The sequence below is a fragment of the Alishewanella jeotgali KCTC 22429 genome (genome assembly GCF_000245735.1).
In the GTDB taxonomy this organism is placed as follows: domain Bacteria; phylum Pseudomonadota; class Gammaproteobacteria; order Enterobacterales; family Alteromonadaceae; genus Alishewanella; species Alishewanella jeotgali.
This window is the reverse complement of the sequence record NZ_AHTH01000013.1, coordinates 1-55470: the sequence shown is the minus strand read 5'-3', so window position 1 is coordinate 55470 and position 55470 is coordinate 1. Positions and strand designations below refer to the sequence as shown.

General features: G+C 51.5%; 62 protein-coding genes, 1 pseudogene and 1 riboswitch (1 of these 64 only partly in view). Of the genes and pseudogenes, 34 read left to right on the top strand and 29 right to left on the bottom strand.

Annotation, left to right across the window (positions count from 1 at the left end):
• Positions 1-856 carry the 5' portion of a YicC/YloC family endoribonuclease gene (locus AJE_RS06580; RefSeq protein WP_008950183.1) on the bottom strand. Its footprint begins 5 nt before the window's first position, so 856 of the gene's 861 nt are visible here — the first part of the coding sequence; the start codon lies at positions 854-856; its stop codon lies beyond the left edge, outside the window.
• A 211-nt stretch (positions 857-1067) separates the two neighbouring features.
• Between AJE_RS06580 and rph the strand changes: the two genes are divergently transcribed.
• The 3 genes from rph (at position 1068) to AJE_RS06565 (ending at position 2912) form a co-directional block, all read left to right on the top strand.
• Positions 1068-1787: a ribonuclease PH gene (gene rph / locus AJE_RS06575; RefSeq protein WP_008606814.1), complete on the top strand. Its 720-nt coding sequence runs from the start codon at positions 1068-1070 to the stop codon at positions 1785-1787.
• A 2-nt stretch (positions 1788-1789) separates the two neighbouring features.
• Entirely contained in the window at positions 1790-2434 is a 645-nt protein-coding gene (gene pyrE / locus AJE_RS06570) for an orotate phosphoribosyltransferase (RefSeq protein ID WP_008950182.1), read from the top strand.
• 106 nt (positions 2435-2540) lie between these two features.
• Positions 2541-2912 (top strand): diacylglycerol kinase, encoded by a 372-nt coding sequence (locus AJE_RS06565; RefSeq protein WP_008950181.1) that lies wholly within the window; start codon positions 2541-2543, stop codon positions 2910-2912.
• 154 nt (positions 2913-3066) lie between these two features.
• Here the strand turns inward: AJE_RS06565 and slmA are convergent, their stop codons facing one another.
• Genes slmA through coaBC form a run of 3 tightly spaced genes read right to left on the bottom strand, consistent with a single transcriptional unit; the run spans position 3067 to position 5415 of the window.
• Positions 3067-3660, bottom strand: coding sequence for a nucleoid occlusion factor SlmA (gene slmA / locus AJE_RS06560; protein WP_008606820.1), 594 nt, complete (start codon positions 3658-3660; stop codon positions 3067-3069).
• A 51-nt stretch (positions 3661-3711) separates the two neighbouring features.
• Positions 3712-4170 carry a dUTP diphosphatase gene (dut, locus tag AJE_RS06555; RefSeq protein ID WP_008606822.1) on the bottom strand — a complete coding sequence of 153 codons (459 nt, stop codon included), beginning with the start codon at positions 4168-4170 and terminating at the stop codon, positions 3712-3714.
• 36 nt (positions 4171-4206) lie between these two features.
• Positions 4207-5415, bottom strand: coding sequence for a bifunctional phosphopantothenoylcysteine decarboxylase/phosphopantothenate--cysteine ligase CoaBC (gene coaBC / locus AJE_RS06550; RefSeq protein ID WP_193353309.1), 1209 nt, complete (start codon positions 5413-5415; stop codon positions 4207-4209).
• Positions 5416-5523: 108 nt separating this feature from the next.
• Here coaBC and radC point away from each other — a divergent pair, with 108 nt between their 5' ends.
• From radC to mutM, 5 genes are all read left to right on the top strand, one after another.
• Positions 5524-6198 (top strand): RadC family protein, encoded by a 675-nt coding sequence (gene radC / locus AJE_RS06545; RefSeq protein ID WP_008606824.1) that lies wholly within the window; start codon positions 5524-5526, stop codon positions 6196-6198.
• A 206-nt stretch (positions 6199-6404) separates the two neighbouring features.
• Positions 6405-6641, top strand: coding sequence for a 50S ribosomal protein L28 (gene rpmB / locus AJE_RS06540; RefSeq protein ID WP_008950179.1), 237 nt, complete (start codon positions 6405-6407; stop codon positions 6639-6641).
• Between the two features lie 11 nt (positions 6642-6652).
• Entirely contained in the window at positions 6653-6808 is a 156-nt protein-coding gene (rpmG, locus tag AJE_RS06535) for a 50S ribosomal protein L33 (RefSeq protein WP_008219722.1), read from the top strand.
• A gap of 114 nt (positions 6809-6922) precedes the next feature.
• Complete coding sequence (locus AJE_RS06530; RefSeq protein WP_008950178.1) at positions 6923-7378, top strand: hypothetical protein; 456 nt, start codon at positions 6923-6925, stop codon at positions 7376-7378.
• 32 nt (positions 7379-7410) lie between these two features.
• Positions 7411-8226, top strand: a complete 816-nt coding sequence (mutM, locus tag AJE_RS06525; RefSeq protein ID WP_008950177.1) for a bifunctional DNA-formamidopyrimidine glycosylase/DNA-(apurinic or apyrimidinic site) lyase — start codon at positions 7411-7413, stop codon at positions 8224-8226.
• Positions 8227-8278: 52 nt separating this feature from the next.
• On the opposite strand, the gene AJE_RS06520 is transcribed toward mutM, so the two are convergent.
• Genes AJE_RS06520 through AJE_RS06510 form a run of 3 tightly spaced genes read right to left on the bottom strand, consistent with a single transcriptional unit; the run spans position 8279 to position 11606 of the window.
• Complete coding sequence (locus tag AJE_RS06520; RefSeq protein WP_008950176.1) at positions 8279-9916, bottom strand: BamA/TamA family outer membrane protein; 1638 nt, start codon at positions 9914-9916, stop codon at positions 8279-8281.
• 13 nt (positions 9917-9929) lie between these two features.
• Positions 9930-10790, bottom strand: coding sequence for a mechanosensitive ion channel family protein (locus AJE_RS06515; protein ID WP_008950175.1), 861 nt, complete (start codon positions 10788-10790; stop codon positions 9930-9932).
• Positions 10791-10799: 9 nt separating this feature from the next.
• Complete coding sequence (locus tag AJE_RS06510) at positions 10800-11606, bottom strand: DUF432 domain-containing protein (protein WP_008950174.1); 807 nt, start codon at positions 11604-11606, stop codon at positions 10800-10802.
• A 286-nt stretch (positions 11607-11892) separates the two neighbouring features.
• Here AJE_RS06510 and mgtE point away from each other — a divergent pair, with 286 nt between their 5' ends.
• From mgtE to AJE_RS06470, 8 genes are all read left to right on the top strand, one after another.
• Positions 11893-13236: a magnesium transporter gene (gene mgtE / locus AJE_RS06505; RefSeq protein ID WP_008950173.1), complete on the top strand. Its 1344-nt coding sequence runs from the start codon at positions 11893-11895 to the stop codon at positions 13234-13236.
• Between the two features lie 166 nt (positions 13237-13402).
• Positions 13403-13792, top strand: coding sequence for a hypothetical protein (locus AJE_RS06500; protein ID WP_237709316.1), 390 nt, complete (start codon positions 13403-13405; stop codon positions 13790-13792).
• Positions 13782-14954, top strand: coding sequence for a hypothetical protein (locus tag AJE_RS06495; protein WP_008950171.1), 1173 nt, complete (start codon positions 13782-13784; stop codon positions 14952-14954). Before AJE_RS06500 ends, AJE_RS06495 begins: the two co-directional genes overlap by 11 nt.
• On the top strand, positions 14954-17329 hold the full coding sequence (locus AJE_RS06490; RefSeq protein WP_008950170.1) for a putative bifunctional diguanylate cyclase/phosphodiesterase: 2376 nt from the start codon (positions 14954-14956) through the stop codon (positions 17327-17329). Before AJE_RS06495 ends, AJE_RS06490 begins: the two co-directional genes overlap by 1 nt.
• Before the next feature lie 38 nt (positions 17330-17367).
• Positions 17368-17485: riboswitch (TPP riboswitch) on the top strand.
• A 71-nt stretch (positions 17486-17556) separates the two neighbouring features.
• On the top strand, positions 17557-19635 hold the full coding sequence (locus AJE_RS06485) for a TonB-dependent receptor (RefSeq protein WP_008950169.1): 2079 nt from the start codon (positions 17557-17559) through the stop codon (positions 19633-19635).
• An 11-nt stretch (positions 19636-19646) separates the two neighbouring features.
• Positions 19647-19895 carry a hypothetical protein gene (locus AJE_RS06480; protein WP_008950168.1) on the top strand — a complete coding sequence of 83 codons (249 nt, stop codon included), beginning with the start codon at positions 19647-19649 and terminating at the stop codon, positions 19893-19895.
• Positions 19892-20521 (top strand): nicotinamide riboside transporter PnuC, encoded by a 630-nt coding sequence (gene pnuC, locus AJE_RS06475; RefSeq protein ID WP_008950167.1) that lies wholly within the window; start codon positions 19892-19894, stop codon positions 20519-20521. The genes AJE_RS06480 and pnuC overlap by 4 nt, the downstream gene beginning before the upstream one ends.
• Complete coding sequence (locus AJE_RS06470; RefSeq protein ID WP_008950166.1) at positions 20470-21381, top strand: phosphotransferase; 912 nt, start codon at positions 20470-20472, stop codon at positions 21379-21381. The genes pnuC and AJE_RS06470 overlap by 52 nt, the downstream gene beginning before the upstream one ends.
• Here the strand turns inward: AJE_RS06470 and AJE_RS06465 are convergent.
• A complete protein-coding gene (locus AJE_RS06465; protein ID WP_008950165.1) occupies positions 21355-21537 on the bottom strand; it encodes a MerR family transcriptional regulator in 183 nt (60 codons plus the stop codon). The genes AJE_RS06470 and AJE_RS06465 overlap by 27 nt on opposite strands.
• Before the next feature lie 179 nt (positions 21538-21716).
• On the opposite strand from AJE_RS06465, the gene AJE_RS06460 reads away from it, so the two are divergent.
• From AJE_RS06460 to AJE_RS06430, 7 genes are all read left to right on the top strand, one after another.
• Positions 21717-23837: a S9 family peptidase gene (locus tag AJE_RS06460; protein ID WP_008950164.1), complete on the top strand. Its 2121-nt coding sequence runs from the start codon at positions 21717-21719 to the stop codon at positions 23835-23837.
• A gap of 269 nt (positions 23838-24106) precedes the next feature.
• Entirely contained in the window at positions 24107-26902 is a 2796-nt protein-coding gene (locus AJE_RS06455) for a monovalent cation/H+ antiporter subunit A (RefSeq protein WP_008950163.1), read from the top strand.
• The gene (locus tag AJE_RS06450) at positions 26902-27258 is read left to right on the top strand and encodes a Na+/H+ antiporter subunit C (RefSeq protein WP_008950162.1); all 357 of its coding nucleotides are present in this window, start codon (positions 26902-26904) and stop codon (positions 27256-27258) included. Before AJE_RS06455 ends, AJE_RS06450 begins: the two co-directional genes overlap by 1 nt.
• Positions 27255-28769, top strand: a complete 1515-nt coding sequence (locus tag AJE_RS06445; RefSeq protein ID WP_008950161.1) for a monovalent cation/H+ antiporter subunit D — start codon at positions 27255-27257, stop codon at positions 28767-28769. The genes AJE_RS06450 and AJE_RS06445 overlap by 4 nt, the downstream gene beginning before the upstream one ends.
• Positions 28766-29302, top strand: coding sequence for a Na+/H+ antiporter subunit E (locus AJE_RS06440; RefSeq protein WP_008950160.1), 537 nt, complete (start codon positions 28766-28768; stop codon positions 29300-29302). Before AJE_RS06445 ends, AJE_RS06440 begins: the two co-directional genes overlap by 4 nt.
• Positions 29296-29565: a K+/H+ antiporter subunit F gene (locus tag AJE_RS06435; RefSeq protein WP_008606849.1), complete on the top strand. Its 270-nt coding sequence runs from the start codon at positions 29296-29298 to the stop codon at positions 29563-29565. The genes AJE_RS06440 and AJE_RS06435 overlap by 7 nt, the downstream gene beginning before the upstream one ends.
• An 8-nt stretch (positions 29566-29573) precedes the next feature.
• On the top strand, positions 29574-29960 hold the full coding sequence (locus tag AJE_RS06430) for a Na+/H+ antiporter subunit G (RefSeq protein ID WP_008606850.1): 387 nt from the start codon (positions 29574-29576) through the stop codon (positions 29958-29960).
• Positions 29961-29984: 24 nt separating this feature from the next.
• On the opposite strand, the gene mnhG is transcribed toward AJE_RS06430, so the two are convergent.
• The 18 genes from mnhG to AJE_RS06340 form a co-directional block, all read right to left on the bottom strand.
• A complete protein-coding gene (gene mnhG, locus AJE_RS06425; RefSeq protein ID WP_008950159.1) occupies positions 29985-30368 on the bottom strand; it encodes a monovalent cation/H(+) antiporter subunit G in 384 nt (127 codons plus the stop codon).
• On the bottom strand, positions 30358-30642 hold the full coding sequence (locus tag AJE_RS06420) for an MrpF/PhaF family protein (RefSeq protein ID WP_008606852.1): 285 nt from the start codon (positions 30640-30642) through the stop codon (positions 30358-30360). Before AJE_RS06420 ends, mnhG begins: the two co-directional genes overlap by 11 nt.
• Positions 30639-31112, bottom strand: coding sequence for a Na+/H+ antiporter subunit E (locus AJE_RS06415; RefSeq protein WP_008950158.1), 474 nt, complete (start codon positions 31110-31112; stop codon positions 30639-30641). The genes AJE_RS06420 and AJE_RS06415 overlap by 4 nt, the downstream gene beginning before the upstream one ends.
• Entirely contained in the window at positions 31109-32608 is a 1500-nt protein-coding gene (locus AJE_RS06410; RefSeq protein WP_008950157.1) for a Na+/H+ antiporter subunit D, read from the bottom strand. The genes AJE_RS06415 and AJE_RS06410 overlap by 4 nt, the downstream gene beginning before the upstream one ends.
• The gene (locus AJE_RS06405) at positions 32608-32952 is read right to left on the bottom strand and encodes a Na+/H+ antiporter subunit C (RefSeq protein ID WP_008950156.1); all 345 of its coding nucleotides are present in this window, start codon (positions 32950-32952) and stop codon (positions 32608-32610) included. Before AJE_RS06405 ends, AJE_RS06410 begins: the two co-directional genes overlap by 1 nt.
• The gene (locus AJE_RS06400) at positions 32952-33389 is read right to left on the bottom strand and encodes a Na+/H+ antiporter subunit B (RefSeq protein WP_008950155.1); all 438 of its coding nucleotides are present in this window, start codon (positions 33387-33389) and stop codon (positions 32952-32954) included. Before AJE_RS06400 ends, AJE_RS06405 begins: the two co-directional genes overlap by 1 nt.
• A complete protein-coding gene (locus AJE_RS06395; RefSeq protein WP_008950154.1) occupies positions 33389-35746 on the bottom strand; it encodes a putative monovalent cation/H+ antiporter subunit A in 2358 nt (785 codons plus the stop codon). The genes AJE_RS06400 and AJE_RS06395 overlap by 1 nt, the downstream gene beginning before the upstream one ends.
• Positions 35747-35921: 175 nt before the next feature.
• On the bottom strand, positions 35922-36200 hold the full coding sequence (locus tag AJE_RS06390; protein ID WP_008606858.1) for an HPr family phosphocarrier protein: 279 nt from the start codon (positions 36198-36200) through the stop codon (positions 35922-35924).
• Positions 36190-37047, bottom strand: a complete 858-nt coding sequence (rapZ, locus tag AJE_RS06385; protein WP_008606859.1) for an RNase adapter RapZ — start codon at positions 37045-37047, stop codon at positions 36190-36192. Before rapZ ends, AJE_RS06390 begins: the two co-directional genes overlap by 11 nt.
• Complete coding sequence (ptsN, locus tag AJE_RS06380) at positions 37044-37517, bottom strand: PTS IIA-like nitrogen regulatory protein PtsN (protein ID WP_008606860.1); 474 nt, start codon at positions 37515-37517, stop codon at positions 37044-37046. The genes rapZ and ptsN overlap by 4 nt, the downstream gene beginning before the upstream one ends.
• Before the next feature lie 2 nt (positions 37518-37519).
• Positions 37520-37807, bottom strand: coding sequence for a ribosome hibernation promoting factor (hpf, locus tag AJE_RS06375; protein ID WP_008606862.1), 288 nt, complete (start codon positions 37805-37807; stop codon positions 37520-37522).
• Positions 37808-37832: 25 nt separating this feature from the next.
• A complete protein-coding gene (locus AJE_RS06370; RefSeq protein WP_008950153.1) occupies positions 37833-39350 on the bottom strand; it encodes an RNA polymerase factor sigma-54 in 1518 nt (505 codons plus the stop codon).
• A 115-nt stretch (positions 39351-39465) separates the two neighbouring features.
• Positions 39466-40188 (bottom strand): LPS export ABC transporter ATP-binding protein, encoded by a 723-nt coding sequence (lptB, locus tag AJE_RS06365; RefSeq protein WP_008950152.1) that lies wholly within the window; start codon positions 40186-40188, stop codon positions 39466-39468.
• Complete coding sequence (gene lptA, locus AJE_RS06360; RefSeq protein WP_008606866.1) at positions 40185-40676, bottom strand: lipopolysaccharide transport periplasmic protein LptA; 492 nt, start codon at positions 40674-40676, stop codon at positions 40185-40187. Before lptA ends, lptB begins: the two co-directional genes overlap by 4 nt.
• Positions 40666-41220: an LPS export ABC transporter periplasmic protein LptC gene (lptC, locus tag AJE_RS06355; RefSeq protein WP_008606867.1), complete on the bottom strand. Its 555-nt coding sequence runs from the start codon at positions 41218-41220 to the stop codon at positions 40666-40668. Before lptC ends, lptA begins: the two co-directional genes overlap by 11 nt.
• Positions 41217-41771 (bottom strand): 3-deoxy-manno-octulosonate-8-phosphatase KdsC, encoded by a 555-nt coding sequence (kdsC, locus tag AJE_RS06350; protein WP_008950151.1) that lies wholly within the window; start codon positions 41769-41771, stop codon positions 41217-41219. Before kdsC ends, lptC begins: the two co-directional genes overlap by 4 nt.
• Entirely contained in the window at positions 41772-42743 is a 972-nt protein-coding gene (locus AJE_RS06345; RefSeq protein ID WP_008606869.1) for a KpsF/GutQ family sugar-phosphate isomerase, read from the bottom strand. It abuts the gene before it with no gap.
• Positions 42744-42753: 10 nt separating this feature from the next.
• Positions 42754-43731, bottom strand: a complete 978-nt coding sequence (locus AJE_RS06340; RefSeq protein WP_008606870.1) for a calcium/sodium antiporter — start codon at positions 43729-43731, stop codon at positions 42754-42756.
• Between the two features lie 276 nt (positions 43732-44007).
• Between AJE_RS06340 and mlaF the strand changes: the two genes are divergently transcribed.
• From mlaF to murA, 7 genes are read left to right on the top strand one after another with little or no spacing between them, the layout of a single operon-like run.
• A complete protein-coding gene (gene mlaF, locus AJE_RS06335) occupies positions 44008-44814 on the top strand; it encodes a phospholipid ABC transporter ATP-binding protein MlaF (protein WP_008606871.1) in 807 nt (268 codons plus the stop codon).
• Positions 44811-45593, top strand: coding sequence for a lipid asymmetry maintenance ABC transporter permease subunit MlaE (mlaE, locus tag AJE_RS06330; protein ID WP_008950149.1), 783 nt, complete (start codon positions 44811-44813; stop codon positions 45591-45593). Before mlaF ends, mlaE begins: the two co-directional genes overlap by 4 nt.
• 3 nt (positions 45594-45596) lie before the next feature.
• Positions 45597-46061 (top strand): outer membrane lipid asymmetry maintenance protein MlaD, encoded by a 465-nt coding sequence (mlaD, locus tag AJE_RS06325; RefSeq protein ID WP_008606873.1) that lies wholly within the window; start codon positions 45597-45599, stop codon positions 46059-46061.
• Entirely contained in the window at positions 46061-46726 is a 666-nt protein-coding gene (locus AJE_RS06320) for an MlaC/ttg2D family ABC transporter substrate-binding protein (protein ID WP_008606875.1), read from the top strand. The genes mlaD and AJE_RS06320 overlap by 1 nt, the downstream gene beginning before the upstream one ends.
• A gap of 3 nt (positions 46727-46729) precedes the next feature.
• The gene (locus AJE_RS06315; RefSeq protein ID WP_008606876.1) at positions 46730-47023 is read left to right on the top strand and encodes an STAS domain-containing protein; all 294 of its coding nucleotides are present in this window, start codon (positions 46730-46732) and stop codon (positions 47021-47023) included.
• 9 nt (positions 47024-47032) lie between these two features.
• Entirely contained in the window at positions 47033-47290 is a 258-nt protein-coding gene (locus tag AJE_RS06310) for a BolA family protein (RefSeq protein ID WP_008606877.1), read from the top strand.
• 8 nt (positions 47291-47298) lie between these two features.
• Positions 47299-48555 carry a UDP-N-acetylglucosamine 1-carboxyvinyltransferase gene (gene murA, locus AJE_RS06305; protein WP_008950148.1) on the top strand — a complete coding sequence of 419 codons (1257 nt, stop codon included), beginning with the start codon at positions 47299-47301 and terminating at the stop codon, positions 48553-48555.
• 122 nt (positions 48556-48677) lie between these two features.
• Here the strand turns inward: murA and AJE_RS06300 are convergent, their stop codons facing one another.
• From AJE_RS06300 to AJE_RS06290, 3 genes are all read right to left on the bottom strand, one after another.
• On the bottom strand, positions 48678-49763 hold the full coding sequence (locus AJE_RS06300; protein ID WP_008950147.1) for a trypsin-like peptidase domain-containing protein: 1086 nt from the start codon (positions 49761-49763) through the stop codon (positions 48678-48680).
• A 91-nt stretch (positions 49764-49854) separates the two neighbouring features.
• Entirely contained in the window at positions 49855-51216 is a 1362-nt protein-coding gene (locus AJE_RS06295; RefSeq protein ID WP_008950146.1) for a DegQ family serine endoprotease, read from the bottom strand.
• A gap of 98 nt (positions 51217-51314) precedes the next feature.
• Entirely contained in the window at positions 51315-51755 is a 441-nt protein-coding gene (locus AJE_RS06290) for a Z-ring associated ZapG family protein (protein ID WP_008606883.1), read from the bottom strand.
• 122 nt (positions 51756-51877) lie between these two features.
• Between AJE_RS06290 and zapE the strand changes: the two genes are divergently transcribed.
• The 4 genes and pseudogenes from zapE to AJE_RS06270 form a co-directional block, all read left to right on the top strand.
• Positions 51878-52969 carry a cell division protein ZapE gene (gene zapE / locus AJE_RS06285; RefSeq protein WP_008950145.1) on the top strand — a complete coding sequence of 364 codons (1092 nt, stop codon included), beginning with the start codon at positions 51878-51880 and terminating at the stop codon, positions 52967-52969.
• Positions 52970-53158: 189 nt separating this feature from the next.
• Complete coding sequence (gene rplM / locus AJE_RS06280) at positions 53159-53587, top strand: 50S ribosomal protein L13 (protein ID WP_008606885.1); 429 nt, start codon at positions 53159-53161, stop codon at positions 53585-53587.
• Positions 53588-53599: 12 nt separating this feature from the next.
• The gene (rpsI, locus tag AJE_RS06275; protein WP_008606886.1) at positions 53600-53992 is read left to right on the top strand and encodes a 30S ribosomal protein S9; all 393 of its coding nucleotides are present in this window, start codon (positions 53600-53602) and stop codon (positions 53990-53992) included.
• Positions 53993-54109: 117 nt separating this feature from the next.
• Positions 54110-55470, top strand: a pseudogene (locus AJE_RS06270) (IS1182 family transposase); the annotation flags it as partial.

Below are 55470 nucleotides of genomic sequence, written 5' to 3'. Positions count from 1 at the left end.
CCACGTTTTGGATCTGCTCACGCATCTGCTCGATTAACACCTTAAGCTCTACCGCGGCATTGGTTATCTCGGTGCTGATAGCTTTTGAAGACAGCGTATTCGCTTCGCGGTTAAATTCCTGCATCATAAAATCTAACCGCCTTCCGCAGGCGCCGCCTTTTTTCAGCGTATGGCGGGTTTCTTTGATGTGCGCATCGAGGCGGTCGAGCTCTTCAGCGACGTCAGATTTCGAGGCTAAAAACGCCATTTCCTGTTCTAAGCGGCTTTGGTCTAAATCGGTTTTGATTTCATTTAAGCGGTTTACAATACGATCGCGCTGCCACTGCATGGCTTGTGGCAAATGACTACGCACAAAAGCGACTTGTTCGCTGATGGCGCTTAAGCGCTGCTGGATCATCTCTTCTATAGCATCGCCTTCACGGCCACGGCCGGCTAAAAAGTCTTGTAAAGCGGTGTCGAAACCGGCCAGCAGTTCGGCTTGCAGGGTGTCTAAGTCTTCGCTTGGGGTTTCCATTACGCCGGGCCAACGTAGAATGTCGGCAATATTTAGCGTTGCTTGCGGTGCTTTTTGCAGTAATTGCTGCGCTTTTTGCAGCAGTTGTTCGGCAAACACATCATTTAATTGCAGTTCGCCGGCGGCCTGGTTGGCCTGATAGCGTAAATTCACCTCAATTTTGCCGCGTTGCAGGCTGTTACGCAGCTTGTCGCGCAGCAGGCTTTCTAAACCGCGGAACTGTTCTGGTAAGCGAAAGTAGGATTCTAAATAACGCTGGTTAACCGAGCGGATCTCCCACTGGGCGGTGCCCCAGCTGGCTTTGGTTTCGTGGCGGGCAAAGGCAGTCATACTGTGGATCATAAGGCGGTTCCAAAACGGCAAATAAATGGGAGTATACCTGAGTTTGGCGAATTTGGGGGCATGCTGCCAAATTCATAAATTATGGTACTTAAGCGCGGCCTTAGGCATGGCCATGCGCCGGGTTTAAAGCCGAAGTCAGCTGTTACAAAGATAGCCGTCAGCGGCTATAGCCCCTATAATGGTGGCTAATTTATCAGTCAGGAGTAGCCCAATGCGTCCAAGTGGCCGTACCGCCAGTCAAATCCGCCCGCTCGCTTTTACCCGTCAGTTCACTGCCCATGCCGAAGGCTCAGTGTTAGTTGAGTTTGGTAATACCAAGGTGATCTGTACTGCCAGTGTTACCGAAGGCGTACCACGTTTTTTAAAAGGTAAGGGCCAGGGTTGGATTACCGCGGAATACGGCATGCTGCCGCGCGCGACGCATAGCCGCAATGACCGGGAAGCTGCCCGTGGTAAGCAGGGCGGCCGCACTATGGAAATCCAACGACTGATTGGCCGCGCTCTGCGCACCGCCGTCGATTTAAGCCTGCTCGGCGAAAATACCATTACCATCGACTGTGATGTGATTCAGGCCGACGGCGGTACCCGTACCGCTTCGATTACCGGTGCCTGTGTGGCACTGGTTGATGCGCTGAACTTTATGCTGGCCAAAGGCCTGATTAAAAAGAACCCGCTGCGTTATATGGTGGCGGCGGTGTCGGTGGGGATCTATCAGGGTACAGCCGTTGCCGATCTGGATTATGCTGAAGACTCGGCTGCCGAAACCGATATGAATCTGGTGATGACCGAGCAGGGCGAAGTGATTGAAATTCAGGGCACCGCCGAAGAGGCGCCCTTTAGTTTTGCGCAGATGCAGCAAATGCTGGAGCTGGGTGCGGCGGCCATTACTGAAATTGTGGCCGAGCAAAAACGGGTATTGGCGAAGGAGTAACGATGAAAGCCTTTCAACGGGAATTTATTGAATTTGCGTTATCACGCAATGTACTGAAATTTGGTAGCTTTACGCTGAAATCTGGCCGGATTAGCCCGTATTTTTTTAATGCCGGCTTATTTAATACCGGTGGCGATCTGGCAAAACTGGGCCGCTTTTATGCGGCTGCGCTGCAGGACTCGGGTATCGAATTTGATGTGCTGTTTGGCCCGGCCTATAAAGGCATTCCTATTGCTACTACCACTGCTGTGGCGTTGGCCGAGCACTATCAGCGCGACCTGCCATACTGCTTTAACCGCAAAGAAGCCAAAACCCATGGTGAAGGCGGCAATTTAGTCGGCGCAGCACTAAAAGGCCGTATTATGCTGGTGGATGATGTGATCACTGCCGGTACGGCGATCCGCGAATCTATGCAGCTGATCCAGGCGCAGGGCGCAGAGCTGACCGGCGTGCTGATTGCACTGGACCGGCAGGAGCGCGGTCAGGGTGAGTTGTCGGCAATTCAGGAAGTCGAGCGCGACTTTAATACTAAGGTGATTTCAATTATCAGCCTGCCGGACTTAATTAGCTATTTGGCGGATAAGCCCGAGCTGGCCGAGCATCTGGCGGCGGTAAAGGCTTACCGTGCCCAGTACGGTATAGCCTGATTAAATCTCTTATCTGCGGCCAGCTCTTTGCTGGCCGTATTGTTTGCGCCCAGCATTGGCGCATTCTTGCAGGTATTAGCATTAGCAACAGGGAATAGGATTAAGTATGCAAAAACCAAATGGGACTGGCATCGGGCGCATTATTAAAGCGGCCCGTTGTTCAATGCAGGGTTTTAGTGCCAGCTGGCGCTATGAGTCGGCCTTTCGTCAGGAAGCGACGCTCACGCTGCTTTCCATTCCTGCTGCTATCTGGCTGGCAGACTCAGTGGCGCAGTTTGCCCTGCTGCTGGCGGTATGGTGCCTGGTACTGGTAGTGGAGTTACTGAATTCGGCCATTGAGTCATTAACCGATAGGGTAGGTTTAGAGCGGCATGAGCTATCTGGCCGGGCCAAAGATATGGGCTCGGCAGCGGTTTTTGTCAGTTTAGTGATAGTAGCGCTGGTTTGGGGTGCGGCCCTATGGCAGAAACTAACCTGATGCTGCTATAGCGGCGGTACAGGTGTGACTCAGGTTCCATTGATCGCGTTCCGTAGCTCACTCTGTTGGGTGTCTGCTTGGGCTCTGTTTGGTTAGTGTCGTCAGCACTGTCGTGAGTGCCATCGTGAGTACAGCCGCACTAACCAAGACAGCATTACGCAAACAGGCTTTGCTCGAGTAACGCCCACTGCGCCGCCCAATACTGGGTTGGCAGGCGTTTAAAGCCGGAACGGACAAACTGGCTGATCTTGCCTTCTATGGTGGCCAGCAGCAGGTTTGCCAGTTCCGCCTCATCGATAGTAAAGCTTTTACCTTCGCGTAATTTGCGCTCGCGTAAACACTGTTTAAACTGGGTTTCCAGCCTTTCAAACAGTGCCGCGACGCGCTCCAGCAGGCGCTCTTGCTCGCCTTGTAGCGCATCGCCGGTCAGAATACGGCAAAAGCCCGGGTTACGCTCGGCAAATACCAGTACCAGCTGCAGCATCAGGCTGATACGGGTTTGGGTATCCTTGTGCTCTTCGGTAATGGCGTTAATGCGCGATAGCAGCGTATCTTCAATAAATTCTATCAGCCCTTCGTACATCCGCGCTTTGCTAGGGAAATGCCGGTACAGCGCCGCTTCCGACACGCCAACCTGCTCTGCCAGGGCGGCGGTAGTAATGCGCTGGCCATTGCTGTGGCTTTGCAGCATTGCCGCTAACGCCTGCAGGATATCTTCTTTACGGTTTGATTTTTTTATTGTTGCCATGCGACTGCTCAGATCCTTAGCTAATTCAGAAGTAGGGGCGTTGTCGCGCCCTTACTGCTTGCCAGAGTGACCAAAGCCACCTTCACCACGCTCTGAGCTGTCAAAGCCCTCGACCAGATTAAATTCGGCCTGTACCACCGGCATAAACACCAGCTGGGCGATGCGGTCGCCCGGTTCAATGCTAAAGCTGTCGCTGCCGCGGTTCCACATCGACACCATCAAGGGCCCCTGATAGTCCGAATCAATCAGCCCCACCAAATTGCCCAGTACGATGCCATGTTTATGCCCCAGGCCCGAGCGCGGCAGGATGGTTGCGCACAGGTTGGCATCGCCAATATGAATGGCAATACCGGTTGGGATCAGCACGGTTTGGCCCGGTGCCAGTACCAGTGTTTGCTCCAGACAAGCACGTAAATCCAGGCCCGCTGAGCCGGGTGTGGCGTAGGCCGGTAACGGGAAGTCGCGGCCGATCCGCGGGTCGAGAATTTTCAGATCTATAGCTTTTTTCATCGGTTTTACTGCTTCGCTGCGTTATAAGTTAAGAATTTAGTTTTTATAATGTTCGCTGATCAGGGTGATCAGCTGTGTGGCTAACTTTTGCTTTGGTGCCTTCGGCAAATCCAGTTCGCCGCCGCGCCAGATCACGCTAAGGGCATTGTCATCGCTGTTAAAGCCACGATCGCTGGCCGATACATCATTGGCGCAAATCATATCCAGCCGCTTATTCAGCAGCTTTTGCCGCGCATATTCCAGTACGTTACGGGTTTCGGCGGCAAAGCCGACGGTAAAGGGCCGCTGCTGCGGCAGGGCGGCGACGGCGGCAATAATGTCCGGGTTTTTTACCAGTGTCAGCTGCATCTCAGCTTCGGCGCCTTTTTTTAGTTTATCGGCCGCGATTTCCGCTACCCGATAGTCGGCAACGGCGGCACAGCCAATAAAAATATCCGACTGCACCGCGGCAGAGAGCGCCGCCTGATGCATCTGCTCGGCACTTTGCACATCAATCCGTGTTACGCCGGCGGGGGTTGTAAGTTGCACCGGGCCGCTGATTAGCGTGACCTCGGCGCCCATAGCCGCAGCGGCCTGAGCCAGCGCAAAGCCCATCTTGCCAGAGCTGTGATTACTGATATAGCGCACCGGATCAATAGCTTCGCGGGTCGGGCCGGCGGTAATGGTAATGCGTAAACCTTGCAGATTTTTGACCGGGCTAAATAATTGCTCGGTCAGTGCGACCAGCTCCAGCGGTTCCAGCATGCGGCCAGCGCCGGTATCGCCACAGGCTTGTGCGCCCACACCCGGGCCGAAGATGTGAAAATTATGTTCTTTTAATGTTGCAAGATTCTTTTGGGTAGCTATATTTTTATACATCTGCTGATTCATCGCCGGCGCTACCGCAACAGGGGCACTACTGGCAAGTACACAGGTAGTAAGCAGATCATTGGCTAAGCCATGCGCCAGCCGGGCAATGACATCGGCACTGGCCGGGGCTATCAGGATTAAATCGGCCCATTTGGCCAGTTCAATATGGCCCATCGCCGCTTCTGCGGCCGGGTCGAGCAGGCTGTGGCTAACCGGATTACCGGAGACGGCTTGTAGTGTCAGTGGGGTAATAAATTCCTGCGCTGCGCTGGTCAGAATAACCCGGACGTCGGCGCCGCGTTCGGTTAAGCGCCGCACCAGATCGGCACTTTTATAGGCAGCAATACCGCCGCTAATGCCAAGTAAAATGCGTTTATCAGCAAGGGTTTGCAACATGATTTCTGGTCCTGCTCCAGCCTCGGTCGGCATAAGATAGCACGGAAACTCCAATTCAGCACCCGTTCAGCTGCTAAGCGCTGACAACATCAACAACAGGAGGTCAGGATGGCAATTACAGACTGGCCGCTCAGTGAGCGACCACGGGAGAAACTGTTAACATTGGGGCCGGCCACCTTATCGGATGCGGAGCTGCTGGCGATTTTCTTACGCACCGGTATTGCCGGTACCGACGCGGTGAGTCTGGCCAGGCAGTTGTTGCAGCAGTTCGGTGATTTACGCGCCTTGCTCGGCGCCAGTCGCAGCGAATTTTGCAATGCCCGCGGTTTAGGTGAGGCCAAGTACGTACAGTTGCAGGCGGTACTGGAGTTAAGCCGGCGTTTTCTGCAGCAGCAGTTAAAACGCGATACCGTCTGCTCAGAGCCGGCGGTAGTGCGAAAATATTTAGCTCACCAGCTCAGTGGTGAACTGCGCGAAGTCTTTCTGGTACTTTATCTTGATAATCAACATCGTATGATTGGTTCCGAGCCATTATTTTACGGCACTATTGATGCCTCCCCGGTGTACCCGCGTATTGTAGTTCAGCACGCTTTGAAGCATAATGCCGCCGCCGTTATTCTGGCGCATAATCACCCCTCTGGGGTGGCTGAGCCAAGCCGCGCCGACCGGGCAATAACGGAGCGCCTGACCCAGGCTTTAGCACTGGTTGATATCCGGGTGCTGGACCATTTTGTGGTAGGTGATGCGGAAGTGGTGTCTTTTGCAGAGCGTGGCTGGTTGTAGCAGGTAATGCACCTGAGTACAGCCCGGCGTGAGTCTCGATGCAAGGCGTTTTCGCAGCGCTGCCCGCTGGCCGGGAAAATGAATTTGTCTTGAGTTTAACCGTACTTTCGTGTATAAAGTGCGCCCTCATCCATTTTCGGGGCAACCTTCAAGGCCAGAAGGGTGAAAGATAGCTCGAGCTGACGTAATTTTGGAGAAATATTGACATGTCTAGAGTATGCCAAGTAACTGGCAAAGGTCCGATGGTAGGTAACCGTCGTTCGCACGCCAACAACGCGACTAAGCGCCGTTTCCTGCCTAACCTGCAAACGCACCGTTTCTGGGTTGAAAGCGAAAACCGTTTCGTCACTTTACGTACCTCTACCAAGGGTATGCGTATCATTGACAAGAAAGGTATCGACGCTGTGTTAGCAGAAGTTCGTGCCAACGGTCACAAGGTATAAGGAATTAACAAATGCGCGATAAAATCCGTTTAGTTTCTTCTGCTGGCACTGGCTTCTTCTACACGACAACGAAGAACAAGCGCACCATGCCAGAAAAGATGGAAATCAAAAAGTTCGATCCTAAAGTGCGCAAGCACGTGATTTTCAAAGAAGCGAAAATCAAGTAATCGAACCCCAGAAACCCGGCGCTGCCGGGTTTTTGCTTTTTAGCCCTGCTGCCGTTACTATCTGCACCACGCCTTATCAATAACGAACCGCTGCGTTCTTCTGCTCATATCATTATGCTGAAACTGTCACGCCGTAACTGGAATAATGTGCTGATTTTTATAGTGCTGTTACTGATGTTTAGTCTGTATGACTGGCGGGGTACCGGCCAGGCACCGGTCACGGCCAGCTTATTACCGGAACAATCGCAGCTGCTGAGTATTGCGGTAGGAGAGGTGCGTTTAGTGCAGGCGGCCGGGCAATGGCAGTTGCAACCACGCAGCAACAGCAGTGTCAGTGCCCAGCAAATGCTGAATGCCTGGCTCTATACACCGCTGCAGCCAGCCGTTGGTGTTACCAAGCCCACTCAGGCGCCGGTTGCCCAGGCCAGTGTGCAGCTAGCCGGCGAGTTTGCACCTCAGATCTGGTTGCTCTATCCCGCACAGCAGGATTATTTACTACAACAGGTAGGGCAGCCCCAGCTTTATTTGCTGCCTGCCGCGCAGGCACGGCTGCTGTTTTTAATTGATTAACCCCTTAGAGAACCTGAGTACCGGAGTATAAGATGCCAGAGTTACCTGAAGTTGAGGTCTCGCGTTTGGGGATCAGCCCGCATTTGCAAGGACAACAGCTAACCAAGGTTGTCGCCCGGCAGCGTCAGTTGCGTTGGTGGGTGCCGGATGAGGTGCTGCAGCAACAGCAGCAACCGATTTTAGCGGTAAGACGGCGTGCCAAGTACTTACTGCTGGATTTGCCCGGCGGAAGTATTATTCTGCATTTGGGTATGTCGGGGCATTTAAAGGTAGTGCCTGCGGATCTGGCGCCGGGTAAACATGATCATCTGGATTTGCTATTCGCAAACGGTACCGCACTGCGCTTAAACGATACCCGGCGCTTTGGTGCCGTGCTGTGGCAGGCGCAAGGCGAGCAGCATCCATTGCTGGCACAGTTAGGCCCAGAGCCGTTAACAGCAGATTTTACCGCTGAAACCCTGATCCAGGCTTGTCAGCGCCGCGGCAGCGCGATCAAACTGGTATTAATGGATAACCATGTGGTGGTGGGTGTTGGGAATATTTATGCCAATGAAGCCTTATTTAAAGCCGGCATTAATCCACAGCAACCGGCACGCGACGTCAGTGCTGATAAGCTGGCGCTGCTTTGTACCATCGTCAAAGAAACGCTGGTCGCGGCAATAGTGCAGGGGGGCACCACGCTGCGTGATTTTAGTCAGGTAGATGGTAAACCCGGCTATTTTAAGCAGGAGTTGCTGGTATATGGCCGCGGTGGCCAGCCCTGCGTTAACTGCGGCATTGCGCTGTCAGAAGTGCGGTTGGGCCAGCGCAGTACGGTATTTTGCCCGCTCTGTCAGCCGCTGCTGTAAAAGAACTAGAGCGTGTTGACGTTTGCTGCTTAGTTTTTAGTCTGACGTAGTGTTAAAAACGGCGCTTGGCAGTCACACGCCACTGCCAGCTGCCTAGATCCGGGTTATCACTGATTGGCCGCGTCAGATCCAGATGAATCATGGTGCCGCGGCTGGAGTGGCTGGACAGTAAGCGAATGCCGACGCCCAGGCCAAACAGAATTTCATCATCGATACCGGCTTTACCGTTTAATGCGGCCAAATCCTCTGCGGAGCGGCCGCCCCAGCTGCGGCCGACATCACCAAAGGCGGCAAAGCCGACATCAAAAATCTGCCATAAATTCCAGTCGGTATAGTGGCGATACTCTGCGGTGGCCACCATGCGGTTATCGCCACGCTGATAATACAGCGGGAAGGCGCGCAGGCCACTATCTCCGCCGAGATACAGGGCTTCGTCGGCAAACAAGTTGCGGCCGCGTTCGGCGGAGATACTGCCGACCAGACTATTGCGGGCGTTGAGCTGATGATTAAGCTGTAAACCCAGATGCCACAACTCTTGCTTGCGCTGCTGCCAGTCCAGCTGTTGATAGGCCAGATCTGAAAAGAGCCAGGTGCGGTCGTTCAGTTGCCAGGCTTTGCTTACCTCCGCTTCCAGCCTTAAACCATCTTCATCGGCGCCCAGCCAGGGTTGCAAAAAGCCCAACCGCAGCCGCAGTTGCCAGCCGGCATTAATATCCTCAACCCGGTTAAACTGATTGATGTTATACAGCTTGTAGAAGTCATCCTGCAGTAACTGGTATTCCAGATAGAGGTAAGACAGGTTGCGCTGCTCAGGCAAGCTTAAAACCGTACTGTCCAGTTCATTAAAATCAACATCCTCCAGTTGCATACCAATATTTAGCCGTTGGATGGTGTGACCGCGCAGTGCCAGTTTAAAACCGGCAGAAGCATCAAACTGGTGCCGGGTGCGGTTATATTCGTTAACGGTTTCCGATAATAAGTAATCAGTGACCTGCTCTTTGTTTTTTACCAGGTCAGCATTAAAGGCCCAGTTCGAATCCAGCCGGTAGAACGGCCGCTGTACTGCGAAGCGATAGTTTTCACCATCAGAGTTATCGGCATAGCTCAGCAGGGTATTCCAGTGGCTACCGAAGATATTCGGGCTGGCAAAACTAAGCAAATAGCCGCTGCGCTCACTGTCTTTGGCGTAATCAAGCTGGATCTGATTACCTGAACCCAGCAGGTTATCCTCGGCAACGCCCAACGAGTACTTGGTTTCACCCCCCTCGCTGGAAAAATCGATTTTTGGCAGGAGTGACCAGTTATCCCAGGTGGTGACGCGCACGGTCGCGGTATTCGCTCCAGGGCAATACTGTACAACCTCTACCCTGGCATCACGCAGATAACGGCGGCTACGTAATAGACGCTCGGTCTCGGCCAGCTCTGATAGGTTCAGCGGGGCATCCTGCAGAAACAGTAAGTCATCGCGGATGGTTTGTTCGGTGGTAATAATGTGGGTGTGGTTAGCAAAGCGATGTAGCCAAAATATACCAGGCTCATCAAGATCAAAGACGTTTTCTTGTTGAAATTGAATTGTAGCAATTATCGGTTGGCGTGTTTTTAGTTCTGTCGGATCGAAGTCAGACTGACAATCTGCCGCAAGGGGCAGACTGCACAGACCGATACCGAGCAGACCAAACTGACGCCACATTACACTTCTCCCTTTAACTGCGTCCGGATTTTGCCTCGCTACTGGCAGTGCCGCTTGTAAATTGCATTGGCGTCATGCCCTCGGCCGAAAGATATACCGTACGTTGTGGATAGGGTATTTCAATATTTTCTGCTTCAAAGGCGAGTTTGATCTCCTCTTGCAAACTATTACGCAAAGCCCGGAAATTTTCTGACGTACTCCACACTGAAAATTGCAGATTCAGTGCTGAATCGCCAAAGCCGGTGAATAAAAACGCTGGCGCCGGTTCATCCAGACATAACGGATTGTTCTCAGCAACGGCAAACAACACTTGTCGTACTTTGGAGATATTTTCTTTATAGGCGACGCCCAACAATATATCAAACCGCCGGATCGGGAACCGGGTCAGATTAGTCACTTCAGATTTAATCAGGCTTTCATTCGGCAGCCTTACAAAGAGATTATCAAAGGTACGCAGTTTTACAGAAAGTAAATCGATCGACAGCACCTCACCGGTAGTATTACCCACTTTAATCACATCACCGACCTGAAAAGGTTGCTCGCCAATTAAAAACAGGCCGCTAATCAGGTTTGAGGCAGATGTTTGTGAGGCAAAGCCAATAGCGACAGATAGTACCCCAGCGGCCCCGAGTAACACGCCCAGCGAAAAGCCCAACTGATGTAATGCCGATGCGCTGAATAATGCCAGGATGAGCCAGTAAATCAGACGTTTAAATAGTGCGGCATGATGGCGGGAAAAGTTTTTACTGATCAGTTTTTCGGCAGCCCGTGACACCTGGCGCGCCAACACAAAGCCGATGCCGACAAATAACAGTGCTTGCAAGCCATTTATCACAGTAGGTGAATTTAAAAATAGCCAGAGTTTGTCTAGCATAGCAACTCCTTAGTGCTGAAAAATGTCGGTGAACGCACGGACCAGGCCTCTGGAATCCGTTTTAAACTGCGCCGGTGCGAGTTGCTGTTGGCTGGTCAAACCTACTGGTAAGGTTTGACCCAGTTGAAAATGGCTCAGGCTTTGCAGGTTTTCATGTCTTAATACTATCGGATCGGTCCATAAGCTGCCGTCCTGATGGCCATACAGTGCCAGATAGGGTAAAGGAATACTTAGCTTATCCAAGGTTAATATGGCTGTGGAGCGGTTTTCAATGGTCACAGCAGTGATTGCCCGGTGCGGGCGTGGCGGAATTTCCTCTAAACAGTGTCTGGCCTGAGTTTTATCGGCGTAGCAAAGCTCCCCATGATGCGTTGGTGGCCCAAACCAGGTATCAGATAAACGTTGCACAGGGAGCTGGAGCAAACTCAATTCAGGTTGTTGCACTGTGATATCGATCACCACCGGTGAGCTAATGTAAAACACACTGTTTTCTCCGGGGGGAATACTTACCCGCTGCCGGGTTTTAATTACCACGGACCGATCCAGTAGTTTGGGTTTAAGCTGAAAAGTAGTAGGGCTGTGGCGGAACATAAAGCGCTGTGTGGCGAGTAATTCAGGTAAACAGACCGCACCGTTGCTTTCTAATCTGCATTGCAGTTCTGATTCATTATCGCGCTCGAAGCTAAACAACCATTCCTGCAAATTACGCTTTAGGTATAAGGTAAGTGGACCTATAGCGACTTGCCAGCATTGCTCCAGCTCTAGTGCCTGAGGTAACCACCACTGTAAAGGTGAAGCGTGCTCAGATGTTGACATAATACACTCCTGTTGGTGACCCCTATGCTAGCAGAAAGTCGCAGTTGCACCAGAAAACTTTTTCCCGCTCAGGTTGAGTTAAGCTAAGTTAAACTATAAAATAACCAGCAATTTAGCCAGTCTTTACCTGGCAACTTAACCCTTATCCTTGTGGAGTTTGCATCCTTTATGGACTTACCCAGTAGCAGGCCTGGCCTGCATATTCCCAAGATTCGAATTAATCTGCGCTTAATAAGCTGACGCTATAATGTCTCTTATCAAGCGCCCGAGCTGATAAGAGGCCGTTATGGAATTACCCGTTCTTATCGATACCCTGCGCACCGCTCTGGAGCGTGATACGGTACATCTGGTCCGTGACCAACTGGAAGACGTACACCCGGCTGACTATGCCGCGGCCTTAACTGAGTTTTCAATTCAGGATCAATGGATCTTACTGACGGCACTGCCACGGGCTGAGCAAGCTGAGGTGTTTGGCTACTTACCCGCCGAAGAGCAAGTGCGGCTGGCGATTCGGGTCAGCCGGCGCAAACTGTCACCGATTATCCGGCAAATGTCGTCTGATGAACGCGCCGATCTGTTTAACCGCTTAACTGATGAACAGCGTGATACGTTATTACCGGCACTGGCTCAGGCTGAACGTGAGGATCTGCTGCGTCTGACCTCCTACGAGGAGGGCACTGCCGGTGCCATTATGACGTCGGATTACGCAATCCTGCAGCCGGAGTTGACCGTGCGGGAGGCGATTGAAGTACTGCGCCGTGAAGCGCCGGATAAAGAAACTATCTATTCTGCCTATGTTGTAGATAAAGCGCGAAAACTGATTGGCGTGGTCAGCTTACGTGACCTGATCCTGGCACCAGTCAGTATGCGGGTGGATGATTTAATGAATCACGATCCGATCTGTGCCAGCGTTGAAATGCCGCAGGAAGAGGTAGCAGCACTGATCGCCAAATATGACTTACTGGCCCTGCCGATTGTCAATGAGCTGGAGCAGATGGTTGGCATCGTAACCTACGATGATGCGATGGACGTCGCCGAAGAAGAGGCCACCGAAGACTTCCATAAAACGGCCACTATCGGCAAGCTGGAAAGTAGCGTAAAAGAGGCGGGTATCGGCCTGCTGTACCGCAAGCGGGTGTTCTGGTTGGTTGTGCTGGTGTTTGGCAATATTTTTTCCGGTGCCGGTATCGCCTTTTATGAAGAAACCATTTCCAGTTATCTGGCTTTATTATTCTTTTTGCCGTTACTTATTGCCAGTAGCGGTAACGCCGGCGCCCAATCCGGTACGCTAATGGTTCGGGCCCTGGCCACCGGTGATATCAAACTGCGCGACTGGGGCTATTTGCTGGGCAAAGAGTGCCTGGTTGCCGGTTTGCTGGGTTTAACTATGTCCGCCGCTGTAGTTGGTCTTGGTTTTTGGCGCGGTGGCGCTGATATTGCCGTCGTCGTCGCGTCCACTATGATGCTGGTGGTGTTGGTTGGTAGCTTAATAGGTATGTCGCTGCCGTTTTTACTGAGCCGTTTTAATCTCGACCCGGCCACCGCCAGTGGCCCCTTAATTACCTCTATTGCGGACGTGGCAGGGGTAGTGCTGTATTTTTCGATTGCTACCTGGTATTTGGGGTTATAAATTTTTTATCTGTTGGTAACAACCCAAAGGTACTATTGCTTAAATATTGTGTATTCAATATCTTAGACTTAGATACGCCGGTTTAAATGCCGGCTTTTTTGGGCGGGCACTTGGTTGGCGCTGATTAAACGGATAAACAATGAGATTGTTGTATGGATTTTGCTGTTTGCTACTTTTAGCACTGCCTTGCAGGGCGGTTGAAGTCGTAGTGCATCCTTCGGTTAGTGAGACGCAGTTGACCACAGCGCAGTTAAGAGCCATTTTTAGTATGCGGCAAACGCGGTGGGCAGACGGTCAGGCTATCCAGGTGTTGGTATTGCCTTCAGATACTGCAGAGCATAATAGTTTCACTCGCAATTACCTGAAAATGTTTCCTTATCAGCTTGATGCAATCTGGCATCGGCAGCGGTATTCGGGTATCGGTGGTACTCCTCAACTTTTTCCATCAGTCGACGCCTTATTAAATGCGCTTGAGCAGACGCCCGGCGCTATTGGCTATCTGCCGCAGAGTACCAGATCTGCCGAACTCAGGGTGGTGACACTTCATGAAAAGTAACATTACCGTAACAGTACTCAGTGTCAGCAGCTTACTATTAAGTGGTTCTCTGGCTGCAAGCGATCTGGATTGGCATGGCTTTGTTGCCCAGGGATTGGTGCAAGCAGCAGACAGTAATGCGGTTAACAATAGTGGTAATGCTTCGGCTGCACTAACTGAGCTGGGTTTAAACGCCAAGTGGCAACGATACGATAAATTTAAAATCGCTGGACAAGTCGTTTACCTGAATGGCGGTAACCGTTATCCAGAGGGTGTTCGACTGGATTACTTGTTTGCTGATATCAGTGTGATTGATCGTTTTGATCATCAGCTTAACTTATATTTAGGTCGTTATAAAAATCAGCACTGGTTGTATTCCAGCACCCGTGATGTTCCTTTTACCCGTCCAAGCATTATTTTGCCACAGTCCGTTTATTACGATGTATTTCGTGATATCGCAGTAGCCAGTGATGGCATAGCAGTTAAAGGATACCGGCAACATCAGTATGGTGAATTAGAATATAACTGGAGTTTCGGCGCAACCAGCATTAGTGATGCGCAGGGACAGTTATTACTTGGCCCCCTGATCCGTGGCAGGGCGCGTCAGAAATATGTGCATCAGGCCAGCGTGTTTTGGCAGCCGGCAGATAGTCAGGCAACTTACGGTATATCACTGTTGGATTCTGAGTTTGAGTATAAACCCGCAGAGAGTGATCTGTTCTCATCGGGGGATATGACAGTGCAACGTGTTATGCTGAACTGGCGTTACCAGCTGGAAAATTGGGAATTAGCCGCCGAAGTTACGCAGGAACGCTTGTCAATCAATGGATTTTATCAGTCAGGGTTTGCGCAAACGCAATTTGGCTGGGGCGGATACGTTTTAGCGCGATATCGTTTTCAGCATGGGCTGACAGCGATAGCCAGCGTTGATTATTACACCCGGGATAAAGACGACCGTCATGGCAGCAACTTGCAGACGGCAGGGATACCAGCCCATTTTGGTTATCAGCATACCTTGATGCTGGGGCTAAGTTATGATTTTGCGACGCGTTGGCGCCTACAGGCAGAACAGCACTGGGTTGAGGGAACTGGCCGTCTGTCACCCAGTTTAATGCCCGACCTGGCTTTGAATAATCAGCGTCACTGGCAGGTTTGGGCGCTGCAACTGATGTACTGGTTCTGATGCGTTTTTTGAGTTTCCCATCGAAAATTCTACTGCTGACGCTGGCATTAATGCTGATATTGCTGATTTTAGTCACCAGCTTATCGCTGCAACGCTTAAGCGACAGTTTTGCCGGGCAGCAACAACTAAAGCAGCTGCAGGTAGAACAGCACTTCAAACAGTATCTGCAATTACTTTCAAGCCAGCAACATGCCTGGTTTGAAAGCTTTGCTGAGCAAGTTGAGTTACAGCGGCAAGATGGTTTTACGCATTTTCTGCAGCAGTTAGCAACACAGCAGGAGAGTTTCAGTCTTTATCTGAAGATTGATGCGTTATGGTTGTTTGAACAAGCCGAGCAGCCGTCTTTTGCGAACCAGAGCTTCCCCATTGAATTACGCACTTTGGTTGATGATACGCGTCTGCAGCAGCGGGCGCTGTCCCGCATTTACTGCGCTGAACATTGCAGTAACGTGATCAGTGTGCCGCTTGCCGATGCTAGCGGGCAAATAGCGGTATTGCTTGCCAGCCAAACACTGGCTGATGTCGTGGTTGCACTCGGGCAGGCGTTACAAAGTGAAATCGTTATTGTTAGCCAGGATAAAACTGGTACGGCGCTACTCTCTGCTACCGCGAGCTTGAGTAAGCCTGATTTAAGCCTTTTTCTGCAAAGTTCTGAGCTGGCCAGCCAAGTGGCCTCCGTCGCGGGAACTTATTCGGTATATCGTTTGGTGCTGTCAGAACAAGAGAACAAACGTTACCAATTAATTTTACTGGAAGATATTAGTGAGTATCAGCGTGCCAATCAACGTTTTCAATGGCAGTTGGTTATGTTTGCATCATTATGTTTTCTGCTATTTGCCTGGTTAACTTTCTGGCTTACCCGCCGGCTGAGTGGACGTTTACTCCAGGTTTCGCGCGCGCTACCCTTGTTGGCAGAGAGTAAGTTCCGTTTATTCCGAGAAACCTTACCCGTGGCCAGCCCGATGTTAACCGACGAGGTTGATAAGTTAAGTGCGGTAAGTCAGACCTTGAGTCATCAGCTGGAAAAATTGCAGGATGCGATTCAATCTCAAACCCGAGAGCTGGAAAATATGGCGATGTTTGACCTGCTAACCGGTCTGGCAAATCGCAACATGTTGCAATTTCAGCTGAAGAAACGTATTGCTGCTTTATCCGGTGGAGGTTTTTGGCTCGGTCTGTTATTTCTTGACCTCGACCAGTTTAAGCGGGTCAATGATATTAAAGGCCATGAACATGGTGATCAGCTGTTAATTGAAGCGGCGCACCGCTTACGAGCCGCTCTGACTAAGACGGATTTGATTTGTCGCTTTGGTGGCGACGAGTTCGTCGTGGTCACCGAGGTCACTAGTCCGAATGAGCTGGAAGAACTGGCATTGCGTCTGATTGACGTATTTAGCGTGCCAATGCAGTTAGAACAAGAAGAGTATGGCCTAAATGTCAGTATCGGCATCAGTTGTACCCGTAATCCGAGACTGAAAACGGATGATCTGGTGCGTCAGGCGGATCTGGCAATGTATCAGGCGAAAGCCCGTGGCGGTAATGTGGTCCACTTTTATAGCCAGCAAATGTTTGATGCATTCCAAAACCGTTTGGCTCTGGAGGCAGATTTAAAATTGGCGCTTTTGCATCAACAATTTGATCTGCATTTACAACCACAGATCCGGTTCGCTGATCGCAAGCTGATTGGGCTGGAAGCTTTGTTACGTTGGCAAAGCCCTAGTAGAGGGATGGTTCCGCCGGATGAATTTATTTCTGTGCTGGAGTATGCGCAGCTAATGATTCCGGTCGGCTACTGGGTGATTGAAAAGAGTTATCAGCTACTAACAGAATTACAACAACAGGGCTTTAGTGAGTTGACGATAGCGATAAACCTGTCGACAGCCCAGTTAAATGATCCGGCATTACCTGCGTTACTGGATAGACTCAACCAGCGCTATCCGCAAGCAGCGGGTTATCTTGAGTTCGAATTAACAGAAAGCCTGCTTGCCAACAATATCCCGGCCACCATTGCCAGCATGCAACTGCTCAAGGCACGAGGCTTCCGGCTGGCGATCGACGATTTTGGTACGGGATATTCATCGCTTAGCTATTTACGGCAAATGCCGGTGGATATCATCAAAATTGATAAGAGCTTTGTGTTTGGCATGCTCGATAATCAGGCAGATTTCGATATTATCACCTCCACTATCGCCATGGTGCGTAAGCTAGGGTTGGAAGTTGTTGCTGAGGGTGTTGAAACTCAGGCCCAGGCCAAGACGCTGACGCAGCATGCCTGTGATATCGGACAAGGTTATCTTTTCTCAAAACCTATTCCTGCAAAGGATATTGTTCAACGATTGCAGGATGGATTAGACCAAGACGGGCAATGGCGTTAGCGCATATTGTATTTTAGTCAAAGAACGTCTAGACTGCTCCCGCTACCAAGGGGTGCCTCGTTACGTTTTGTAACGGAGTGCTGAGATACCTTTTTAGGTAAACCCTTAGAACCTGATCCGGATCATACCGGCGGAGGGATGGTGCTAACTCCCCAAAAAGCGCGCCTGTGACTTTCCTGTCCTGAGCCATGCTGTGTGATCCGCTACATCTATTCGGAGTTGATCACATGCTGTTTCGTATTTCTGCATTATCTCTGGCGTTAAGCGCTGCCCTAGCGGTCAGTGCAACCGAAGCTGAACTTGAACATATCACGGTAAAAGGCGATTTCCGGCAACAGGATCTGCAACGTCTGGCGGGCAGTGTGGCGGTTTTATCCGAGCAGGATTTACAACGCCAGTCGGTACAACACCTGGATGACGCACTGCGGCAATTCGCCAATGTCAACTTTGCCGCCGGGGCGTCCCGTGGCCGTTTTTTACAGGTGCGGGGTATTGGCGAGCGCAGCGAATTTATTGATGTGATTAACCCGTCGGTGGGCATTCTGATTGATGGCATCGACTATGCTGGCTTGGGGATCAGCAGTCTGGCGCATCCGGAGCAACTGGAAATCTTCCGTGGCCCGGAAGCCACCCGTTTTGGTACCAATGCGCTGGCTGGCATGGTAAATCTGACCAGTAAGGCGCCTACCGCCGTAGCGGAAGGGAAGGTCAACGCCACTGTGGCTAACTACGATAGCTGGCAGTTAACCGGGGTCTATAGCGCACCGATCAGCGAACAGCTGGCGTACAGTCTGACGCTGGATCAGAATAAATCAGCCGGTTTTATTAAAAATGCCTATCTGAACCGCGATGATACCAATAATCTGGATGAATTTACTGCCCGGCTGCGCCTTGATTATCAGGCGTTAGCTGAGCTGAAACTTGGCTTTATCGCGCATTTGATTGATCAGCAAAATGGTTACGACGCCTTTTCGCTGGATCGTAACCGCACCACCTTATCCGATGAACCCGGGCAGGACAAATTACGTAGCAAAGCTGTAGCCGTAACAGCTGACTATCAGGGGCTGGCGCTGGCGGATATGTTTACCCAGCTGAGCTATCTGAACGCGGATTCGGATTATGGCTTTGATGAAGACTGGAGTTATGTTGGTATCCATCCCTGGGGTTACTCCTATCAGGATCGTTACCTGCGCGGCCGTGAACAATGGACGCTGGATTACCGGCTAACCTCTAAAACCGACGGCCAGCTATGGGGGCAAACTGACTGGGTTGTTGGGCTTTATGCCAGTCAACGCGACCTGTCTCTGTCGCGATTACGCCGGGCCGAGAGTCGCTGGCGTTTTTTTGATAGCAGCCTGGAGCGGCGTAATCTGGCGCTTTATGCTGAAACCCAAAGCCCACTGACCGACAAGCTGACGCTGGTACTGGGTGGTCGTGTCGAACGCTACCGCGATGACTATCTGGACTCGGGTAATATTAGTTTGCGCCCGGACGAAACCCTGTGGGGCGGAAAAATCAGCCTGAATTATCAGCTAAATCAGCAAGCGATGCTGTACGGCTTGTTATCGCGCGGTTATAAGGTGGGCGGGGTCAATGGCGAAGCTCTGGCCAGAGCCGGCGAAGATCGTTTTGCGCAACTGGCTGAAAAAGCCAGCTTTAAGTCAGAGAGCTTGCTGAATGCCGAATTTGGTGTAAAAGGCAGCGCCGCCGATGGCAGTTTGACTACCCGGGTGGCTGCGTTTTATATGTGGCGGGATGATATGCAGGTTAAGGGTTGGTTAAATCCGGATCTGGGCCCGGAGTTTGCCGGCTTTATCGATAATGCCGCCAGTGGCCGAAACTATGGTCTGGAAGCCGAAACCCGACTGCTGTTGTCTCCAAGTACACAACTTTTTGTCAATCTTGGCTATTTGCAAAGCAAATTGGGTCGTTACCTGACCGACAGTGGCCTGGATATGACCGGCCGCGATCAGGCGCATGCGCCACGTGTTAACTACAGTGTCGGCGCCGACTGGTATCTGACTGAACAGCTGACGCTGCAGGCCGGCGTGCAGGGTAACAGTGGTTTCTACTACTCAGATGGTCATAATGCTAAAGCCGGTAGCAGCCAACTGCTGAATCTGCGGCTTGGCTATCAGCTGGCACAGTGGGAGCTGGCCGTATGGCTGCGTAATGCGCTGGATAAAGATGTTGGGGTACGGGGTTTCTATTTTGGCAATGATCCCCGTGATGAATATGCACCCCATGTTTATGAACAGTTTGCTGAACCGCGCCGCTTCGGTGCCACTATCAGCTATAGCTTCTAACGGAGGTTCGAATGCAACTTTCAGTTGAAATTAGTAAGTATCCGCTGGCCGAGGATTATAAAGGCCCTATTCTGGCTTTTCTTGGGCAGTTAGCACAGGAAGCGGAAATTGAAGTGCTGACTAATACCATGAGCACCCAGATCTTTGGTGAATACGACGCTGTGATGCAAGCTTTACAACGTTGTATGCGCTGGTCGATGGAACACTACGGTAAGCTGGTGTTTGTCTGTAAGTTTATTCCCGGCGATTTACGGCCATGAATGAACTGCTGAGCAAGCTGATTGCCGACTGGCAACTGTTACACAGTATCGAGCTGGTGGCGACGGTACTGGCGATAGCCTATGTGTTACTGGCCCTGAAGCAAAGCATCTGGTGCTGGCCGGCGGCCTTGCTCAGCACCTTACTTTTCACCCATGTGATGTGGGATTCAGCCTTGTTATCCGATGCGCTGCTGCATCTGTATTATGCCGGTATGGCGTTGTATGGTTGGTGGCGCTGGCAGCAACTGAAGCAGCAACCCGGGCAGGCTCATACCGTGTTTGAATGGGCCTGGCAGCGTCATTTATTACTGATCAGCCTGACCGCGATGGGCGGTCTGGCTTTAGGCTACCTGATGGCCAATTATACCCGCGCCGACTTTGCCTATCTGGATGCCCAGACCACTGCCTTTAGCCTGGTTGCCACCTGGCTGGTAGCGAAAAAGCTGTTATCAAACTGGCTATACTGGGTGGTGATTGATGCCGTGTCGATCTTTATCTATGCGCAAAAACATCTGTATTTTCTGACCGGCTTGTTTATGCTGTATACCATTATTGCCGTGGTGGGATATTTTGCATGGCGCAGCCATTATCAACTGCAGCTGACATTGCACAGCAAGACGCTGTAAGGCAGCTTTGCGAACAACTGGAGTTTTTTCAGCAGCACCCGCCGCTGGAGATCCGGCCCCTGGCCGCTGGGCAGAGTAATCTTAACTACTATCTGCGTACTGCACGCGGTGAATATGTGCTGCGGCGCTATGCCCGTCAACTTGGCGTATGTCGGCAGCAGGAGTTCCGTTGCCAACAGGCCGCCGCTGCTAAACAGATCGCTGCCACACCTTTACTGCTGCATAATCATCAGCAACTGCTGATTTCGGAATTTCTACCCGGTGGCGAGCCGCTTAAGCTTACCGACAGTCGTTTGAGCTTGCTGGCGGATACATTGGGGATTTTGCATAACCTAAGGGTGCAAACGCCACTATTACAGCCTGCCAGTTACTTACGGCAGTTATTGGCTCAGGGACAGCAGATCACCTTACAACCCGCAGCTAACCTTTTCGCCGCCTTGCAGCGTTGTGCTGAGCAATTAGCGGGGATGGCAACGGATCTGGTGCTTTGTCATCTGGATTTGCACGCCGATAACTTACTGTGGAATGGCAATAAAATCTGGTTACTGGATTTTGAGTACAGTCAGCTGTGTGATAACAGCTTTGATTTGGCGGCGATTATGCTGCATTTTGAGCTGACAGCAGCACAGCAGCAAAGGTTGTTGCGTCAATATAGCGCACAGCGGCGCTATCCGGACCGGCATACCGCAGAGCGTTTGGCTGCGACCTTGCCGCAACGTCTGCAATTGGCAAAATGCCTGTATAGTGGCTTTTGCTGGCTTTGGTATCAGGCTACGCCTGCCCTGCACCACAGGGCAAACAGTTGGCAACAGAGATTACAGCAGTTGCTGCAATCAGAGACCACCGAGCCGTTCCGCTAATACCTTGTAGCGTTTGACGTCTTCTTCGGCAAACATCGGCTTACCACTGGCATCTGTCTCTGCTGGCACCAGCAGATGCTCGCGGGTTAGGCGTTCGACCCGGATCACCGGAATACCCAACACCTCTGCCACTTGTTCAGTGGTTAATAAGCTCATTTTGACTCTCCTATTTTTCTTATTATTTGCGATCAGCGGCTACTTTGCATCAGTATAAGTCATGCTGCAAGGGCTGCCAGGTCGGATGTTACAGTGTTTTACATTTTTTTGCTGGAAACAGGTTAAAAAAACGTGCTAAATGAAAATGTCTTTATTAACGAAAGCAAAGCGAGGTTAAGATGTTTCTGAAACAGCCGCTGCTGTGGTTTGTCGCCATCCTCAGCGTTCCGGTGATGGCCAGCTCAGCAGTATTAACGGAGGCGCCACGAGCCGCCAAAGTGGATTTTCAGGTGGTGTCACCCCATGGTACCCGTAACGATCCTTATTATTGGTTGCGTGATGATACGCGCTCTGATCCGAAAGTCCTGGCGTATTTAGAGCAGGAAAATGCCTGGTACCGCCAATATAGCGCGGGCTACCAACAACTGACGACGCAACTGACGGAAGAAATTATTGGTCGGGTAAAGCAGGATGACAGCTCAGTTCCATACCGCAAAGGCGATTACCTGTACTACAGCCGTTATGAAACCGGTAAAGAATACCCAATCTATGCCCGTAAGGCGGCGAGCGGCGGTGCCGAACAGGTGCTGCTGGATGTGAATCAACTGGCTGAGGGTAAGGATTTTTATCAGGTCGCTAATCTGGCGATCAGCCCGGACCAGCAGTTACTGGCCTATATGGAAGATCTGAATGGCCGGCGTCAGTATACGCTGCGGGTACGGGATCTGCGTACCGGCAAAGAATTAACGGATTCTTTAAGCGGACTCTCGGCAGCCATTGCCTGGTCGGCGGATAGTAAACAGCTGTTTGTGGTACAAAACGATCCGGTGACCTTGCTTAGTAACAAGGTGCTGCGGCATACCCTGGGTCAGGACCCGGCCAAGGCGGCGCTGGTTTATGAAGAGTCAGACAACAGTTTCTATATGTGGGTCAGCAATAGTCAGGATAACCGCTATGTAATGATTCAGCTTGGTAGTACCGTATCTGACGAGCTTAGAGTGCTGGACGCGGCCAAAACTGATGGTCAGTTTCAGGTGTTAGCGCCAAGACAGCGTGATTTTAAGTACGGTGCTGAGCATTTGAACGGCCGCTGGATTATCCGTACTGACTGGGAAGCGCCGAACTATCGGCTAATGACAGTGGCGGCTGATAAAATCGGTGATCGTGCACACTGGCAGCCACTGCTGGCGCACAGCGAGCAGATTTTTATCCAAAATTTTGAGCTGTTTAATGATTATCTGGCGATCAGTGAGCGCAGTGACGGTTTACAGCGGATCCGGGTGATGCCATGGCAGGATCCGAGCAAGGCCTATTATATCAGCTCTGATGAAGCGGCGTACGTAACCGGCTTTGACATGAATGCCGAGCAGAATACCACTCTGCTGCGTTATACCTATACCTCTTTGACCACGCCGCCCAGCGTCTATCAGCTGGATATGACAAGCGGTGAGAAGACGCTGTTGAAACAACAGGAAGTGTTAGGTGGCTTCGATAAAGCCAACTATGTGACAGAGCGGGTATGGGCAACGGCGCAGGATGGTACCCGGATCCCGGTATCACTGCTGTATCGCAAAGGCTTTAAACGGGATGGCTCTGCCCCCCTGTATCAATATGCCTATGGCTCTTATGGTATGTCGATGGATCCCTGGTTCCGGGCTAGCGTGTTATCGCTGGTGGACCGCGGCTTTGTTTATGCCATTGCACATATTCGTGGCGGTCAGGAAATGGGCCGGCATTGGTATGAACAGGGTAAACTGCTGAATAAAATCAATACCTTTACTGATTTTATTGCCGTTACTGATTATCTGGTAGCCGAAAAATATGCCGCCAAAGATAAGGTGATTGGTATGGGTGGCAGCGCCGGCGGCTTGCTAATGGGTGCAGTGGCGAATATGGCACCGCAGAAATACCGGGCGCTGGTCGCACATGTGCCGTTCGTCGATGTGGTGACTACCATGCTGGATGAAAGCATTCCACTGACCACCAACGAGTTTGATGAATGGGGTAACCCGAAACAGCAACCTTTTTACGATTATATGCTGTCGTACTCGCCCTATGATCAGGTTTCTGCTCAGGCCTATCCGGCTATGCTGGTGACCACAGGCTTACATGACTCCCAGGTGCAATATTTTGAGCCGGCGAAGTGGGTCGCCCGCCTGCGCGAGCTGAAAACCGACAACAACCCCTTGCTGTTCCGCACCAATATGGAAGCCGGACACGGTGGTAAGTCAGGGCGTTTTGCCCGTCTGGCGGAAACGGCTGAAGAATATGCCTTTATTCTGAATCTGCTGGCAAAATAGCCGCTGCGTTTTGGGCAACGGCTGCATTGCCGGTCGTTGCCCCTGCATTTCGCGCTCCCTGCCTCGCTTTAGCCTGCCAGCGATAGACTTTTTTCAGCGCTACAGGTATAACTATAAGCATAATAATAAATTATTTTACCTGCCATGTCGGAATTCCCAGACATCCTCTATGCTGAAGTCAAATCGGTGCCAGCTGCTGTCGTAAGGGTGGCGGGGTGCTGCTGTTACTCAGGTCAGCCACTTAATCACTTACAGGAACTTACTGCGCTATGAATGTGTTATGGATTTTGCTGCTACCGATGCTGGGGACCCTGGTGCCGTTATTGCTGGCCAAACAATCCCGCAGCCGTAATGCCTGGGGTACCGCGGCGGCGCCAGCTCTCGCGCTGGCGATCTTATTAAGCACTACTCAAAGCGTGTTTTCCGGCGAGGTACTGCTGCAGCAATGGCAATGGATCCCGCTGCTGGGGCTGGATCTGACGCTGCGGCTGGACGGTCTGGCGTACCTGTTTTCCTTGCTGATCCTGGCCATTGGCCTGCTGATTATTTTGTATGCCCGTTATTATTTGTCTGAGCAGGACTCGATGCCGCGCTTTTACAGTTTTCTGATGCTGTTTATGACCGCGATGCTGGGGATAGTGCTGTCGGGTAATATTCTGCAAATCTGGTTGTTTTGGGAGCTCACCAGCATCAGTTCCTTTTTACTGATCAGCTTCTGGTGGCATAAGTCTGAAGCGCGCCGCGGCGCCCGCATGGCATTAACCATTACCGGTGGTGGCGGGCTTTGTTTGTTGGCGGCGTTTTTACTGCTGGGCAATATTGCCGGCAGTTACCAATTGGCTGATATCTTAGAGCAGGGTGCCTTAATTCAGCAGCACAGTCTGTATCCGCTGTTGCTGGTGCTGTTCTTACTGGGCTGTTTTACCAAGTCAGCACAGTTTCCGTTTCATTTCTGGTTACCTAATGCCATGGCGGCCCCGACGCCGGTCAGTGCCTATCTGCACTCTGCTACTATGGTTAAAGCCGGTATTTTCCTGCTGGCACGTTTTTACCCGGCGTTGTCCGGCACCGAGCTCTGGTTCTTGCTGGTTAGCTTAACCGGCCTGACGACCTTATTGGTTGGTGCTTATCTGGCGCTGTTTAAACATGATTTAAAGGGCTTGCTGGCCTATTCCACCATCAGCCATCTGGGGTTGATCACCTTATTATTTGGTCTGAATGCGCCGTTGGCGGCGGTGGCCGGCGTTTTTCATATTATTAACCATGCGACCTTTAAAGCCTCACTTTTTATGGCCGCCGGTATTATTGACCATGAATCCGGTTCGCGCGATATGCGGCGCCTAAATGGTCTGTGGCAATTTATGCCGATCACCGCGACCCTGATGATGGTAGCCGCTGCGGCCATGGCCGGGGTGCCGCTGCTGAATGGTTTCCTGTCGAAAGAAATGTTTTTCGCTGAAACATTGCAACAGCACCTGTTGGGCGCCTTATCCTGGATTATTCCGCTACTGGCAACGGTGGCGGCAATTTTCTCGGTCGCGTATTCGCTACGCTTAATTCATGATGTGTTCTTTAATGGTCAGCCGAAAGGCCTGACCAAGACACCGCATGAGCCGCCGCGCTATATGCGCTTACCGGTTGAGGTATTGGTACTGCTCTGTATTCTGGTTGGGATAGCACCCGCGATGTTGGTCGGTGGTTTATTAAATAGTGCGGCCGCAGCGGTGCTCGCCGGTAATTTACCGGAGTATAGCCTGGCGATCTGGCATGGCTTCAATCTGCCGCTGCTGATGAGCGCCATCGCGCTGGCCGGTGGTGTGCTGATGTATGTAAAACGCAAGCAACTGTTTGATTTTCAGAGTGCGCTGCCTGGTGTTGATACGCTGAATATTTTCGAGCAGCTGATGAAGCAGCTGACCCGCGGCGCTGAAAAGCTGTATAACTGGATTGATAACGGCTCATTGCAGCGCTATATGGCGCTGCTGTTAACCGCCTTTGTGATCCTGGCCGGCTTGCCGCTGATCCAGATGGATGCACTGGGCGGCGGCCGGGCAGAAATTCCTATCGATGCCGTTAACGCGACCGGTGCTGCTATGCTGCTGATCAGTGCCTTTGCCACTGTGGTCTGGCATCGCAAACGGGTCGTGGCCTTACTGATGATTTCAGTGGTGGGTCTGATGGTGTCGATTGCCTTTACCCGCTTTTCGGCCCCTGATCTGGCACTGACGCAATTAAGTGTAGAAGTGGTGACCATTATTCTGTTGATGCTGGCACTGTTCTTCCTGCCGCACAAAACGCCAAAACAATCTGAGCCATCTAAAGTAGTGCGGGATCTGGGACTGGCCTCCCTGGTCGGTATTATTGTTGGTAGTCTGAGCTATGCCATTATGACGCGGCCCTTTACCACCATTTCTGATTTCTTTATTGCGAATGCCAAAACCGGCGGTGGCGGCACCAATGTCGTGAATGTGATCCTGGTCGATTTCCGCGGCTTTGATACGCTGGGTGAAATCGCGGTGCTGGGGATCGCTGCGCTGGGGATCTTTAAATTACTAACCCGTATTCCGGTATTTAAACCGAGCAGCGACGGCGAAGGCCGGCCCTGGGCCCGTGAGCGGCACCCGTTACTGCTGGCCACCGTGGCCCAGAGTATCCTGCCGCTGGCGCTGATGGTGTCTATCTATATTTTCTTCCGTGGTCATAATTTGCCGGGTGGTGGCTTTATCGCCGGCTTGATTACTGCGGTGGCAATTATCCTGCTCTATATCTCGCAGGGGGTGGACTGGGTTAAAGCGCGGATGAATATCGAGTATCAGCGGGTGGTGGCAGTGGGTCTATTGATTGCCTTTATGACCGGGTTAGCAAGCTGGCTGTTTGGTCGCCCTTATCTGACGTCCTGGTTCGACTACTTCCAGCTGCCGCTATTCGGAGAAATCGAACTGGCCAGTGCTATTGCTTTTGATTTGGGCGTCTATGTCACTGTTGTTGGCGCGACCCTGCTGATCCTGGCCAGCCTGGGTAAGATGACCACTTCGTACCGGCCAACTCATAAGGAGCAATTGTAATGGAAACCCTGTTTGCCTTATGTATCGGTTTTTTAACCGCCTGTGGCGTGTTTTTAATGCTGCGTGGCCGTACCTTCCCGGTCGTGGTAGGTTTGACCATGCTGTCTTATGCGGTCAATTTGTTTATCTTTGCCTCCGGCCGCTTAAATCTGAAAGGCGCTGTGGTGTTAGGAACCTCAGATAGTTATGCGGATCCCTTGCCGCAGGCCTTAGTATTAACTGCGATAGTAATAGGTTTTGCGATGACAGCCTTTTTAGTGATCCTGGCGATCCGGGCCCGGGCCGATCTGGGGAATGACCACGTGGATGGCAGTATGCCGGCACCGCGCCACGCCAAGCGGGAGCGCACCAAATGAATCATTTGATCCTGGTGCCGATTTTACTGCCGTTTTTAACGGCGCTGCTGATTATGCTGCCACCAATCCACTACTCAGCGCAGCGCCGGCGCTGGCTCAGTATGATCTCCACCGCGCTGTTGCTGGTGGTATCCGTCGTCTTGCTGCTCACTATTAAGCAGCAAGGGCTTACCTTTTATGCTTTGGGCAATTGGCAACCGCCTTTTGGTATCATAATGGTGGCTGATCTGGTCAGCTGCATTATGCTGTGTCTAACTGCCTTTCTGGCTCTGGGCGCCATCAGCTATGGCAGTGCCGGTGAAGATGAAAAAGGCTCATTCTTCCACCCGCTGTTTCAGTTCCAACTAATGGGGATTAACGGCGCCTTCCTTACCGGCGACCTGTTTAACCTGTTCGTATTTTTTGAAGTGCTGCTAATTGCCTCTTATGCGTTGTTGATCCATGCCGGTGGCAAAAATAAAACCCGTGCGACTGTGCATTATGTGATACTAAACTTGACCGGCTCGGCAGTGTTCTTGCTGGCCCTGGCGATCCTGTACGGTACCCTGGGCACGCTGAATATTGCCGACATGGCACTGAAAGTCACCCAGTTGCCGGATGATAACCTGATGCTGGTTAAAGCCGGCGCCTTAATGCTGTTGATAGTCTTTGCGCTGAAGGCGGCTATTTTGCCGCTGCAGTTCTGGTTACCGGCTACCTATGCCTCCGCCTCGGCGCCTGTTGCCGCCCTGTTTGCGGTAATGACCAAGATTGGTGTTTATGCACTGCTGCGGGTGTTTACCACCATTTTTGGCGAGCAAGCTGGCCCACTACAAGGGTTAGCGAACAGTTGGTTGTGGCCCTTTGGCTTAGCGACGATGCTGCTTGGCGCCATTGGTGTGCTGGCCAGTCAGGATTTCCGTAAGCTGGTTGCCAATCTGGTGCTGGTTTCGGTTGGCAGTCTGGTGGTGCTGGTGGCAGTACAAAATACCGCTGCCCATGCTGCGGTACTGTATTATACCGTACACTCGACCTTGATCTGTGGCGCCTTATTCCTGCTGGCAGATTTGATTGCGACCCAGCGTGGCAAGGCACAGGATCGACTGGTCGCCGCGCGGCGGGTGAATCAACCGGTGTTGTTGGGCACGCTCTTTGTGCTGTGTGCTATTTCTGTCGCTGGCCTACCGCCGTTATCAGGCTTTATCGGCAAGGTGATGCTGCTGCAGGCGGCCTTTGGCGCCAATGGTCAATACTGGCTGTGGGCTATTCTGTTGTTATCCAGCCTATTAGTACTGATTGGTCTGTCACGTGCCGGTAGTACCCTGTTCTGGCGGGTAAGTGGTATGCAAAAAGCCGAAGAGCGGGTGCAACCTTTACAATTATTTGCCGTGTTATGGTTACTCAGTGCCAGCCTGCTGCTAATGGTATTCGCCGGCCCGCTGACAGAACTTAGCTTTGCTGCCGCCCGCCAACTGGCAGATGTGCTGGGTACCATCCAAAGCATTCTTCCCGGCTCAGGAGTCTTACCATGAGAATGACACCCCGCTTTAGCTGGTTGCCGACGCCTTATCGTAGCCTGCTGTTATTTGTGATCTGGTTATTGCTGAACCAGAGTCTGGCGCTGCTGCATTTGTTTTTTGCAACAGTATTGGCGATTGGTATTCCCTGGATCTGTTACCGCTTCCGCGATCCGCAGCCATTAATTGAACGCCCGGGCCTGGCGCTGCGTTATATTCTGCGGGTGTTTGCCGACATTATTACCGCTAATGCACAGGTGGCGGTGTTGATCCTGGGACCTGTTAAGAAGCTGCGCCCTGCCTTTGTCCGGATCCCGCTGGATTTACAACATAATTTACCGCTGACCATTCTCGCAGCGTCAGTATCGATGACCCCGGGAACGGTAAGTGCCGACATTTACCCCAGCATCGAGCATCTGGCACCCGACGAACCGCAGCCACAGCGCTGGTTACTGATCCACGTCTTGGATATGGATAATGAAGCCGAGCTGATTGCCACCATCAAAAGCCGCTATGAAGCACCACTGAAGGAGATCTTCCAATGTTAGCGCAGGTGATTTTTTTAGTGTTCGGGATGATTAGCCTGGCATTGCTGCTTAATCTATGGCGGCTGATGCGTGGTCCCAGCCTGCCCGATCGGATCCTGGCGCTGGATACCATGTATATCAACAGTATCGCGCTGATTATCCTTTATGGCTTGCTGATGGGCTCGCCGCTGTATTTTGAAGCGGCGCTGCTGATTGCGATGATTGGTTTTGTGAGTACCGTCGCGGTATGTAAGTTCTTACTTCGTGGCGACATTATTGAATAGGAGGAAGCATGAACCATTGGCTTGAGTGGGCTGTTGCCTTCTTTTTATTACTCGGCGGCAGCTTTGTGTTGATTGGCTCTATTGGTCTGGTACGGATGCCGGATTTCTTTACCCGCTTGCACGGCCCAACTAAGGCCACGACCCTTGGCATGGGAGGGATCTTATTGGGCTCGATTTTCTATTTCAGTATGTCACCGGAAACGCTGAGCGTGCATGAAATGCTGATCACCATCTTTTTACTGATCACAGCGCCGGTCAGTGCTCATATGTTGATTAAAACGGCACTGCACCACCGTTTAAAAGCGGTGGAACATACCCAGGGCGAACAGGAATTAAAACGCGGCCAGGCGTTTGCCAGTAAAGAGGGCAATAGAAGTGAAACGCCGGATGATTAATGATTAATCCGGCGTTAGCCTAACTTAACTCTTCTGCTCGGTGTCCGACGCTTCCTGACTGCGAAGCGTATGGCTTTGCTCATCATAACGGCCTTGCAGCTCGTCTTTTAAGGTTTTCTCCCACAGTGGCACACCGATAAAGTAGCCGGCGCGGCCTATAGTATGGGCGGCAATCGGCGAGGTGAGGGTGGTAAAAGCCATCACCGCCAGCGCCTTTAAGGTGACACTGCTTTCACCGAAGAACAGCATCACGGCACACATAATTAAACCGGCACCCAAGACCCCGGATTTGGTGGTGGCGTGCATTCGGGTCAGCAGGTCTGGCATCCGGAACACGCCGAGTGCGGCTACCAGCATAAACAGGCAACCGGCCAATAAGAAAATGGCGGCAAGTAGTTCACTGATCATGGCGTTGACCTCCTCGTTCCAGATAACGGGCAAACCCAATGGCGGTTAAAAAGGCGGTAAGCGCCAGCACCATGGTGACATCAATATAGGCATCTTTACCACTACGGATGGCATAAAGACCGATAACACCGACGGTGATAGAGGCGATCAGTTCCAGTGCCACGACCCGGTCCGGCAGGCTCGGGCCACGTAGCAGCCTTACCATGGCTAACAGTAAGGCTAACCCCAGAATGACAAAGCCGGCCAGCACGGCATAATCCAAAATGCTATTCATCGCATCACCCTTAAAATTTTTGCTTCCATCCGTTTTAGCTCAGACATCACCTGTTGCTCATCGTACAGGTACATTACATGCACATAGAGCACCTTGCGATCGGTTGACACGTCCAGACTCAGTGACCCTGGTGTTAACGAGATGGCATTGGCCACCATGGTAATTTCCATATCGGTTTCTGCCCGAAGCGGCATCGCGATAACGCCGGGTTTCATCAAATTGGTCGGTGTCAGCACGTCCCAGGCCACCTTCAGGTTGGCCATAATCAGTTCTTTGGTAAAGAACAGCATAAAATTCAGTAAACGTGGTACCTGTAACCGGTATTTACGCACCTCTGGCTGACCGCGAAAAACGAAGATCAACACCAGATAAGACACGATAAAGCCGACCAGCAAGCCGACACCACTCATGGTATCGGTCAGGGCGGCCCAGATCAGGGCCATCACCAGATTCGCTAATAATGGATTCATTTCGCGCCTCCCAACACAGCCTCAATATAGCGCTGCGGCTCCAGTAACTGCTGCGCGGCGGTTTCGGCCAGCACATAGATTGGCTGGGCAAAGATACCAATGGCCACTGTCATCGCCGCCAGCAGACCGGTGGTCCAGTACAGGGCAGTATTGCGGTACGGTGCCGGCACTTCAATTGCTGGCTCTGGCGCTTTCTTCCAGAACGCCTCATTCCAGATCTTGATCATTGAGAACAAGGTAAAGAGACCAACAAACAGCGCTATGGCCACCGCCCACCAGGCTTGTGCTTCGACACCGGCTTTAATCAGAATAAACTTGGCGAAAAAGCCGGAGAGCGGCGGCACCCCGGCCAGAGAAAACGCCGGGATCATAAAGAGTAGCGCCAGTCCGGGGTGTTTCTTATAAAGTCCACCCAGCTGCTTTAATTCAAAACTGCCACCCAGCCGGTACATCATACCGGCGACAAAGAACAGGTTCGCCTTCACGATAATATGGTGCATGATATAGAACACACCGCCAATCAGTGCCAGCGGCGTAAAGAGCGCCAGGCCAAGCATCATATAACCAATCTGGCTGATAATATGGAAACTAAGGATGCGGCGCACTTCATACTGCGATGCTGCTCCCAGCACCCCGGTTAGCATGGTAAAGACCGCCATCCACAGCAGGATCTGATGCGTAAAGTCGACTTCGCCGGTAAACATCAGCGTAAACACCCGGTACAGCGCATAAACTCCGACCTTGGTGAGCAGGCCGGCAAACACCGCTGACACGGCAACCTGAGGCGTGTGATAAGAGGCAGGCAACCAGAAAAACAGCGGGAAGGCCGCCGCCTTGATCGAGAAAGCGATCAAAAACAGCATTGCCACCAGCGTCACCATTTTCGGATCTTCAACCTGCTGTAACCGTACTGCGATATCTGCCATATTCAGGGAGCCGACCAGACCATACAGCAGGCCGATCGCGGTCAGGAACAGAGCAGAGGACAACAGGTTGAGCGTCACATATTTGATGGCGCCTTCCATTTGTGCCCGCTCGCCGCCCTGGATCAGCAGTGCAAAAGAGGCCACCAGCAAGACTTCAAACCAGACGTAGAGGTTGAAGATATCGCCGGTTAAAAAGGCACCGTTCACGCCGGCCAGCAGCAGGTGTAACAGCGGGTAGTAGCCAAAGCGCTCAAAGCGCTTACGCACCGTTTTCAGGCTGTAAACTGCGGTGGCGAAGCCGGTAATGGCGGCCAGCAACACCATAATGGCACCCAGTAAATCCGACACCAGCACTATGCCAAAGGGCGCCGGCCAGGAACCCACCTCCAGCACCTTAATGCCGTTAAGCCAGGTTTGCCAAAGCAGTACTATCGCCGCGACCAGCACTGCAGCTGTGCCCAGTACGCCCAGAATACGCTGTACACCATGGTTATTCAGCGCCACCAGCGACAGCGCGCCGATAATCAGCGGAATAATAACCGGTAACGCAATCAGAACTGACATATCCATTAGTCGGTCCCTTTCATTTCGTTCATATCGTCGGTACGGATCACCTCATAGGCTCGGTGCAGCAATACCACGGCAAAAGCCAGTACACCGAAACCAATAACGATAGCGGTGAGAATTAACGCTTGTGCTAATGGGTCAGCCGAGCCACCGACCACTGTTTCTGCCCCTTTAGCAATCAGTGGCGGCACGCCACGTTCCAGGCCAGCGACTGTGAAAATTAGCAGGTTTGCCGCGTTCGACAGTAAGATCAGACCGATTAACAGCTTTACCATTGAGCGGCGCAGCATCATATAAATGGCGGCTGCGTAGAGGCAGCCAATCAGAATAGCCATCATGGTGGTCATTAGTGTTCAGCCTCCACCAGAGTAAAAATAACAGTAAGCACGGTGCCAATCACGCCAAGAAAAACACCGATATCGAAGATCAGCGGCGTGCTGAGTTTTAACTCACCAAAAATTGGCAGTGGCAGTGTCCACCATTGAGCAGTAAAGAAGTTATCGCCTACCAACAACGAGGGCAGTGAAGATAAGGCTGCCAAAGCCAGGCCAATGCCAACCAGTTGCAGCGGATGCACCCTGAGCAGGGCTTTGGCAGAGGGGTAATCATCGGCAAATAATTTTAACGCGATAGCTGCTGCGGCTACCAGACCACCGATAAAGCCGCCGCCGGGTTCATTGTGACCGCGTAACAGCAAGAACAAAGAAAACAATAACAATAGCGGCAATATAATAGTGGTGCCGGTGCTCAGGATCAGTGAGCGCATATTAAACTGACGGCTCATTACAGCTCTCCTTTAACAGATTGTTGCCGCTTCTGTTCGGCGGTCAACCTTTTATCGGCATTGGTTACCGGCTTGGCGCCGGTTCGCAGGTGTACCATGGCATAGACACCGATCGCCACCAGCGCTAATACGAAGATCTCGCCCAGCGTATCCAGGGCCCGGAAATCAACCAGGATCACGTTAACCACGTTGCGGCCATAACCCTCCGGGACGCTCTTCTCCAGAAAGTACCAGGCTATCCCTTCCATGGAGCGGGAGGCGGTAACCAGCAAAATCAACAGGGTAATAACGGTGCCACTGGCAATTGCAATCAGAGCGTCGCGGGCACGGTGGGCGGTGGAAGATAGGCGACGGAATTCGGGTAACCGGTACAGTACCAACACCAGCAGCAACACAGTGATCGTTTCGACCAACACCTGGGTAATACCGACATCGACCGCGCTAAAGAACACATAAATCAGCGCCACCGCAAAACCCAGTGCGCCAAGCAGCGCCACTACGCCAAGGAAAGAATTCAGTACCACAGCGCTGATAATGGTGGTTAGCAAGACCAGAAAAATCACGGCTTCCTGCACCCGGACATCGCTAAATTGCCAGTTTAGCTCAAAGTGCTCCAGCCTTAGCATCGCCCAGCCGACCAACAGTACCACTGTCGCCATCGTCGTCAGCAGATAATTGCGTAAATAACCGTTCTGTAGCACCCGGGTTTGCCAGGCGGCAAAGCTGACCAGCGCTGCCATCAGTTTGTTGTAGCCGGCTTCCGGCCCGGCTTTACTCAGCGTCTCCACCACGGCGGTAAGTTTGCGCCACGGCTGCCAGAAGCGGAATAGTAATAAACCCAACACCAGACTGCCAAGGCTAAGCATTAATGGCAGGTTAATGCCATGCCACAGTGCCAGATAACCGCTAATAGGTTGGCCATAGACCGCGGTTGCTGCCGCATTTAATAAGTACTGGTCCGGCAGCATCGGTAACAGACCGAAAATCAAACCAAGCGTAGCGAGTACGGCGGGCCCGGCTAACATTTGCCAGCCCGGATCATGCGCCGGCTTAGGTGTCGGTAACGCCTGACCAAACCAGGGTTTAATCGCCAACAGCGCAGCAACCAGCACCACAAAGATATTCGCCAGTACCGTAGCGGCGGTCAGTCCCAACTGCCACTGCGAGCCGCTTAACACTGCCTCCAGCAGCAGCTCTTTACCGACAAAACCAAATAGCGGGATCACGCCGGCCAGAGACAGAGCCGCCACTACCGCAACCAGGGTAGTGCGAGGCATCAGCTTGCGTAAGCCGGATGCTTTTTCAAAGTCCTTGATGCCGGCTTCATGGTCGAGAATACCGGCAATCATAAACAGTGCCCCTTTATACAGCGCATGCGCCAATAAGAAGGTGACTGCGGCCAGCGCCGCCTTTTCGGTACCTAACCCCAGTAACATGGTGAGGGTACCCAGCGCCATCACAGTGGAATAGGCCAACACTTTTTTGATGCCGGTGGCGCGGCTGGCCAGGAAAATACCGGTCAGCATAGTGAGTGCTCCCACTGCACTTAAGGTCAGCAACCAGACTTCACTGCCTCCCAGGCTGGGTTGCAGGCGCGCCAGCAGATAAACCCCGGCCTTTACCATAGTTGCAGAGTGTAAGTAAGCACTTACCGGTGTTGGAGCTGCCATCGCATTCGGTAGCCAGAAATGAAAAGGTGTTTGCGCTGATTTGGTAAAGGCTCCCAGCAGGATCAGGATCAGCATCGGTAGATAGAGGCTGTGACCGGTCAAATCCTGTTGCAGCACATCACTCAGTTGATAGCTGCCCGCGGCCATACCCAGCATAATCAGCCCTGTCATCAGCGCCAAACCACCCAGCACTGTTACCATCAACCCCTGATGGGCTTTTTGGCGTGACTCGCTATCTTCGTGATTAAAGCCAATCAGCATAAAGGAGCTGACGGTGGTCAGTTCCCAGAACACAAATAAGGTGATCAGATTATCGGATAATACCAGGCCGAGCATGGCGCCCATAAAGCTGAGCAAGAATAAAAAAAAGCGCCCCAGTGCCGGATGCCCTTGCAGATATTGGCCGGCATAGCAGAGGATAAAGGTGCCGATACCGGTGATCAGTAAGGCAAAGAGTAACGACAAGCCATCCAGCATAAAGCTGAGCTGAATACCCAGCCCCGGAAACCATGGCCAGCTTTGCAGCAGCGGCTGCCCCTGACTGACGGCACTGAGTTGGCTGGCGAAATAGATAAATAGCGTAGCGGGTAACAACGCTAGCACCAGACCAGTATGTTTACCGAGCAGTCGATACAGATGTGGCGCGATACAGGCGAGCAAAAAGATCGAGAGGACCACATTTAACATAAGCTACTCCTGTTTAGATAGCCTGAAATTGCGGTTGATACGCACCCCGGCGTGGCGCGGATTGCTGTTTAAGAGTAGTTCAAGCTACTAATTTTCAATTAAAAGAACTGAACAAGGCAGTAAAGGTAGCAGATTTAGGGGGGGGAATAAAGAAAAACCGGCCGAAATCGCCGGTTCAGAGCTCGTCAAAGCCGGCGTCTATTAACGCCACTATCGCCTCTAGCGCTGCTGCAGCATCAGGCCCTTCAGTGGTAACAGTCAGGGTTTTGCCCTTGCTACTGGCCAGCATCAGCAGTGCCAGCACACTACCGGCATCGGCGGTTTTACCGTCATCCTGCATCAGTTCAACCTTAGCCGAAAATTTCTGGCACAGTTGTACCAACTTAGTGGCAGCCCTGGCATGTAACCCCAGCTGATTGATGATGGTAACCTGTTGACTGAGTTTAGCGGCCATGATGACGTTTTAACTCCCGGTGCCGGATTTGCACATCATCACGTTGACTGCGATAGCTTTCCGCCAGACTTTCCGCGATATAAACCGAACGGTGTTGGCCACCGGTGCAACCGATAGCGATCGTCAGGTAGCTGCGGCTATTACGCTCCAGATGCGGTAACCAACTGCTGATAAAGCTGTTAATTTGCCAGATATATTTACCTACTATGGCTTCTGCCGCCAGATAGTCCTTTACTGGCTGATCCAGACCCGTCAGGGGCTTTAACTCTGGTTCCCAATGCGGATTGGGCAGAAAACGGGCATCAAACACAAAGTCGGCATCCTTGGGAATGCCATATTTAAAGCCAAAGGACTCAAACAGGATCACCAGGCGACCGGTTTTCTGGCCAAGGATCCGTTCACGCAATACTTCTGCCAGTTGGTGTACGTTAAGGTCAGTGGTATCAATATAGAGATCGGCGCGGCTGGCAATAGGATCTAACAGTTGCTGTTCGCGGGAGATCGCTTCATCCAGTGACATCGCCTGGTGAGATAGCGGATGTAAACGCCGGGTTTCGCTAAAGCGTTTAATCAGGGTAGTGTGGTCCGCATCCAGATACAGGATAGTCAGTTCCAGCTTACGCGGCAGGTAAGACAGGATCTCCGCCAGCTCTTCCGGTTCATTCGGCAGATTACGTACGTCAATACTGACGGCAACCCGCTCATACTGACCCATCACCGCATTAGCGAGAGTCGGTAATAAATTAACCGGAATATTGTCGACGCAGTAGTAGCCCAAATCTTCCATTACTCTCAGCGCCACCGATTTTCCTGAACCTGAGCGGCCACTGACTACCAGCAGTTTCATTTTTCACCCGTTTGTTGGCTATAGTCCATTAATAACTGATACAGCTCCTGATCAGAACTGGCATGTCGGATCTTTTTGGTCAGATCTTTTTGAGTCAGCAGTTTTGCAATACCAGAAAGTGTAGTTAAGTGAGCCTGACACTGATCTTTCGGGATCAGGATGGCACAAAAAATATCGACGCCCTGGTTATCGATGGCGTCAAAGGGGATCGGATCCTGGCTTACCACAAATATCAGGATCGGTGAGGTAACACAGTCCAGCTTGCCATGGGGAATGGCAATACCACCACCAATACCGGTTGAACCCAGCTTTTCCCGGGTCATCAGGGCTTCCAGAATGCTGTACTCAGACATCTCTGGCAGCTGTTGATGAGCCAGTTCGGCAATATATTCGAGGATCCGTTTTTTGCTGTTAAAAAGAACTGCACTCTTGGTGCAGTTCTTCTCCAGCATAGCGCTTAAATTTATCATGGTTAGTGTCGCGACAACTTTTCTTTGTGTTTAATCACTTGCCGGTCCAGTTTATCAATTAACTGGTCAATTGCAGCATACATATTTTCATCTTCTGACACCGCAAAGACTTCACCGCCGTTTAAATGTACTTTGGCTTCAGCGATTTGCTTCAGTTTTTCAACGTTCAGAATGACATGCACATTATTAATATTCTCGAAATGACGCTCCAACTTGGAAAATTTACTGTCTACATATTCTCTCAGAGAGTCGGTAATTTCTACATGACGGCCAGTTAAGTTGATTTGCATAGACTCTTCCTTCTTGTTAAGACACTTACAGCAAGGTCTTTCGTTGATTAGATGGCGCAATAAACAGCGATTCACGGTACTTGGCGATGGTACGCCTTGCGACATTGATCCCCTGTTCGGATAAGATTTCTGCCATCTTACTGTCACTCAGTGGCTTAGCCGGATTCTCTGCTGCCACCAATTTCTTGATAAAGGCACGGATGGCGGTGGATGAACATTCACCACCACTCTCTGTACTAACATGACTGGAGAAGAAGAATTTAAGTTCAAAAATTCCGCGCGGCGTATGCATGTACTTTTGGGTAGTAACCCGGGATATTGTCGACTCATGCATACTTACCATTTCTGCCACATCATTTAATACCATGGGTTTCATGGCTTCTTCGCCATGCTCAAAAAAGGCTTGTTGTTGTTGCACGATACAGTTGGCGACCTTTAGCAAGGTTTCGTTGCGGCTTTCCAGACTTTTCAAAAACCATTTTGCCTCCTGCAGATGTGAGCGGATAAACTGGCTGTCGGCGCTGCTTCTGACCGTTCTGGACAGCGCGGCATACTGCTGGTTGATTTTCACTTTGGGCATGGCATCCGGATTCAGCTCCACCTGCCAACGACCTTTAACCTTGGTTACCACCACATCAGGAATCACATATTGTTGTTCCTGCCTGATCACATCGGCGCCGGGGCGCGGGTTCAGGCTGTGGATCAAGCGCATCACTTCTTTTAACTCATCTTCTTTGAGTTTAGTCACCCGCATCAAAGAACGAAAGTCCCGGTTAGCTAAAAAGTCGGTATATTCGCTGATTATTTGTTTTGCGTCATTTAAATAGGGGGTGGCAGGATCAAACTGCCGTAATTGGATCAGCAAACACTCTTTCACCGAGCGGGCCGCCACACCAACAGGATCAAACAATTGGATCCGTTTTAATACGGCTTCGACTTCATCGGCTTCGACATCCGGCAACTGCAGTGAAGCTAAGATATCTTCCACATCTATGGTCAGCAAACCGGCTTCATCAACGGCTTCGATAATGACTTCGGCAATGGCGCGGTCTGTCTCAGAAAAGGGCGTTAGGTCCATTTGCCAACGCAAATAGTCCTGTAAGGTTTCGGTGGTTTCGCCCTGATATACCAGATCCTCGTCTGGCAGAGTGCCATTGCTGACCGGGGCGGCACTGACTAAATCGTCCCAGTTATTGTCCAGTGGTAGGTCTTCCTGAATATTCTGCTCGGCCATTGCCTCGCTGGTATCGCGCTCACTAACGTCATTAAATTCCGGATAATCGTCATTACCAGCTTGGTAGTCTTCACTGTCAGACGTTGACCCACTGCTGTCTTCACGGTTGATATTCGACAGGCTCAGGTCCGTCTCGGGCGTGCCCGGTTCGAAGTCGTCGTCGGGCTCAAGCAAGGGGTTGGCATCCAGCGCTTCCTGGATTTCCTGCTGCAGCTCAATGGTTGAGAGCTGTAACAAGCGGATCGCTTGCTGCAGCTGTGGCGTCATTGTTAGCTGTTGGCCAAGGCGAAGTTGTAAAGACGGCTTCATGTAAGTCTGATTCTCTCCTGAGTATATCCCCTCCATCCAGGAAGTGGCTGCGGTCTGTGCCGCCTGATTGCGCCTTCCGTGTCAGCGGGTGGAGGACTTGACGCTGATTGCCCTACTATAGCCTGAATTGCTCACCCAGGTATACATCGCGGACCTGTTGATTCGCTAACACTTCCTGCGGCGAGCCGGCGGCAATTAATTCACCATGGCTGACAATATAGGCTATTTCACAGACATCGAGGGTTTCCCGCACATTATGGTCAGTGATCAGTACCCCAATGCCGCGATGGCATAGGTGTTGAATAATTTTTTTAATATCCAGCACCGAAATCGGGTCCACACCGGCAAAGGGCTCATCCAGCAAAATAAAAGCCGGATCTGCGGCCAGGGCGCGTGCGATCTCTACCCGCCGCCGCTCACCACCAGACAGCGCCATGCCAAGGCTATTTTTAATATGGCCAATATGAAATTCTTCCAGCAGGTCATCGGCGATTTCTTCCCTTTGCTGGCGGTTAAGTTCCTTTCGGGTTTCCAGAATTGCCAGCAAATTGTCGTATACCGTCAATTTGCGGAAAATCGAACTTTCCTGCGGTAAATAACCAATACCCGCCCGGGCACGCTGATGAATAGGGGCGAAGGTGATATCTTGCTCGTTTAACGTGATCTGACCTTTATCGGATGGCACCAGACCAACAATCATATAAAAAGTGGTGGTTTTGCCGGCACCATTGGGTCCCAACAAGCCAACGATCTGACCTGCTTTGACTTCCAGACTGACATCTTTTACCACCTGCCGGCCTTTATAGCTTTTGGCCAGATGTGAAACCACTAACTTCATTGATTTTCCTTGGTTTCTGGCGTGAAAATGGTGGTTACCCGCCGGTTTTGTTCACTGCCGGCCGTTAACTGTTGTAACTCGATGTTATAACGAATCACATCACCACGCACCAGAGAACCGCTTTGGGTAAGCTCGGCATCCGCAGTCAGCGTCAGGGTCCGGCTGGCCAAATCGTAGCGGATCTCATTCGCCTGAGCCGTTACCGGCCGGTCGCCTTCCAGTAATTGGGAATAGGTAGCCGGACGACCGGTAAAAATAAACACCTCATTACCTTTACCGGCACTGGCATTGATCTCCAGCTTATCGGCTTTGATTAGCAAGGAGCCTTGGGTGACTTCGACATTGTTGACGTAAACCGCGATATTATCGCGAATGGACGCCTCAGTATTATCTGCGTTAATCGCAATCGGCAAAGTATGATCTGGCTTCGTCGCTGCCAGAGCTTGCGAACTAAAAAATACTGCAGCGATTAATAACTTAGTTTTCATTGGCGTATACCGTTTCCAGATGTTTTTGCAGCACTAAATGTTGTGCCGTGAGGTCGGCCTGCAGGCCGATGCCCAGAATATAAAAGCCTGGTCCGCTAAGCCGCACCCGCTCATGCGTTTGCAGCGTTTTTTCTGGCAACAGCATTTGTAATGAGGCTGTTTCAACCTGTTCAATAAACTCGCCAGGCAGCAAATTTCTGAGCAGGACTTGCTGTTCCAGAATAATTTTATCTTCCGGAAACCAAATACCTTGCTGACTGCTGATTTCCCAAGCGGCTTGATGTTCATCGTTAAACAGGGTGTAGCGCGGCAATTCAAACTGCGTAAAACCCAGTTGCTCAAAATGTTCCAGCCGTTTGGCTTGTAGATGATCCGCAATATAGCCCTGCTGGTCATAAACACGCAAGGTCAGGTTTTCCGCAATATAATCGGGCAGGAATTCGCGGTCGGCCTGGCGATCGGTATCGCCGCCTTGCGGCGCAAACCATAAGTAGGCCGCAAGCAGTACCAGGGCGGTGACACTTAATACGAAAAACTTTCTCATGTGCTGCTACCATCAAATTGCAGAAAGCGCTGCTGTGCAATCAGTAACAAATCACACAGTTCCCGTACCGCGCCATAGCCACCGGGTAAACTGGTGCAAAGGTGCGCCTGTTGTTGCAGATAGGGATGGGCATCCCGCACAGCGACAGCCAGGCCACAGTGCTGCATTACCTGCCAGTCGGCCAGATCATCACCTATATAGGCAACCTGATCTGGCTGAAGTTGCAACAGTGCCAGAATTTCCGCAAAGGCGGCCATTTTATTTTCCTGGCCCTGATAGATGTGCTTTACAGTCAGTGCCTTCATGCGCTGTTCTACAATAGCTGAACGCCGGCCGGTGATGACCGCCACCTCAATACCGGCCTGGCGCAATGCTTTGATGCCATAGCCATCGCGGGTGTGAAACGCTTTTAACTCTTCGCCGGCGTTGCCAAGATAGATCCTGCCATCCGAGAATACGCCGTCTACATCACATATTAATAAGCGGATTTGACGGGCCAGGTTTGCTTGCTGGTCACTGAGTGGTTGATAAAGTTGCTGATACAGCTCCATTTATAGCACCCCGGCTTTTAATAAATCATGCATATTTAAGGCGCCTACCGGCTGGCGCTGCTCATCGACTACGATCAAGCCGTTAATCTTCTTTTGCTGCATAATATTCAGTGCTTCTGCCGCTAACATATCGGCTTTGGCAGTAATGCAATTCGCCGTCATAACCTGTTCAATGGCTACGGTATGGATATCCAGGCGTTGGTCCAGAATACGTCGCAAATCACCATCCGTGAAAATACCGGCCAAACTGCCATCGGGATTGACGATAGTGGTCATCCCCAGGCCTTTCTTTGATATCTCCAGTAAGGCGTCTTTAATACTGGCTTGCCGGGCAACGATAGGGACCTGCTCGCCCTGATGCATAATATCTGACAGGCGCAGCAACAGCTTGCGGCCGAGACTTCCACCGGGGTGTGACAGCGCGAAATCATCAGCAGAAAAGCCTCTGGCATCCAGCACCGCGACGGCAATGGCATCACCCATAGCGAGGGTGGCGGTAGTGCTGGCGGTTGGTGCCAAACCCAGTGGGCAGGCTTCCTGTGCTACAGCGACACAAATATGCACATCGGCAACTTGTGCCAGAGTAGAGTCAGGTTTGCCGGTCATCGCAATCAGCGGAATGCCCAGGCGTTTGATCACCGGTACTATGGTCAAGACTTCCGCTGTTTCGCCGGAGTTTGAAATGGCAATCATAATATCACCGGCTGAAAGCATGCCCAGATCGCCATGGCTGGCTTCTCCGGGATGGACAAAAAACGCCGGCGTACCGGTCGAAGCCAGGGTCGCTGCGATCTTATTGGCAATATGACCTGACTTACCAATACCACTGACAATCACCTTGCCGCTGGCGTCCAGAATCAGCTGGCAGGCACGTTCAAAGTGCTGATCAAGGTATTGTTCCAGTTGCTGCACCGCCTGAGCTTCTATTCGCAGTACTTGCAGTGCCTGATCACGAAAAGTCTGAGAGGCCATAGTTCCTGTCTTACGCAAGTTGAGTAAATAATAAATATTGATAACCGACAAAGCCGCTTAGCAATAGACCACCTTCCAGCCGGTTAATCCGTTGCTGGCGCCCAAGTCGCAGTGACATCAGCAACATCAGCAGGGTGGCAGCAATCATCACATAGCTATCACGGGTACCTGCGTTAATATCCAGGCTGCCCGGGCCAATTACTGCGCCTAAGCCCAGCACCGCTAAAATATTAAAGATATTGGAGCCGATAATATTACCCAGCGCTAAATCATCTTCACCTTTTAAAATACCAATCACACTGGCTGCCAGTTCTGGCAGGCTGGTGCCGATGGCAATAATGGTTAAACCAATCACCAGATCGCTTAAGCCAGCATAGCGGGCAATAGTGACTGCACCATGAACCAGCAGTTGCGAACTGGCCAACAGCAATACTAAACCGGCGACGATCCAGAAAATGGCTTTAACGTTGGAGGTCGGTTCCGGCAATTCCGCTTCAATTTCGGCAATTAACGGATCGTCTGGCGTGGCATGTTTACCCCAATACACCAGTGTGGCGATAAAACCAACAAAGCACCCCAGTAATATCAAGCCTTCAGCCCGCGTTAAGTTATGGTCTGATATTAAGTAAAAGCCCAGAAAGGTAAACAGCAGCAACATTGGAAATTCGCGTTTCAGGGTAAGAGAGGCGACAGCAATAGGTTTAAGTAAGGCTGCGACGCCAATCACCAGCAGGATATTGGTGATGTTTGAACCCAGGGCGTTGCCGACCGAGGTATCTAACCGGCCCTGAGCGGCAGCAGTGGCGGAAACCAGCATTTCCGGGGCGGATGAACCCATGGCAACGATGGTTAAGCCGATAATCATTGGCGAGATACCGCTATTACGGGCAATTGAAGAAGCACCATAGACAAAACGGTCGGCGCTCCAAATCAACAAGACCAGGCCGACGATAACAAAGATGATGGCTAACGACAAAGGTGATATCATAGTGTCCGGTTTTAGGTGTAAACAACGAGCAGGTATTTTCCCGCTTCTTGTCAACAAATGCAAAAAAACCTCGGCTTTAGTGCAGTCAGGTACGGCTTTTCGAATTTGCGCATACTTTGTTACGAATTTTTGTAACCACTCCGCAGGTGATTCCGTTTACAATAATACAACCTTGACGTCTGGCAATGATTGCAAACATACAGTTATGTATGTAAACATGCCAGTCTGACACTTAAGTTAGCCGTAGCCGGTATCACGGTTAATTCATGGAGAACGATGTTGTCTGAGATATTAATAGATATTCAGGGGCTAAGCTTTTCGCGCGGTGATCGCCCGATCTACCGGGCCATGAATATGCAGGTGCAGCGCGGTAAGGTCACTGCCATTATGGGGCCAAGTGGCATTGGCAAAACCACACTGCTCAAGCTGATTGGCGGCCAGCTCAAACCTGACAGTGGGAAAATTCTGTTTGAAGGCCGGGATATTCCTCGCCTGTCACGCAGCGAGCTGTATCAGGCGCGCAAAAAAATGAGCATGCTGTTTCAAAGCGGTGCCTTGTTTACCGAAATGACCGTTTTTGACAACGTGGCCTTTCCGCTGCGCGAACATACCAAGCTACCGGAGTCGCTGATCCGCCGCATTGTGCTGATGAAGCTGGAAGCTGTTGGCTTACGTGGTGCCCGTGACTTGATGCCAGCTGAATTGTCCGGTGGTATGGCACGTCGTGCGGCGCTGGCCAGGGCTATAGCACTTGATCCTGAGCTGATTATGTACGATGAGCCCTTTGCCGGGCAGGATCCGATTTCGATGGGCGTGATTGTCCGTCTGATCCGTGAGCTGAATAATGCACTGGGTCTGACCTCAGTGGTGGTATCGCATGATGTGACTGAAGTGATGAGTATCGCTGATTATGTCTATGTGGTGGCGGATAAAACGGTGATTGGCGAGGGCACTCCGGAACAACTACGTAATGACCCTTCGCCGCTGGTGCAACAGTTCCTGCGCGGTGAAGCAGATGGTCCGGTACCTTTCCACTTTAAAGCCGCGGCCTATCAGGATGAATTAATGGAGCTGACAAGGTGATTGCTGACAGATTACAACGAATAGGTCATAGCACCATCAGCACAGTAGCCGGTTTTGGCCGCGCCGGCTTTATGTTGTTTGGTGCCTTACTGGGTAAGCCAGACTTCCGCAAGGGCTTTCCGCTACTGGTGAAACAGCTCTATGTGATAGGGGTTCTTTCACTGCTGATTATTCTGGTATCAGGCCTCTTTATCGGTATGGTACTGGCACTGCAGGGGTACAACGTACTGGTGAAGTTTGGCGCTGAGGGCATGCTTGGGCCTTTGGTTTCGCTCAGTTTACTACGTGAACTCGGCCCGGTGGTGACAGCCTTGTTGTTTGCCGGTCGGGCGGGCAGTGCTTTAACGGCCGAGATCGGCCTGATGAAGGCAACGGAACAGCTGTCCAGTATGGAAATGATGGCTGTTGACCCTTTACGCCGCATTATCGCCCCAAGATTCTGGGCCGGTGTGATCTGTATGCCGTTGTTAGCATTAATTTTTAATGCTGTTGGTATCTTAGGTGGCCACCTGGTAGGTGTGGAATGGTTAGGTGTTGATGCCGGTAGCTACTGGTCAGCGATGCAGGCTAATGTCGATTTGTATCAGGATGTGATGAATGGTGTCATTAAAAGTCTGGTGTTTGCGCTGGTGGTGATCTGGATTGCTTTACACAAAGGCTATGATGCCGTGCCAACCTCTGAGGGGATCAGCCGGGCGACGACTGAGACGGTAGTGACGGCGTCGCTGGCTGTTTTGGGTTTTGATTTCATATTAACTGCAGTAATGTTTGGTGGATAAAAGATGACCACACGTAAAATGGAAATACTGGTAGGTGGCTTTATTGTGCTGGCGTTTGCCGCCTTTGTGATGTTGGCGTTACGGGTAGCGGATACCGGCTTTGGCGGTAATTCGCAAACCTATACCCTGTTCGCTAAATTCGACAACATAGGTGGTCTGAAAGTGCGGTCACCGGTCAAAGTCGGTGGCGTCATCGTAGGTCGTGTCAGCTCGATCGAGCTGGATCGGGTCACTTACACGCCGGTGGTTCGCCTGGCGATTAATACCGAATACAGCAACTTTCCGGAAACCAGTTCTGTTGCCATCCTGACTTCAGGTCTGTTAGGTGAGCAGTATATTGGCTTGATACCGGGCTTTGTCGACGATACGGTCGAGATGCTGGCAGATGGCGACATGATTGAAGACACCCGTTCTGCCATCGTGCTGGAAGAGTTAATTGGTCAGTTTTTATTTAACCGGGGGAACTAATGAACGCCTTACTGAAAAATCTTACAGCCCTGCTTGCGGTTACCACGCTCTGGTTAGCGCCGGCGCAGGCAACGGAAACCTTTAGCGATCCGAACAAACTGATTGAAGTGGTTGCCGATAAAACCTTTAGTCGGATCAAGGCTGATCAGCCACTGATCCAGCAGGATTTAGAGCATCTGCGCACTATCGTGATTGAAGAGCTGCTGCCCTATGTCGATAGCCGCTATGCCGCTGCCACTATTGTCGGCCGCAGCGTAGATATCCGTGCCAATCAAGAAGCCTTTAATGAGTTTGTCAGTGCTTTTGAGCAGTATATGATTGGCTCTTATGCTGGTGCTTTAACTTACTATAAAGAGCAGAAGGTGATGATTGAGCCATCACGCGCCATTGGCAATAACCTGATCACCACAGTACGTACCCGGGTCATTGATCCGGGCAAGCCGGATATTGTGATTGATTTTAAATTACGCCGGCCGCGTAATGCGGAAACCTGGCTGGTGATCGATATGATTGCCGAAGGTATCTCATTACTGGATAGCAAGCGTGCTGAGTTAAGTAATTTAATCCGCCAGCAAGGCTTGGAGCGGGTAACCGTGATGTTGCGCGAAAAAGCCAAAGATCCGGTGAAGATCCCGGAAGCTGAGCCAGCTGGTACGGCGGAGTAAATTGTGGCACTAACCATTACCCAGCAGGGGCAGGTTCTCGTTTTTCGCGGTGAGCTGGATCGGGAAACCCTGCTCGACTATTTGCCTTTTACGCTGTTAAAAAGCTTATCAGGGCAGGTTGTTTTTGATTTCTCCGCCCTAACCAATGTAGACTCAGCCGGGTTAGCCTGGCTGATCGAACAGCTGGCGCTGGCACAACAGCGGGATCTGCAGTTGCAGATCCGCCAGGCTCCGGCACAACTCCTGTCATTGGCACGAGTTAGCGCCGTTGCCGATCTATTGCCGATAGTCGATTAAGGTGCTCAGATGGAGTTACAACAGATTGAACAGCTGCTGCAAACCGAGCTGCAGCTGAGTGAAGTGTATGTCAAAGCAGAAGGTTCGCATTATGCAGTCACCGCCGTCGGCAGCTGTTTTGATGGGTTAAGTCGCGTTAAGCAACAGCAAATGGTCTACGCACCTTTGATGCAAGCCATTGCTGATGGCAGTATTCACGCGCTCAGTATTAAAGCCTTTACGCCAGAGCAATGGCGTAGAGAAAAGTTACTCAATCCTCCGTTCTGAGATTTTCTATGCAACAGTTTCTTGTTACCGCCAATGGCCCTCTGCAGGGAGAGGTCGTGATCTCCGGCGCTAAAAATGCCGCCCTGCCAATTTTATTTGCCAGCTTGTTGGCCGAGCAGCCAACAACGATCAGCAATGTGCCGCGCTTAAAAGATATTGAAACCACCCTGAAGCTGTTGCAACTTTTCGGTGCCAAGGTCTCACATGAGGATGATGTGGTTAGCGTTGACGCCAGTGCCATCAGCAATCAGTTTGCGCCTTACGAGCTGGTTAAAACCATGCGTGCCTCTATTCTGGCACTGGGCCCGTTACTGACGCGCTTTGGCCAGGCAGAAGTGTCCTTGCCTGGTGGCTGCGCTATCGGCGCCCGGCCGGTTAACCTGCATATCGATGGTCTGCGCAAGATGGGGGCAGAAATTACCGTTGAGAACGGCTATATCAAAGCCCGCGCCAGCCGTTTAAAGGCGGCACATATCGTAATGGATATGGTCAGCGTAACCGGTACTGAGAACCTGATGATGGCCGCCGTACTGGCAGATGGCAAAACCATTATTGAGAATGCAGCCCGCGAGCCGGAAGTGGTCGATTTGGCGGTCTATCTGAACAGTCATGGTGCGAAAATCAGTGGTGCCGGTACCGATACGCTGGTGATCGAAGGGGTGCCAGCATTGCATGGTGGTCAGCATAAGGTACTGCCGGATCGCATTGAAACCGGCACCTTCCTGGTTGCTGCTGCCGTCACCAAAGGCGATATTATTTGTCGCAATGCCGCGCCAGCCGATCTGGAAGTGGTATTGGAGAAATTGCGTGAAGCCGGCGCCGAGGTTACTACAGGTGAAGACTGGATCCGCCTGAATATGACGGGCCGCAAGCTGAATTCAGTTGATGTGAAAACGGTACCGCATCCTGGCTTTCCAACCGATATGCAGGCGCAATTTACTGTGCTAAACGTGGTTGCCGAAGGCGTGGGTATGGTCACGGAAACGATCTTTGAAAACCGCTTTATGCACGTACCTGAATTACAGCGCATGGGCGCCCGTATTCGTCTGGAGGGCAATACCGCTGTTTGTCAGCACAGCCCTTCGCTGACTGCGGCTCAGGTGATGGCAACCGACCTGCGTGCTTCGGCCAGCCTGGTTATTGCCGGTCTGGTAGCGCAGGGGACCACTGTTGTCGACCGGATATATCATATTGATCGCGGTTACGAGCGCATCGAAGACAAGCTACAGCGGCTGGGCGCGCATATCGAGCGGATTAACGCCTGATAGCGAGCTGTTTAGCCAACGAAAAATACCCGGTTTGAGCCGGGTATTTTTTTGGCGACGCTTTGTATGGCACTGATGTTGGCTGCTGACTGGTAGCGCTGAGTCGGTGAGGTCAAGGTGAATTAACGGCGGCGTTGTTCCCGCACTGTGGTCGCGATAGTCAGGCGCTGACCGCCGCGATCGATAGTGATAGGTAGCTCAGTATCCGGTTTGGTTTCAGCAATAAAGTTCATCGCCTGGCGCATATCACTGAATTGTTGGCCTGCTATTTCCAGAATAATATCGCCGCTTTGCAAACCTGCAACGGCGGCTGGACCGCCTGCGGCGACTTCCGTTAGCATCAAGCCGTATAGCGGTTGTCCGGTAGAAAACAGACGATCACCGGCAGAGTTCACCACTGCTTCGCCAGACACGCCAAGGTAGCTGCGGGTAACCCGGCCATATTTGATCAGTTTTTCCATAATATTGCGCGCCAGCTGGTAGGGCACAGCAAAAAAGATACCCTGAATGTCCTGATTCTGTACCTGAAAGGCTGCTGCATTAATGCCAACCAGCACGCCATTACTGTTCACCAGGGCGCCCCCTGAGTTCCCTTTGTTGATGGCAGCGTCCATCCGCATAAAATCCGGATAACCGCGCGAGCTCAAGCCGGTATTGCCATTAGCACTGATAATACCCTGAGTGATGGTCTGACCTAAATTGAGTGGGTTGCCAATGGCCAGCACCAGATCACCGACCTGGGGCTCAATTGACGGATCCTGCGGGATCACCGGCAGATTATCTGCCTGCACGTATAGCACGGCTAAATCAGAGATTTCATCCTGGCCAATTAATACTGCTTCCAGCCAGCGGCCATCCTGCAGCGCCACTTCAATATGGTCGGCGCCATAAACGACATGATAGTTAGTCAGAATATAGCCTTCAGCCGACATAATGACGCCTGAGCCCAGCTCCTGGCGTTCAATAGTACGGGGGCGCAGCGAGCGGGGATCGACGATGCGGCTACGTGTATAGACATTGACGACGGCGGGGGCAGCCCGTCTAACGGCGCGGCTATAGGATACCGGCGCAGTGCTTTGTTCTTCAGCCTGGGACTGGAAACTGGGCAAGCTGATACCGGCCAGGTTCGGGAAAAACCAAACCAGGATAAATGCCAGGGCCAGGCCATAGGCAATGCTTCGCAGGATAAACAGCAGGCTGGTGCGCACAGTTTCATTTCTGAACGAGAATTAATAGCGCTAGCATAGCATTAAAAGCGGGCAGACAGTAGCGCTAAGCGACTGTTGCCCGCGAAGATTTTTAGCGGATCAGGATATAGAGCAGGCTATCTCCACGCTGGATATTCAGCGCCGCCACACCGCCGTCACGTTGTTCCAGTAAACGGCGTAGCTCATTCATATTGCTAACGCGTTGCCGGTTAACGCCAACAATCAGGTCGCCCTGGCGTAAACCCACCTGCGCAGCGGCTGAATTGGCTTCAATTGCGGTAATTTCAATGCCGCGCTCGGTATTACTGAGGGTTGCCCCTCTGAGCATCGGGTGCAGCTCAGTCGCTTCAACCGTGGTGCTGGCCGCTTCTTGCAGCGTGACTTTGATATTACGCTCACGGCCATCCCGCAGTACGCCAAGCGTCACTTCCCGACCGGCACCCAGGGTAGCAATTTTGGCGCGCAACTCATCAAAACTCTGAATGCGGTTGCTGTTAATGCTGACAATCACATCGCCGGATTGCAGCCCCGCCTTGGCAGCCGCACTGTCGGGCAGAACTTCACCGACAAAGGCGCCACGGTTGACGTTCAGATTTAACGCCTTGGTCAATTCAGCTGTGACATTGGAGCCACGCACCCCGAGGCTGCCACGGCGCACTTCACCAAACTCCAGGATCTGATCAACCAGATTTTTCATCATATTACTGGGAATGGCGAAACCAATACCAATATTGCCGCCGTTGGGGCCAAGGATAGCAGTATTAATACCGATCAGCTCACCACGCAGGTTCACCAGAGCGCCGCCCGAGTTACCGCTGTTAATGGCGGCATCGGTCTGAATAAAGTCTTCAAAGGCATCACCGCGGTTCAGGCCACTGCGGCTTAGTGAACTGATGATACCGGAGGTTACGGTTTGCTCCAGTCCAAAGGGGTTACCGATGGCGATGGCAAAATCACCAACCCGCAATTGATCAGAGTCGGCCAGCGGCAGTTGCACCAGATCTTTGGCTTCAATCTGTAACAGTGCGATATCGCTTTCCGGATCGGCACCGAGTTTTTTCGCGCTAAAGGTGCGGCCGTCTTTCAGCCGTACCTGAATTTCACTGGCGTCCTGTACCACATGGTTATTGGTAACAATATAGCCTTTGGCGGCATCGATAATTACGCCGGAACCCAGGCCACGGAACGGCCGCTCTTCACGCAGTTCACCCGGACCGCGCGGCCCAAAGAAATGCCGGAATGCATCGGGTACCCGCTGCCGGACTTCGCGACTACCAGCCACTGAAATATAAACTACGGCTGGCGTTGCTTGTTCCAGCATCGGCGCCAGGGTCGGCATTTCCTGCTGATTGGCGCGATTGAGAAAGGGTAGGGCGGCATTCGCCGGCGTTACCGCAGTGAGGGTGAATGCTGCAAAAACTGCAGCGCTAAGCAAAGACAGTTTTTTATTCATCGTCTGATAGACTCCTCAAGAAAAGGTGAGACTAAGAGGCGTTTTAGATAAAAAAGTTCTGAATTAATCGCCGAAATTTATTGCTGTAAAGGACGAACTTAGTCGTCCTTACGCGGTTTTTCCTTAATCAGCCCGCTGGCCTCACCGGAGTAGTCGCGTGGTTGCTGTTCCGTTACCGAGTGCTGACGGCGACGCTCATCCAGCTGATGTAACGACTGTTTGATCTGGCGGTGGGTGTCGGCCGAAAAGAAATTAATTTCATCCCGCGGATTAACCGGTTGCTCAACCAGTTGCATCTTGGATTGCTGCACATGACGGGCGATCTTGGCGTAGTTATCCTGCAGCTGACTCATTAACTGGTGCGTGGTGTCCAGATGTTCAGACACATCCTGGCGATATTGCGCCAACTGTTTCTTACTTTCATCCAGTTCCTGTTGTAACTTGCTTTGCCCGAATTGGCGGATACTGATTAAACGGGTGGTTACGCCACCGACGATGATGCCAACAACTAACCAGACCAGAGACGTCGTTAAGTCCATGCTAACTCCTTAATTACAAAAATATGGCGTAGTCTACCCTAACTTCTTATACAAGGTGGTAAGGCATGTTAAGATTATGAACCTTAATTAGAGGTTAACCAGCAGACTTTCAAGTAAAACTTATGACGCCACTGGAAAAATATCAGCAAGATCTGAAACGTGCTGATTTTCATTATGATGCTGCGCAGGAGTTTGCGGTTAAGCAACTGCAGCGCCTGTTCGATGATTATATCAACCGCCCGCCTTACAAACCCAGTTTATGGCAGCGCTTGAGTGGTAAGGTGCAGCTACCGCAGCCATTGCTGGGCTTATATTTCTGGGGCGGTGTCGGGCGTGGTAAAACCTATCTGGTGGACACCTTCTACGAATGCCTGCCAGGCGAGCGCAAGCTGCGCGTGCATTTCCACCGTTTTATGCACCGGGTGCATGAAGAGCTAAAACAGCTGAAAGGCGTCAGTGATCCGCTGGAAAAAGTGGCCGATCGCTTTAAGGCGCAAACCGATATTATCTGTTTTGATGAGTTCTTTGTCTCTGATATTACCGATGCGATGATCCTGGGTACGCTAATGCAGGCACTGTTCGCCCGGGGTATCACGCTGGTAGCAACCTCAAATATTGAACCCGATGGCCTGTATCGCAATGGCCTGCAGCGGGCGCGCTTTCTGCCGGCAATTGAACTGATAAAACGCTACACCAAGGTGGTTAATGTCGACAGCGGTATTGATTACCGGCTACGCACCCTGGAACAAGCCGAGATTTATCACTACCCACTTGACCCGCAAGCTGATACCAATCTGGAACAGTACTTTCTGGTACTGTCAGTTGAGCCGCGGCAAAGCGCGGTCAGTATCGAAGTGGCGAACCGTAAACTGCAAACCCGTGCCGAGGCCGATGGCATTGTCTGGTTTAGTTTTTATGAGCTGTGTGAAACCGCCCGTAGTCAGTATGACTATATGGAATTGAGCAAGTTATACCATACCGTGCTGTTATCCGGTGTGCAGCCCATGGGGCAGCATAATGACGATGTGGCGCGCCGCTTTATTGCGCTGGTTGACGAATTCTACGAGCGGCACGTTAAGTTAATTATCTCGGCCGCGGTACCGCTGGAACAGCTATATCAGGGCGGTTTACTCAGTTTTGAATTTAAACGCTGTATCAGCCGGTTACAGGAAATGCAGTCGCATGATTATCTGGCCAGCGAACATTTACCCTAAGCTAAAAAATTTCGCGTCAGACTGCTGATCTTTATTGCTGTTTAATATATAATCCGCGCCCGGCCAACGTTACAGCCTTATACTGCCGTTAGCCCGGCAGTTTTTGCATTCGAAGGGGTGCGATAACGACACTGTGCATCAGCCCTGCACTTTGTCAGGTGTAACTTTAGTTATTTTGGAATGAGTTTAATGAAAACTTTTACTGCAAAACCAGAAAGCGTAACTCGCGACTGGTACGTTGTTGATGCAAACGGTAAGACATTAGGTCGTATCGCTACTGAGATCGCTGCGCGTCTGCGTGGTAAGCATAAGCCGGAATTCACGCCGCACGTTGACACTGGTGACTACATCATCGTGGTAAACGCGGACAAAGTGGTTGTTACCGGTAACAAAGCTCAGGCGAAAATGTATTACTCGCACACTGGTTTCCCAGGCGGTATCAAAGAAATCAACTTCGAGAAGTTGATTGCTAAGAAGCCGGAAATGGTTCTGGAATCAGCTATCAAAGGCATGTTGCCTAAAGGCCCACTGGGTCGCGCTATGTTCCGTAAGTTAAAAGTTTACGCCGGCGCAGAGCATCAGCACGCTGCTCAGCAACCGCAAGTTTTAGATATTTAATCGGAGCATAACATGGCACAGAATCAATACTACGGAACTGGTCGTCGTAAGAGCTCAACGGCGCGTGTTTTCTTAAAAGCTGGTTCAGGTAACATCGTTGTTAACCAACGTGGCCTGAAAGAGTACTTCGGCCGTGAAACTGCCTGCATGGTAGTAAAGCAGCCGTTAGAACTGGTTGATATGGTAGAAAAGTTTGACCTGTACATCACTGTTAAAGGCGGTGGTATTTCTGGTCAGGCCGGCGCTATCCGTCACGGTATCACCCGTGCACTGATGGAATTTGACGAGTCACTGCGTCCAGCCCTGCGTAAAGCTGGCTTCGTTACCCGTGACGCCCGTCAGGTTGAGCGTAAGAAAGTGGGTCTGCGTAAAGCACGTAAACGTCCACAGTACTCAAAGCGTTAATTTCGTTTTGTACAGAAAAACCCGGTATTACCGGGTTTTTCAGACTGCTGACAAAGTCCTGGACGCCGATCCAGGACTTTGATCTAATAGGGTTAGTTGATTTGAAGGCTAACCAACATGCTCAAAACTCCCTCTCCTCAACAATATCAGTTAGAAATGGTCACGCTCGAAGAGCTGGTACCGAAGAACCATTTGGTTCGCAAGGTCGATGCCGCCATTGATTTCGAGTTCATTCGTGCTGAAGTCGAACATCTCTACTGCAAAGATAATGGCCGTCCGCCGATTGACCCTGTCCGTTTGTTTAAGATGATGATCCTCGGCTATCTGTTTGGCATTCCCAGTGAGCGTCGTCTGGTACAGGAAATTCAGGTTAATGTGGCTTATCGCTGGTTTTTGCGGATGGGATTAACCGAGAAAGTGCCTGATGCCTCCACGCTGAGCCAGAATCGTATTCGTCGTTTTAACGGCACGGATGTGTTTCAGCGTATCTTCGACCGGATAGTTGAACAGGCGTATGAGCAGCGTCTGATTGGTGGTCACACGCTTTACACTGACAGCACACATTTAAAAGCCAATGCCAATAAGCGCAAGGCGGTGAACAAAGAGGTGGCGGTCAGTGCATCGGCGTATATCGCTGAGCTCAACAAGGCGGTTGAAGAGGACCGGTTAGCCCATGGCAAAGCGCCACTGAAGCAAGATGACTCGAAGGAGCCCGAAACCAAAAATCAAAAGGTCAGCACAACCGACCCTGACAGTGGCTTTATGACGCGGGAAGGCAAACCACAGGGCTTCTTCTACCTTGGACCATCGCACCGTGGATGGCCGCCACGGCATCATCACGGATACCTTCGTGACGCCGGGGAATGTGCATGATAGCCAGCCCTATCTGGCCAGATTAGACCGTCAGCTTGAGCGCTTTAAGTTTAGTCCGATAGCCGTTGGTTTGGATGCGGGCTACTTTACTGCACCGCTTTGCCATTTAATCCGGGAGCGGCAAATTGCACCGGTTATTGCCTACCGTCGTCCCAATGTCACCGCTAATCCGATTAAGAAGAAGCAATTTACCTACGATAAAACAACCGATACCTATCGTTGCCCCCAAGGTGAAATCCTGACTTACAGCACGACAGACCGTCAGGGCTACCGGCATTATCAATCTAACCCTAAAGTGTGTCAGGATTGCCCGCTACGTCAGGACTGCACGAAGAACAAGCAGTATAAGAAAACGATAACCCGGCATGTCTGGGAAGAGGATAAAGAGCATGTGAGTGGTTTGCGGCTGCTGTCCGTGGGGTAAGAAGATTTACAACCGACGAAAAGAGACGGTTGAACGCAGCTTCGCAGACGCAAAACAGCATCATGGCCATCGCTATGCACGGTTCCGTGGTCTGGCGAAAGTGCAGATGCAGTGTTTACTGGCGGCGGTAGCGCAAAACATCAAGAAAATGGCCTTGCTGGCCTTTTTATCGCTTTTTTAT

Coding starts and splice junctions, on each gene's coding strand:
- zapE (WP_008950145.1), top strand. CDS start 51,878: ATGACGCCACTGGAAAAATATCAGCAAGATCTGAAACGTGCTGATTTT.
- mlaD (WP_008606873.1), top strand. CDS start 45,597: ATGACCACACGTAAAATGGAAATACTGGTAGGTGGCTTTATTGTGCTG.
- mgtE (WP_008950173.1), top strand. CDS start 11,893: ATGGAATTACCCGTTCTTATCGATACCCTGCGCACCGCTCTGGAGCGT.
- radC (WP_008606824.1), top strand. CDS start 5,524: ATGGCAATTACAGACTGGCCGCTCAGTGAGCGACCACGGGAGAAACTG.
- AJE_RS06345 (WP_008606869.1), bottom strand. CDS start 42,743: ATGGCCTCTCAGACTTTTCGTGATCAGGCACTGCAAGTACTGCGAATA.
- pyrE (WP_008950182.1), top strand. CDS start 1,790: ATGAAAGCCTTTCAACGGGAATTTATTGAATTTGCGTTATCACGCAAT.
- ptsN (WP_008606860.1), bottom strand. CDS start 37,517: ATGATAAATTTAAGCGCTATGCTGGAGAAGAACTGCACCAAGAGTGCA.
- AJE_RS06410 (WP_008950157.1), bottom strand. CDS start 32,608: ATGGATATGTCAGTTCTGATTGCGTTACCGGTTATTATTCCGCTGATT.
- rplM (WP_008606885.1), top strand. CDS start 53,159: ATGAAAACTTTTACTGCAAAACCAGAAAGCGTAACTCGCGACTGGTAC.
- AJE_RS06565 (WP_008950181.1), top strand. CDS start 2,541: ATGCAAAAACCAAATGGGACTGGCATCGGGCGCATTATTAAAGCGGCC.
- rpmG (WP_008219722.1), top strand. CDS start 6,653: ATGCGCGATAAAATCCGTTTAGTTTCTTCTGCTGGCACTGGCTTCTTC.
- AJE_RS06455 (WP_008950163.1), top strand. CDS start 24,107: ATGAATGTGTTATGGATTTTGCTGCTACCGATGCTGGGGACCCTGGTG.
- kdsC (WP_008950151.1), bottom strand. CDS start 41,771: ATGGAGCTGTATCAGCAACTTTATCAACCACTCAGTGACCAGCAAGCA.
- AJE_RS06510 (WP_008950174.1), bottom strand. CDS start 11,606: ATGTCAACATCTGAGCACGCTTCACCTTTACAGTGGTGGTTACCTCAG.
- AJE_RS06420 (WP_008606852.1), bottom strand. CDS start 30,642: ATGAATAGCATTTTGGATTATGCCGTGCTGGCCGGCTTTGTCATTCTG.
- AJE_RS06445 (WP_008950161.1), top strand. CDS start 27,255: ATGAATCATTTGATCCTGGTGCCGATTTTACTGCCGTTTTTAACGGCG.
- mlaF (WP_008606871.1), top strand. CDS start 44,008: ATGTTGTCTGAGATATTAATAGATATTCAGGGGCTAAGCTTTTCGCGC.
- rpsI (WP_008606886.1), top strand. CDS start 53,600: ATGGCACAGAATCAATACTACGGAACTGGTCGTCGTAAGAGCTCAACG.
- murA (WP_008950148.1), top strand. CDS start 47,299: ATGCAACAGTTTCTTGTTACCGCCAATGGCCCTCTGCAGGGAGAGGTC.
- lptC (WP_008606867.1), bottom strand. CDS start 41,220: ATGAGAAAGTTTTTCGTATTAAGTGTCACCGCCCTGGTACTGCTTGCG.
- AJE_RS06450 (WP_008950162.1), top strand. CDS start 26,902: ATGGAAACCCTGTTTGCCTTATGTATCGGTTTTTTAACCGCCTGTGGC.
- AJE_RS06400 (WP_008950155.1), bottom strand. CDS start 33,389: ATGAGCCGTCAGTTTAATATGCGCTCACTGATCCTGAGCACCGGCACC.
- AJE_RS06440 (WP_008950160.1), top strand. CDS start 28,766: ATGAGAATGACACCCCGCTTTAGCTGGTTGCCGACGCCTTATCGTAGC.
- AJE_RS06390 (WP_008606858.1), bottom strand. CDS start 36,200: ATGGCCGCTAAACTCAGTCAACAGGTTACCATCATCAATCAGCTGGGG.
- rpmB (WP_008950179.1), top strand. CDS start 6,405: ATGTCTAGAGTATGCCAAGTAACTGGCAAAGGTCCGATGGTAGGTAAC.
- AJE_RS06310 (WP_008606877.1), top strand. CDS start 47,033: ATGGAGTTACAACAGATTGAACAGCTGCTGCAAACCGAGCTGCAGCTG.
- AJE_RS06465 (WP_008950165.1), bottom strand. CDS start 21,537: ATGAGCTTATTAACCACTGAACAAGTGGCAGAGGTGTTGGGTATTCCG.
- coaBC (WP_193353309.1), bottom strand. CDS start 5,415: ATGTTGCAAACCCTTGCTGATAAACGCATTTTACTTGGCATTAGCGGC.
- AJE_RS06415 (WP_008950158.1), bottom strand. CDS start 31,112: ATGAATCCATTATTAGCGAATCTGGTGATGGCCCTGATCTGGGCCGCC.
- lptA (WP_008606866.1), bottom strand. CDS start 40,676: ATGAAAACTAAGTTATTAATCGCTGCAGTATTTTTTAGTTCGCAAGCT.
- dut (WP_008606822.1), bottom strand. CDS start 4,170: ATGAAAAAAGCTATAGATCTGAAAATTCTCGACCCGCGGATCGGCCGC.
- lptB (WP_008950152.1), bottom strand. CDS start 40,188: ATGAAGTTAGTGGTTTCACATCTGGCCAAAAGCTATAAAGGCCGGCAG.
- AJE_RS06405 (WP_008950156.1), bottom strand. CDS start 32,952: ATGACCACCATGATGGCTATTCTGATTGGCTGCCTCTACGCAGCCGCC.
- AJE_RS06460 (WP_008950164.1), top strand. CDS start 21,717: ATGTTTCTGAAACAGCCGCTGCTGTGGTTTGTCGCCATCCTCAGCGTT.
- pnuC (WP_008950167.1), top strand. CDS start 19,892: ATGAATGAACTGCTGAGCAAGCTGATTGCCGACTGGCAACTGTTACAC.
- AJE_RS06430 (WP_008606850.1), top strand. CDS start 29,574: ATGAACCATTGGCTTGAGTGGGCTGTTGCCTTCTTTTTATTACTCGGC.
- AJE_RS06435 (WP_008606849.1), top strand. CDS start 29,296: ATGTTAGCGCAGGTGATTTTTTTAGTGTTCGGGATGATTAGCCTGGCA.
- AJE_RS06495 (WP_008950171.1), top strand. CDS start 13,782: ATGAAAAGTAACATTACCGTAACAGTACTCAGTGTCAGCAGCTTACTA.
- AJE_RS06530 (WP_008950178.1), top strand. CDS start 6,923: ATGCTGAAACTGTCACGCCGTAACTGGAATAATGTGCTGATTTTTATA.
- AJE_RS06520 (WP_008950176.1), bottom strand. CDS start 9,916: ATGTGGCGTCAGTTTGGTCTGCTCGGTATCGGTCTGTGCAGTCTGCCC.
- AJE_RS06485 (WP_008950169.1), top strand. CDS start 17,557: ATGCTGTTTCGTATTTCTGCATTATCTCTGGCGTTAAGCGCTGCCCTA.
- AJE_RS06370 (WP_008950153.1), bottom strand. CDS start 39,350: ATGAAGCCGTCTTTACAACTTCGCCTTGGCCAACAGCTAACAATGACG.
- AJE_RS06395 (WP_008950154.1), bottom strand. CDS start 35,746: ATGTTAAATGTGGTCCTCTCGATCTTTTTGCTCGCCTGTATCGCGCCA.
- AJE_RS06470 (WP_008950166.1), top strand. CDS start 20,470: ATGGCGCAGCCATTATCAACTGCAGCTGACATTGCACAGCAAGACGCT.
- slmA (WP_008606820.1), bottom strand. CDS start 3,660: ATGGCAACAATAAAAAAATCAAACCGTAAAGAAGATATCCTGCAGGCG.
- AJE_RS06340 (WP_008606870.1), bottom strand. CDS start 43,731: ATGATATCACCTTTGTCGTTAGCCATCATCTTTGTTATCGTCGGCCTG.
- AJE_RS06490 (WP_008950170.1), top strand. CDS start 14,954: ATGCGTTTTTTGAGTTTCCCATCGAAAATTCTACTGCTGACGCTGGCA.
- AJE_RS06515 (WP_008950175.1), bottom strand. CDS start 10,790: ATGCTAGACAAACTCTGGCTATTTTTAAATTCACCTACTGTGATAAAT.
- mutM (WP_008950177.1), top strand. CDS start 7,411: ATGCCAGAGTTACCTGAAGTTGAGGTCTCGCGTTTGGGGATCAGCCCG.
- rph (WP_008606814.1), top strand. CDS start 1,068: ATGCGTCCAAGTGGCCGTACCGCCAGTCAAATCCGCCCGCTCGCTTTT.
- mnhG (WP_008950159.1), bottom strand. CDS start 30,368: ATGATCAGTGAACTACTTGCCGCCATTTTCTTATTGGCCGGTTGCCTG.
- rapZ (WP_008606859.1), bottom strand. CDS start 37,047: ATGAAACTGCTGGTAGTCAGTGGCCGCTCAGGTTCAGGAAAATCGGTG.
- AJE_RS06480 (WP_008950168.1), top strand. CDS start 19,647: ATGCAACTTTCAGTTGAAATTAGTAAGTATCCGCTGGCCGAGGATTAT.
- AJE_RS06290 (WP_008606883.1), bottom strand. CDS start 51,755: ATGGACTTAACGACGTCTCTGGTCTGGTTAGTTGTTGGCATCATCGTC.
- hpf (WP_008606862.1), bottom strand. CDS start 37,807: ATGCAAATCAACTTAACTGGCCGTCATGTAGAAATTACCGACTCTCTG.
- AJE_RS06295 (WP_008950146.1), bottom strand. CDS start 51,216: ATGAATAAAAAACTGTCTTTGCTTAGCGCTGCAGTTTTTGCAGCATTC.
- AJE_RS06320 (WP_008606875.1), top strand. CDS start 46,061: ATGAACGCCTTACTGAAAAATCTTACAGCCCTGCTTGCGGTTACCACG.